Origin of the sequence: Haladaptatus paucihalophilus DX253, assembly GCF_000376445.1 — an archaeon.
Classification (GTDB): domain Archaea; phylum Halobacteriota; class Halobacteria; order Halobacteriales; family Haladaptataceae; genus Haladaptatus; species Haladaptatus paucihalophilus.
The window spans coordinates 1-57,544 of sequence record NZ_AQXI01000005.1; the positions used below are offsets into that span (position 1 = coordinate 1).

General features: G+C 52.4%; 58 protein-coding genes (1 of these 58 cut by a window edge). 39 read left to right on the forward strand and 19 right to left on the reverse strand.

The genetic code is table 11. The features are described from left to right. The coding region (locus tag B208_RS0121920; RefSeq protein ID WP_018129159.1) for a type I restriction-modification system subunit M at nt 1–963 on the reverse strand (963 nt) is incomplete at its 3' end. Between the two features lie 121 nt (nt 964–1,084). Between B208_RS0121920 and B208_RS0121925 the strand changes: the two genes are divergently transcribed. The 5 genes from B208_RS0121925 to B208_RS0121965 all read left to right on the forward strand — a co-directional run bounded on the left by B208_RS0121925 (nt 1,085) and on the right by B208_RS0121965 (nt 8,821). Beyond that, entirely contained in the window at nt 1,085–1,663 is a 579-nt protein-coding gene (locus tag B208_RS0121925; RefSeq protein ID WP_007979262.1) for a hypothetical protein, read from the forward strand. 832 nt (nt 1,664–2,495) lie between these two features. Next, nucleotides 2,496–3,176, forward strand: coding sequence for an IS6 family transposase (locus B208_RS0121930; RefSeq protein WP_007979261.1), 681 nt, complete (start codon nt 2,496–2,498; stop codon nt 3,174–3,176). Between the two features lie 227 nt (nt 3,177–3,403). Continuing rightward, nucleotides 3,404–6,376: an HsdM family class I SAM-dependent methyltransferase gene (locus B208_RS23555; protein ID WP_081460916.1), complete on the forward strand. Its 2,973-nt coding sequence runs from the start codon at nt 3,404–3,406 to the stop codon at nt 6,374–6,376. Further along, entirely contained in the window at nt 6,354–7,007 is a 654-nt protein-coding gene (locus B208_RS0121955; RefSeq protein WP_232423930.1) for an acyl carrier protein, read from the forward strand. Before B208_RS23555 ends, B208_RS0121955 begins: the two co-directional genes overlap by 23 nt. 917 nt (nt 7,008–7,924) lie before the next feature. Next, entirely contained in the window at nt 7,925–8,821 is an 897-nt protein-coding gene (locus B208_RS0121965; protein ID WP_139025497.1) for a hypothetical protein, read from the forward strand. 25 nt (nt 8,822–8,846) lie between these two features. Here B208_RS0121965 and B208_RS0121970 read toward each other — a convergent pair whose 3' ends face one another. Then, nucleotides 8,847–10,193, reverse strand: a complete 1,347-nt coding sequence (locus B208_RS0121970; RefSeq protein WP_232423931.1) for a hypothetical protein — start codon at nt 10,191–10,193, stop codon at nt 8,847–8,849. 337 nt (nt 10,194–10,530) lie between these two features. Between B208_RS0121970 and B208_RS0121975 the strand changes: the two genes are divergently transcribed. The 8 genes from B208_RS0121975 to B208_RS0122010 all read left to right on the forward strand — a co-directional run bounded on the left by B208_RS0121975 (nt 10,531) and on the right by B208_RS0122010 (nt 21,327). Beyond that, nucleotides 10,531–10,950, forward strand: a complete 420-nt coding sequence (locus B208_RS0121975; RefSeq protein WP_007979251.1) for a hypothetical protein — start codon at nt 10,531–10,533, stop codon at nt 10,948–10,950. A 26-nt stretch (nt 10,951–10,976) separates the two neighbouring features. Beyond that, entirely contained in the window at nt 10,977–12,191 is a 1,215-nt protein-coding gene (locus B208_RS0121980; RefSeq protein WP_157471286.1) for a hypothetical protein, read from the forward strand. Nucleotides 12,192–12,628: 437 nt separating this feature from the next. Further along, on the forward strand, nt 12,629–12,970 hold the full coding sequence (locus B208_RS0121985) for a hypothetical protein (protein WP_018129166.1): 342 nt from the start codon (nt 12,629–12,631) through the stop codon (nt 12,968–12,970). A gap of 6 nt (nt 12,971–12,976) precedes the next feature. Beyond that, entirely contained in the window at nt 12,977–14,095 is a 1,119-nt protein-coding gene (locus B208_RS0121990; RefSeq protein ID WP_007979247.1) for a hypothetical protein, read from the forward strand. Nucleotides 14,096–14,293: 198 nt separating this feature from the next. Next, the gene (locus tag B208_RS0121995) at nt 14,294–16,243 is read left to right on the forward strand and encodes a VirB4 family type IV secretion system protein (protein ID WP_232423932.1); all 1,950 of its coding nucleotides are present in this window, start codon (nt 14,294–14,296) and stop codon (nt 16,241–16,243) included. Continuing rightward, nucleotides 16,236–17,387: a hypothetical protein gene (locus B208_RS0122000; protein ID WP_018129167.1), complete on the forward strand. Its 1,152-nt coding sequence runs from the start codon at nt 16,236–16,238 to the stop codon at nt 17,385–17,387. The genes B208_RS0121995 and B208_RS0122000 overlap by 8 nt, the downstream gene beginning before the upstream one ends. Next, nucleotides 17,384–18,484: a hypothetical protein gene (locus B208_RS0122005; protein WP_018129168.1), complete on the forward strand. Its 1,101-nt coding sequence runs from the start codon at nt 17,384–17,386 to the stop codon at nt 18,482–18,484. Before B208_RS0122000 ends, B208_RS0122005 begins: the two co-directional genes overlap by 4 nt. Next, entirely contained in the window at nt 18,484–21,327 is a 2,844-nt protein-coding gene (locus B208_RS0122010) for a type IV secretory system conjugative DNA transfer family protein (protein WP_018129169.1), read from the forward strand. The genes B208_RS0122005 and B208_RS0122010 overlap by 1 nt, the downstream gene beginning before the upstream one ends. A gap of 3 nt (nt 21,328–21,330) precedes the next feature. Here B208_RS0122010 and B208_RS0122015 read toward each other — a convergent pair whose 3' ends face one another. After that, nucleotides 21,331–21,807, reverse strand: a complete 477-nt coding sequence (locus B208_RS0122015; protein ID WP_007979241.1) for a hypothetical protein — start codon at nt 21,805–21,807, stop codon at nt 21,331–21,333. 1,842 nt (nt 21,808–23,649) lie between these two features. Between B208_RS0122015 and B208_RS0122020 the strand changes: the two genes are divergently transcribed. After that, nucleotides 23,650–24,198 (forward strand): thermonuclease family protein, encoded by a 549-nt coding sequence (locus tag B208_RS0122020; protein ID WP_232423933.1) that lies wholly within the window; start codon nt 23,650–23,652, stop codon nt 24,196–24,198. Between the two features lie 529 nt (nt 24,199–24,727). Here B208_RS0122020 and B208_RS0122030 read toward each other — a convergent pair. Next, nucleotides 24,728–25,330: a hypothetical protein gene (locus B208_RS0122030; protein WP_018129171.1), complete on the reverse strand. Its 603-nt coding sequence runs from the start codon at nt 25,328–25,330 to the stop codon at nt 24,728–24,730. A gap of 534 nt (nt 25,331–25,864) precedes the next feature. On the opposite strand from B208_RS0122030, the gene B208_RS23565 reads away from it, so the two are divergent. Genes B208_RS23565 through B208_RS0122040 form a run of 3 tightly spaced genes read left to right on the forward strand, consistent with a single transcriptional unit; the run spans nt 25,865 to nt 27,609 of the window. Next, entirely contained in the window at nt 25,865–26,170 is a 306-nt protein-coding gene (locus B208_RS23565; RefSeq protein WP_455550049.1) for a cytochrome c maturation protein CcmE domain-containing protein, read from the forward strand. A gap of 57 nt (nt 26,171–26,227) precedes the next feature. Next, nucleotides 26,228–26,932, forward strand: coding sequence for an ABC transporter ATP-binding protein (locus B208_RS23570; RefSeq protein WP_007979237.1), 705 nt, complete (start codon nt 26,228–26,230; stop codon nt 26,930–26,932). Between the two features lie 2 nt (nt 26,933–26,934). Next, nucleotides 26,935–27,609, forward strand: a complete 675-nt coding sequence (locus tag B208_RS0122040) for a heme exporter protein CcmB (protein WP_007979236.1) — start codon at nt 26,935–26,937, stop codon at nt 27,607–27,609. Between the two features lie 11 nt (nt 27,610–27,620). On the opposite strand, the gene B208_RS23575 is transcribed toward B208_RS0122040, so the two are convergent. The 3 genes from B208_RS23575 to B208_RS23580 all read right to left on the reverse strand — a co-directional run bounded on the left by B208_RS23575 (nt 27,621) and on the right by B208_RS23580 (nt 31,694). Further along, nucleotides 27,621–28,469, reverse strand: coding sequence for a hypothetical protein (locus B208_RS23575; protein WP_232423934.1), 849 nt, complete (start codon nt 28,467–28,469; stop codon nt 27,621–27,623). 370 nt (nt 28,470–28,839) lie between these two features. Next, nucleotides 28,840–31,227 (reverse strand): cytochrome c biogenesis protein CcsA, encoded by a 2,388-nt coding sequence (gene ccsA, locus B208_RS0122050; protein ID WP_007979232.1) that lies wholly within the window; start codon nt 31,225–31,227, stop codon nt 28,840–28,842. Further along, nucleotides 31,224–31,694, reverse strand: coding sequence for a thioredoxin family protein (locus B208_RS23580; RefSeq protein ID WP_007979231.1), 471 nt, complete (start codon nt 31,692–31,694; stop codon nt 31,224–31,226). The genes ccsA and B208_RS23580 overlap by 4 nt, the downstream gene beginning before the upstream one ends. A 288-nt stretch (nt 31,695–31,982) precedes the next feature. Between B208_RS23580 and B208_RS23585 the strand changes: the two genes are divergently transcribed. From B208_RS23585 to B208_RS0122065, 5 genes are all read left to right on the forward strand, one after another. Beyond that, nucleotides 31,983–33,215: a c-type cytochrome gene (locus B208_RS23585; RefSeq protein WP_073096786.1), complete on the forward strand. Its 1,233-nt coding sequence runs from the start codon at nt 31,983–31,985 to the stop codon at nt 33,213–33,215. A 48-nt stretch (nt 33,216–33,263) separates the two neighbouring features. Then, the gene (locus B208_RS0122055; RefSeq protein WP_026178025.1) at nt 33,264–33,947 is read left to right on the forward strand and encodes a cytochrome c biogenesis CcdA family protein; all 684 of its coding nucleotides are present in this window, start codon (nt 33,264–33,266) and stop codon (nt 33,945–33,947) included. A gap of 116 nt (nt 33,948–34,063) precedes the next feature. Next, nucleotides 34,064–34,735, forward strand: a complete 672-nt coding sequence (locus tag B208_RS0122060; RefSeq protein WP_049805670.1) for a cytochrome c biogenesis protein — start codon at nt 34,064–34,066, stop codon at nt 34,733–34,735. Nucleotides 34,736–34,737: 2 nt separating this feature from the next. After that, complete coding sequence (locus tag B208_RS25115) at nt 34,738–34,854, forward strand: CcmD family protein (RefSeq protein ID WP_073096783.1); 117 nt, start codon at nt 34,738–34,740, stop codon at nt 34,852–34,854. Nucleotides 34,855–35,094: 240 nt separating this feature from the next. Beyond that, nucleotides 35,095–36,192, forward strand: coding sequence for an MBL fold metallo-hydrolase (locus B208_RS0122065; protein ID WP_139025495.1), 1,098 nt, complete (start codon nt 35,095–35,097; stop codon nt 36,190–36,192). A 68-nt stretch (nt 36,193–36,260) separates the two neighbouring features. Here the strand turns inward: B208_RS0122065 and B208_RS23595 are convergent, their stop codons facing one another. The 4 genes from B208_RS23595 to B208_RS23605 form a co-directional block, all read right to left on the reverse strand. Continuing rightward, nucleotides 36,261–37,160: a DsbA family protein gene (locus B208_RS23595; RefSeq protein WP_139025494.1), complete on the reverse strand. Its 900-nt coding sequence runs from the start codon at nt 37,158–37,160 to the stop codon at nt 36,261–36,263. Nucleotides 37,161–37,287: 127 nt separating this feature from the next. Continuing rightward, on the reverse strand, nt 37,288–38,061 hold the full coding sequence (locus tag B208_RS23600) for a DsbA family protein (RefSeq protein ID WP_232423935.1): 774 nt from the start codon (nt 38,059–38,061) through the stop codon (nt 37,288–37,290). Between the two features lie 111 nt (nt 38,062–38,172). Beyond that, nucleotides 38,173–38,709, reverse strand: a complete 537-nt coding sequence (locus tag B208_RS0122075) for a hypothetical protein (protein ID WP_026178027.1) — start codon at nt 38,707–38,709, stop codon at nt 38,173–38,175. Beyond that, nucleotides 38,706–39,551: a DsbA family protein gene (locus tag B208_RS23605; RefSeq protein WP_073096777.1), complete on the reverse strand. Its 846-nt coding sequence runs from the start codon at nt 39,549–39,551 to the stop codon at nt 38,706–38,708. The genes B208_RS0122075 and B208_RS23605 overlap by 4 nt, the downstream gene beginning before the upstream one ends. Nucleotides 39,552–39,657: 106 nt before the next feature. Here B208_RS23605 and B208_RS0122080 point away from each other — a divergent pair, with 106 nt between their 5' ends. From B208_RS0122080 to B208_RS25120, 4 genes are all read left to right on the forward strand, one after another. Next, a complete protein-coding gene (locus B208_RS0122080; protein WP_007979220.1) occupies nt 39,658–40,008 on the forward strand; it encodes an ArsR/SmtB family transcription factor in 351 nt (116 codons plus the stop codon). Nucleotides 40,009–40,043: 35 nt separating this feature from the next. Further along, on the forward strand, nt 40,044–40,271 hold the full coding sequence (locus tag B208_RS25220) for a DUF7521 family protein (protein WP_455550050.1): 228 nt from the start codon (nt 40,044–40,046) through the stop codon (nt 40,269–40,271). A 303-nt stretch (nt 40,272–40,574) separates the two neighbouring features. Then, nucleotides 40,575–41,474, forward strand: a complete 900-nt coding sequence (locus B208_RS23615) for a sulfurtransferase (RefSeq protein WP_007979218.1) — start codon at nt 40,575–40,577, stop codon at nt 41,472–41,474. Between the two features lie 126 nt (nt 41,475–41,600). Continuing rightward, nucleotides 41,601–41,882, forward strand: coding sequence for a 2Fe-2S iron-sulfur cluster-binding protein (locus B208_RS25120; RefSeq protein ID WP_368085857.1), 282 nt, complete (start codon nt 41,601–41,603; stop codon nt 41,880–41,882). Nucleotides 41,883–42,157: 275 nt separating this feature from the next. Here the strand turns inward: B208_RS25120 and cydB are convergent, their stop codons facing one another. Further along, a complete protein-coding gene (gene cydB, locus B208_RS0122090) occupies nt 42,158–43,162 on the reverse strand; it encodes a cytochrome d ubiquinol oxidase subunit II (protein ID WP_007979216.1) in 1,005 nt (334 codons plus the stop codon). Continuing rightward, nucleotides 43,155–44,579 carry a cytochrome ubiquinol oxidase subunit I gene (locus B208_RS0122095; protein WP_026178029.1) on the reverse strand — a complete coding sequence of 475 codons (1,425 nt, stop codon included), beginning with the start codon at nt 44,577–44,579 and terminating at the stop codon, nt 43,155–43,157. The genes cydB and B208_RS0122095 overlap by 8 nt, the downstream gene beginning before the upstream one ends. Nucleotides 44,580–44,863: 284 nt before the next feature. Between B208_RS0122095 and B208_RS0122100 the strand changes: the two genes are divergently transcribed. The 4 genes from B208_RS0122100 (at nt 44,864) to B208_RS0122115 (ending at nt 47,727) form a co-directional block, all read left to right on the forward strand. After that, the gene (locus B208_RS0122100) at nt 44,864–45,829 is read left to right on the forward strand and encodes a transcription initiation factor IIB (RefSeq protein ID WP_026178030.1); all 966 of its coding nucleotides are present in this window, start codon (nt 44,864–44,866) and stop codon (nt 45,827–45,829) included. A 468-nt stretch (nt 45,830–46,297) separates the two neighbouring features. Then, a complete protein-coding gene (locus tag B208_RS0122105; protein ID WP_008387949.1) occupies nt 46,298–46,675 on the forward strand; it encodes a winged helix-turn-helix domain-containing protein in 378 nt (125 codons plus the stop codon). Beyond that, nucleotides 46,672–46,953 carry a DUF7521 family protein gene (locus tag B208_RS0122110; RefSeq protein WP_007979207.1) on the forward strand — a complete coding sequence of 94 codons (282 nt, stop codon included), beginning with the start codon at nt 46,672–46,674 and terminating at the stop codon, nt 46,951–46,953. The genes B208_RS0122105 and B208_RS0122110 overlap by 4 nt, the downstream gene beginning before the upstream one ends. A 72-nt stretch (nt 46,954–47,025) precedes the next feature. Beyond that, nucleotides 47,026–47,727 carry a DUF2270 domain-containing protein gene (locus tag B208_RS0122115; protein ID WP_007979205.1) on the forward strand — a complete coding sequence of 234 codons (702 nt, stop codon included), beginning with the start codon at nt 47,026–47,028 and terminating at the stop codon, nt 47,725–47,727. 94 nt (nt 47,728–47,821) lie between these two features. On the opposite strand, the gene B208_RS0122120 is transcribed toward B208_RS0122115, so the two are convergent. Beyond that, nucleotides 47,822–48,424 (reverse strand): DsrE/DsrF/DrsH-like family protein, encoded by a 603-nt coding sequence (locus B208_RS0122120; protein ID WP_007979203.1) that lies wholly within the window; start codon nt 48,422–48,424, stop codon nt 47,822–47,824. A gap of 3 nt (nt 48,425–48,427) precedes the next feature. Further along, on the reverse strand, nt 48,428–48,670 hold the full coding sequence (locus tag B208_RS0122125) for a sulfurtransferase TusA family protein (RefSeq protein ID WP_007979199.1): 243 nt from the start codon (nt 48,668–48,670) through the stop codon (nt 48,428–48,430). Between the two features lie 205 nt (nt 48,671–48,875). Here B208_RS0122125 and B208_RS0122130 point away from each other — a divergent pair, with 205 nt between their 5' ends. The 7 genes from B208_RS0122130 (at nt 48,876) to B208_RS0122160 (ending at nt 53,431) form a co-directional block, all read left to right on the forward strand. Next, nucleotides 48,876–50,054, forward strand: coding sequence for an MBL fold metallo-hydrolase (locus B208_RS0122130; RefSeq protein WP_026178031.1), 1,179 nt, complete (start codon nt 48,876–48,878; stop codon nt 50,052–50,054). Between the two features lie 2 nt (nt 50,055–50,056). Next, nucleotides 50,057–50,551, forward strand: coding sequence for a YeeE/YedE family protein (locus B208_RS0122135; RefSeq protein WP_026178032.1), 495 nt, complete (start codon nt 50,057–50,059; stop codon nt 50,549–50,551). Beyond that, a complete protein-coding gene (locus B208_RS0122140) occupies nt 50,551–51,021 on the forward strand; it encodes a DUF6691 family protein (protein ID WP_007979192.1) in 471 nt (156 codons plus the stop codon). Before B208_RS0122135 ends, B208_RS0122140 begins: the two co-directional genes overlap by 1 nt. 93 nt (nt 51,022–51,114) lie before the next feature. Continuing rightward, entirely contained in the window at nt 51,115–51,264 is a 150-nt protein-coding gene (locus B208_RS24615) for a DUF7512 family protein (protein WP_018129179.1), read from the forward strand. A gap of 17 nt (nt 51,265–51,281) precedes the next feature. Further along, the gene (locus B208_RS0122150; protein ID WP_026178033.1) at nt 51,282–52,259 is read left to right on the forward strand and encodes a sulfite exporter TauE/SafE family protein; all 978 of its coding nucleotides are present in this window, start codon (nt 51,282–51,284) and stop codon (nt 52,257–52,259) included. A gap of 64 nt (nt 52,260–52,323) precedes the next feature. After that, nucleotides 52,324–52,728, forward strand: coding sequence for a helix-turn-helix domain-containing protein (locus B208_RS0122155; protein WP_007979185.1), 405 nt, complete (start codon nt 52,324–52,326; stop codon nt 52,726–52,728). A 70-nt stretch (nt 52,729–52,798) separates the two neighbouring features. Beyond that, nucleotides 52,799–53,431: a class I SAM-dependent methyltransferase gene (locus B208_RS0122160; RefSeq protein WP_073096812.1), complete on the forward strand. Its 633-nt coding sequence runs from the start codon at nt 52,799–52,801 to the stop codon at nt 53,429–53,431. A 96-nt stretch (nt 53,432–53,527) separates the two neighbouring features. Here B208_RS0122160 and B208_RS0122165 read toward each other — a convergent pair whose 3' ends face one another. The 3 genes from B208_RS0122165 to B208_RS0122175 form a co-directional block, all read right to left on the reverse strand. Then, entirely contained in the window at nt 53,528–54,007 is a 480-nt protein-coding gene (locus tag B208_RS0122165; protein ID WP_007979183.1) for a hypothetical protein, read from the reverse strand. Next, the gene (locus B208_RS0122170) at nt 54,004–54,237 is read right to left on the reverse strand and encodes a YgaP family membrane protein (protein WP_007979182.1); all 234 of its coding nucleotides are present in this window, start codon (nt 54,235–54,237) and stop codon (nt 54,004–54,006) included. Before B208_RS0122170 ends, B208_RS0122165 begins: the two co-directional genes overlap by 4 nt. Before the next feature lie 120 nt (nt 54,238–54,357). After that, complete coding sequence (locus B208_RS0122175; RefSeq protein ID WP_026178034.1) at nt 54,358–54,918, reverse strand: class I SAM-dependent methyltransferase; 561 nt, start codon at nt 54,916–54,918, stop codon at nt 54,358–54,360. A gap of 162 nt (nt 54,919–55,080) precedes the next feature. Here B208_RS0122175 and ctaD point away from each other — a divergent pair, with 162 nt between their 5' ends. Together ctaD and B208_RS25125 are read left to right on the forward strand one after the other, a co-directional pair. Then, nucleotides 55,081–56,832, forward strand: a complete 1,752-nt coding sequence (gene ctaD / locus B208_RS0122180; RefSeq protein WP_007979179.1) for a cytochrome c oxidase subunit I — start codon at nt 55,081–55,083, stop codon at nt 56,830–56,832. 5 nt (nt 56,833–56,837) lie between these two features. Beyond that, nucleotides 56,838–57,068: a DUF6684 family protein gene (locus B208_RS25125; RefSeq protein ID WP_368085856.1), complete on the forward strand. Its 231-nt coding sequence runs from the start codon at nt 56,838–56,840 to the stop codon at nt 57,066–57,068. Between the two features lie 46 nt (nt 57,069–57,114). Here the strand turns inward: B208_RS25125 and B208_RS23190 are convergent, their stop codons facing one another. Next, nucleotides 57,115–57,544, reverse strand: partial view of a hypothetical protein gene (locus tag B208_RS23190; RefSeq protein WP_018129180.1) — the 3' portion only. It continues 164 nt past the right edge of the window; only the last 430 of its 594 coding nucleotides appear in the window; its start codon lies beyond the right edge, outside the window; it ends in the stop codon at nt 57,115–57,117.

Here is a 57,544-nt window from a genome sequence, read left to right on the forward strand (position 1 = left end):
AAAGCCGTACCCGAAGCGGTTGTACGGCTCGTTCTCCTGCACCCATTCCTTGCTCCACTTCTTCTGGTTCCACGGTGGGTTCGCAACGACGCGGTCGAAAACCTCCAGCTCGTCGTGCTCGGTGACGAATTTCGGTTCGGTGATGGTATCGCCCTTCGCAATCTTAGCGTCCTGCAGTTCGTGGAGCAGGACGTTCATCTGGCCGATCGCCCATGTGTTCAGGTTCTTCTCCTGCCCGTAGAGCGAGATGTCATCGCGGTCGCCTCCCTCCTGCTCGACGTGCTGGGCGGAGTAAATGAGCATCCCGCCGGAGCCACACGCTGGGTCATAGACGCGGTCGCCTTCCTCGGGGTCGACACAGTCAACGAGGAGCTGCACGACTTCGCGGGGCGTGTAGAACTCGCCGCCCTTCTTCCCGGCGTCGTCGGCGAACTGGCGAATGAGATACTCGTAGGCACGGCCGAAGATGTCCGGATCTTCGAGATCTTCGTTCCGATAGCGGTGCTTCGTGAAATGCGTGACGAGCTCGTCGAGCGTGGCATCCGAGAGCCGGTCCTTGTCGTTGAAGTCGACGGAGGTGAGCACGCGGTCGGCGATGGCGTCGTTCTCGTCCTCGACGGCTGCAAGGGCTTTGTTCAGCGTCGCACCGATGTCGGTGTCCTGTGCGGCGATGTGGTCCCAGTGCGCGCGTTCGGGCACCCAGAACTCCTCGTGGAGGTCTCGGTCGTGGGCGACGGTATCCTCGTCGATACCGTACTCTTCGGCGATCTCCTCCGTTTCCTCTTCGAAGCGGTCGTTGATGCGTTTCAGAAAGAGCAGTCCGAAGATGTAATTCTTGTAGTCTGCGGCGTCAATGCTTCCGCGCAGAATATCGGCAGCTTCCCAGAGATGTGATTCGAGTGTAGCGAGGTCGAGAGTTTGCTGATTCTCTACCCCAAGAAGTGTTTCCTGATTTGAATCCATATGATTTGCAGGTTACACCGTCGGTGTAAATCCTTTTCCCAGTTCGTTCAGGGCAACTTTTGGTTCATCACTACTGTTTCGATCCCTCCGATTTATCGCCTCGCAATCGCAACGCGACAGTATGAGCGAAATGGGGATGACACAACTGTCGGTCGGGGATCGCGTAATTGACACGGACGACGACAACCCAGACGAAGCAGTTGTCATCGCACGACCGCCAGCGACGACGATTGCAGAGTGGGAGTTTCCAACGGACGAGGGTCCAATGACGACCGCTGACACGAATCCTGAGTACCCAGCCGACGCGCAGTTAGTGCTGGTATCATTTCTCTCGGATCTCAATGGCTACTGGGAAGACTGGAACGACGCTGACCCTGTTGACCTTCGCGATGGTGTTGAAGCCAATCACGTCCATCGCTACGGCTTTCCCGAGCCACGCTTAGCACCCGCTGACCAGAGTGAAACCTCACCCGATGGGGAGACGGAGCCGGCCGATAATGAGGCCGAACCGCCGGAGCAATTCAGGCCAGTTATCGGGCGGCTTGAACAGAATGAGTTCACGGTGAGTTATGGTGCAGACGAGCAAGTAACTCGAGTCGAGAAGTTTGGAGTTGAGCACACTATTGACCAGAAGGGGACGGTTGGCGGTGAGAGTGGCATCAAAAATCGGGTGACATCGATTGTGGATCGCTTCCTCTAAAAAACCTCCCGGCAGACTGGCGCGATTGCGCCTTCGGTTGGTCGTTATTTCGCCACCCGTTACGAAGATGACTACTATGAACTCGGCTTTTCGTTCGAACACGAGAACCCGAGAGAGACAGAAACATGATTCCGATCAAGTCAAATAGAATACCCACAGGGTGTCATAGAACGGTTAGCATGGTTTTCTGCTATCGGGTGAGAGGTCTGCTATTGCCGCTTCTAAATGGCGGCAATATTGACTGATTCTTAGACACCGTTTCTCGGGGTGCTACTGAGGTGTGTGAAGAGTTCTATGACACCCTCTACCCAGTGTAGCAGCCAAGTCGCAATCGTCATGCGTAGTGCCATTTTCGTTTTCAACCGAGAACAAATGTTGTTCAAATGTCAGACAATGTTAGAATAAGGTACTAATACCGTGATAACATAGTGGTCGCTAGCCAGCGGCAAGACCCGACGCAATGTTATAGTTATACACGTATATGGGAAAGGTGTGTCTTTGTACTGAGCACGTAGAAGAGAGATGTATGTCCTATTCGACATGGGTGTCTAACCGTTCTACCTCGTCGCAAATCGCTTCAAACTCGTCTTCCATTAACTTGTTAATGTCTTCGCGGAGCTCAGTAGCTTCGTCGATTAGTTTTGACGAGTTCGGTATCGATATTTAATCTCATTTACTGTTTTTCTATATTTCACACTTGATTGAGAAGGCAAACCACATACGATTTACTGGCGATAGGCGATTATTTATTATATCCTATAAACATGATTCTTTTTGAGGCACTGTCTAGTTAAGCCAGTTTGAGAAGCGAGCAGTTCGTTGATTTAGTGCTTTGCTCAACCAAGAACTGCTCAGCGAGACGTTAGAGACCGCGAATCTTGAATGTTGGGAGCGTGAGCGGACGGCGACGCCTGTTAGGGCGTTCGCCGTCCGTCTCCACGCGACCGGTTGTTCACTCAGAGAAACAAAAGCAATTCTTGCGCTCTTCGGCGTAAAACGGTCGCACCAAGCGATCTTTCAATGGGTTCATCGGATATCTGACAGCGTCTCCGACCCGCCGTCGGCAGCGCCGACGCGGGTCGCAGTGGACGAAACCGCTGTCAAAATCAACGGCGAGTGGTCTTGGGTGTACGATGCAATAGACACCGAAACAAAACTGCTGCTTGATATCGAAGTGTTTGATCGGCATGGCACTGATTCGGCAGCTGCGTTTCTGTCTGGATTGGCCGAGAAACACGATCTCTCGGACGCCGTGTTTCTCGTTGATGGCTATGGATATCGGACTGCCCTCTTTCGAATCGGGTTGAGCGGTCGGCTCGACTACACGGAGCGAAACCTGATCGAAAAGTGGTTTCACACACTCAAACAGCGCATCGACCGCTTCTATACATCGTGGGTGGGCAGTCGGCCCAGCGTCCAGCAGTGGCTTGAACAGTTTGTGCATTACTATAATCATCAGAGACCGCATCAATCGCTCGACAACCGAACACCTGTCGAGGAGGAGCTAAACTAGACAGTGCCCTTTTTGATTTGATGGCACGATTCCGAGGTTGATGTTAGCTCCGAAGAAACGGATCCCTATTTATGAGGTCTATTTTGTGTTTGAGATTGACTGAATTTCGAAGAGTTTTTGCTGGCCGGGTTACTGATATTTAAATAAGAAAATCGGAAACCGACAGTAATTATTTAAGAGGCTAGCTACCAATTCGTACATATATCGAACATAAGAATCAATATCACATGTCATCCTCTGGACCATCAGTCACGCTTCAAGAGTTCTGTACGGGACTTGGGTATAGCGACTCGCCCGGATTTTATATGATCTCAGAACCGGTATCAACCCTCCCTACTTCAGTTGAAAATTCTAAGGAAAAATTAGGTGTTGATGCAGTCTATGGGACTCATCAAGCACATGGTCAACGATTCAAACCAATTGTGTATTTTAAGAAATATTCTGATGAAGATGGTGAGTCTCTGAAGCAGATATACAACAACGTGTGGAATGAGGGACAAGCAACACTCCTAATTGTTGTCTTTCCCGATCGAGCAAAGATCTACAACTGTACTCGAAAGCCAATTGAAGACCGGCAGGAAGATATTGATGAGTACCAAAGACTTCTTGACACGCTCGACCTCTATGAGAAGAGTCTCGAAGAGACTCCTGATGTTGATTCGTATAAACGTCCAAATATTGAGAGTCGCAATTTCTGGCGAGAGCGGCGTGGTGAGTTCGATCAAGCAAACCGGGTTGATCAGCACTTACTGACTAACTTAGAGAATTTAAAGAATAATTTAACTGATGAACTATCGATAGGATACACAAACAATCTAATTATTAGATCGCTCTTCCTTCTTTATCTCCAAGATAGAGATATCATCCAAGACTCATTCTACCAGACGAGATTTAATTGCCGAGGATATAGAGAGGTTCTAGAAAACAAAGAAGATACATACGAACTATTTGACGAAGTTAAAAGTCGTCTTAATGGGGATATCTTTCAGTATGATGAGAACGAATACGGCTCAGTAACTTCAGAACACTTGTTAATAATCAGCCGGTTCCTGAACGGAATCAATCTCAGAACAGGCCAAACCCGATTATTCCCTTATCGTTTTGATCTTATCCCGATTGAACTAATCAGCAGCATCTACGAGCACTTCGTTGGGGAGTCTGACACTGGTGGAACGTACTATACTCGTCCTGAGATGGCCGACTATATGATTGACGAGTTGCTGAGCGAAGACCTTCATGAGCACCAACGAATTGTTGACCCTACGTGCGGTTCCGGTGTATTTCTTGTAAATGCATTTAGTAGGCTCGTAGAGCATGAAAAGCGAAATTCAGACGCAGTTGATCTCGAAACACTTACTGAGTTTCTCACGCACCGTCTACATGGATATGACAATAATCATGAAGCTGTACAAATCACCACGTTTAGTCTCTATCTCAAACTTTTAGAATATGTTGACGACTCTATTATTTGGGATGATGGATTTGAACTTCCATCTCTTATCGGGAACTCGATCCATTGTGATGACTTCTTTGAAGTTTCTGAAAGCGAGAAATTCGACTTAATAATCGGAAATCCTCCTTGGGGCTCGCTTTCTCAGATTCGTTCTTCAGCAAAGGAGTACTTAGACGATTCTGGACATTCTATTGGAAACAATGAGTCTGCACAAGCATTTATGTGGAAGGCTTACGAGAATTTGGATCCTGAAGGGGAAGTTTGCTTTGCTGTCCCCGCTAGAAGTATACTCTTTCATAGACAATCTACAGCCGTTCAATTTAGAGAAAAGTTTTTTGAACAAGCATCTGTCGACACAATAGCGAATCTGGCTCCTCTTCGGAGAACACTATTTGAGAACGCAACGAACCCAGCAGCGATTGTCACGTTCGGAAGAAAGGCGCTCAATGGACGAGATTCGATCCGATATCTTACTCCAAAGACATTTGATGTAGGTATTCTCCGTTCGATTCCCGTTGATGCAGACCACGACGTGAAGTTTCTTTCTTCGCATTACCAGAACTTTGAGTACGTCTGGAAAACTGCGATGTGGGGTGGTAGTGCGGACCTCAATCTTATGATGAAACTAGAATCGTTGCCCTCCATCAATGATCTAGTAGACAGCCGTGAGTGGCTAATCGGAAATGGATTTGAAGCAGGCTCTTCGACATATGAGCAAACCCATTCACCGGAATTAGCTGAGTTGCCTCATCTTCGGACTAGCCAAGTTGAGCCATATTATGTCCCAGAAGACGGCTTAGTAGAATATGGCGCCGAACCATATTTTAAGCATCCACGTGACTTATCACTATACGAACCACCAGTCATAACAGTCCGAGCGACGGCCACACGTCGCAATAGAGAACCGGGTGCATCAAGAGGAATAAAATCAGCATTCCATGAACACTCAGTCTCATACCGGTCAAGGATTGTTGGGATTGTTGGCTTGGAAACGGATCATGATATTCTCCGAATCCTGAATCTAGTTCTTAACTCGTCACTTGCCCAGTACTGGTTATTCCTTTCTACTGTCGGGTGGGGTATTGCTAGACCAACACTCCGGCAGGAAGAAATCCTCTCTGTTCCTCTTCCGCTAGACAATCTAATCGAAAGGAAGGAGGAATTATTATCTATCGACAGTAGAATTAGAGAACTAATCGAAAATAGTGTTCGAGACGAGCGTTACAAGGAGCATATCGAACAATTAGATAACATTCTTTTCGAGTGTTACGACCTTTCAGAGATCGAAAAGAAGCTCATCGAATCGAGAGTAAGCACCTCGATTGATTTCTACCATGAACGAAATGACTCGAAAGCAGTAGAGGCCGCAAATGATGAACTCCTTCGTCAGTACGGAGAAATCATCTGCGATAACGTAAACAAATTCCTTGAGTTTAGCGATGTTTCTTTGCAGCCGATCATCTACTCTTCATCAAACCTCATCAAGCCTCTTAATCTAATTACTTTACAGTTATCCGAAGGGGAGAGTCAGCCAGAGTTAGTCGATCGTAACATTGTCCTTGAAGAAAAACTCCAAGCCCTTGATTCAGCAGAATCAAATAATTCGCTGTATCAACGTCGAATTGTCGAAATATACCAGGAAAACTCTATTCATATAATCAAACCTAATGAAGTGAGATTTTGGAGCGTTGCTGCGGCGATTAATGACGCACCCGAAATTGTAGGTGAGTTGCTTGACCGAGCATAATCTGTCCCTTGCTGCCAAGGTTGAGGAGGGCTTCCGACAAGTTTGTGGCAGTCTTCTCAAACAGGCTTATGATGCGGTTCGTGACGCGAGCGAATATGATGTCTCATGGGACGAAGATGAGTTCACCAGAGAGATTGTATATCATATGGACATGATAAACGAGGCAGATTTCGAATATCCCCTCCGTGTCACTTGGGATGAGAAGGGAAAGACTCGTAGTAACATGGAATCTGACGATCATCCGAATACTGCACAGAGAGTTGACATCACCCTCGATCGAGTGCGGTGTTCTGGGACCACAGAATATTCGATTGAATGCAAGCGTGTTAGTGTGGATGAGTCTGCATTGGTGAGGAAATACTGGAAAAATGGAGTTCGACGGTTCGTTGACGCTGAGTACGCGGACCGGTACTCGTTTGGTGCGATGGCAGCCTATGTCCTTCAAGGAGATTTAGACGCAAATGCCAAAGAACTTCAAAAGAGAAGTGACAACTATGAGAAAAGAATGCATCTTATCCAACAATGGGAATTTCAGTATGAACAAAGCGGTATGAAGGTGTATTTGACTGGACACAGCAGAGATGGAGTAGAAGATATCGAACTTGACCACCATCTTCTCGATTTTACTTAGTGCTTGGTAGCGGTTTGGTCAGGTGCGTCATTTTTCCCGTTCTTTGTCACGATGATGAGCGCTACAAGCGGTTATGATGTGGTTCTGATCGGTATTCAAATCGCTCAAGATCTCTAATGAGATTTTTGCAGACCAGACAGGTTTATTCCCATTGATCTCTGAACGCCGGTCGGAGGTTTCGCCACCTAAAATACATTGAGCCTCCATCGTCAAACTTAACCAAGTAATCAATATTATCGCGCTCATCACCCGTTACCTTCCCAGCATTGTCCTGATGGACCTCAATTATTCGGTCCTCCCGTCCATGATATGATTCGTGACCTGGATCTGTTTCGTCAGGAATATCGATCCGTACACGATCGTTTTTCTCAAATTGATTCATACAATTTCCTCCCAAATTTGTTGTCCATAATCGGCCAACTCATGTAATTTCTCAGGATATTTATCAACGACGGCTTCCACTATTTCTTATTCTCTGAGATCTCTATTCGACATAAGCTTAATGTTATTTGCGTGTTTTCACTACCTAGTGCCTGGTACCTCTCGTTCATGATTCGGGCAATGTCCCATTCTCTTATCCTCCAATCATATGTTTAATGATAAAGTATATCAGAGGGAAAATTAATGGGCAGCTGTGGCACGCACGCCACAGTGTCGGTCCGCACTCACGCTGGTCAGTCTTGCTCATGAGACCACGCATTACTTCCCTGTGGGACTGACCAATGTGAGTGCGCTCCCTCTAACCCATCAGCAAACTTCAACCTACTTTCCCTCGCTCGTACAAGCGGGGGAGAGTAGGTTGCTGTCATCCATCTCTCCAACTCAGTTCGACTCGCGTACTATAATGACGATGTGAAGTGGCAATGCAATTAACTACTTCTAATATGTATATCTACCTAGATTTATGGCTCGAAAATATGCAGAGACGACTCCTCTCTCGTCGACAGGTGCTTGCAACTAGCGGGACGCTTGGCGCAACAGCACTTGCAGGCTGCAACGCGCTCGGTGGGTCTGATCCATCCGCGATCAAAGAGATCACGAAACAAATGGCGACATTGACCGTGACGCTCCGCAGCGGCGATGCAGCCACGGCGGTCAACTTCATCAACCCAGATGGGAAGCCAGTAACCACAAAGCGGATTTCGAACGGTCAGACAACAGTACAGCTACCGCTTGTGCAGCCGGGTGATCTGTTACCGCTTCGTGCTGGCAAGTACAAGGTGGTTGCAGAGAAGGACAATGAGACGGTGGGAGAGCAGCCTGTCAACTTGACACGTTCGTATAAGATGGTTGGAACAAAGGTCGTGAATGAGATATCGGGGACTGATTTTTCGACGACAAAGAAGGTCCAGTATGCAGCGGATATTGCTGTGCAACTCAAAAATACAGGCGATGTGCCGATCAAACTCGACTATCTTGGGGCAACAAAAGGCGTCCCGAGTCCAGTTGCGCCACCCGGAAAGGGTGGCATGGGTGATACAGCCAGTCACGTTCGCATGAACGCCGACCAGATACCCGTTAACGAGCGCGATTATATCGGCGCAGGCCAGCGGGTGCCATTCAAAACCGATGATCAAACGCTCGTCTACTACGATATGAGCATGTCTGAGAAGATCCCATGGAAGAAATTGAAAGCCAAGCATTGCAATGGCGAGAAACGCACCGCAACGCTACTGATCAAAGGCGTTCGCGATAGCTCACCCCAGCGCTATTCAGTGTCGATTCAGTACGGCGGCAAAGCCATTGAACGGGACGCGATACGAACGGACTGGGCCTGCGCGCAGGCGTCTGTGACAAGGTTCTCACGAAAGTAACGAGCAACCAGAGGGAGACGGCAATTCACGCGATAGATCGGCCATTCACACTGATATTCTTGGCGACGTCCGGCCAGCCGCGGAACAATGATGTCTTTGTCCCCTGCCAGCCCTTCGTCTGTACCGCAAATCCGTTGACTGTGCATCGGTTGACTGCATTATCAACGACTAACGCCAATTGGGGTTGCTTGTGAATCTCGACAGAGACATTTTTGAGCGTTGCTTTCTCCATTGCGTGTTGGACGGTCACCGACCACCCTGTCGGGAGCAGCTGTTTGATCTGAGTATTCGATACCGTACACGTCCCGCCGTCGGGCCGGAGTGGCCGCTGTTCAAAGTAGAACTCTTTCTTGTCGAAATTCGAATCCGTCACAACAGTACAGCCCTTGATACGGCAGTCTGTACCCGAAATCCGGATATTCGAGGGGTGGCTATTTGCCGCCACACAGTTGACGATTTCTACCGTTTGCTGTGGCCCACCAGCTAGGTAAAAACCGTTGTCAGGCCAGCCCCCACACAGCGATTGCTGCACCCGGAGATGGCCTTTTGCCTCGGGATGGGTCGTGATCCCGCTCGTTGCCCACGACCGACCCGTCTCTGTGCCACCGCCTGACCGTTCTTTGCGCGTATTAATGGTGAACTGGTAGCTCTTGCCCCCGAAGCGCAGATCAACCCCACGAACAATCGCTTTCGCGTTCGCTCCGTGGGCGTCGATTCGGAAAGGGCCTTGACAACCGAGACTATGAATCCCCTCTTGGCGAATGTTTTCGACCACCGACGTGCCGTCTGTGTGGTGATTGAGGATCTGCATCCCCTCGTTTTTCCCTCGCCAATCGGCGATGAACCCGCCGAACACGAATTTGCCTTTGTGCGGGTTATCAGGCACACCGATTTTGAAGTGTTGTGCCGGGCCATGATACTCACCGTTTGTCACATCGAAGCCATCAATCGCTTTCACGGTCCCGTGGGTGAGAACCGCGTTATTGCCGATAATCCCGAGGTCTTGGAGCCCAACGTGGCGGTGATTCGTATTGAGTTTGTATCGACCGGGCGGGAAATAGATGAGCGTATTGCTGTCGATTACCTGCTCTAGCACATCGTCAATTGCCCTCTTACCCGTCTTATCCGCGCCTTGCTTAACGATATTCACCCGCTTGTCGAAGTGTTTCGCGTACTTCTGTGGGTTGATACCAGTTGGGAGACCAGCGTTTGCGTTCGACTGGTTGCCTGTTTGGGTCGGTGTTTGCGTTTGCTTGTTTGAGTCAGTCTCGTCACCAGCAAAGCACCCAGCAAGTGCAGCACTTGCAGTCGCGGCGCTTGCAGCGAGGAATCGACGTCGTGATCGGTGAGTGTTGTCGTTGGTGGAGGACATCGTAATAGCGGTGTGCGATTTGTTTATTGGTTCGAGTATTATTCGTCTATTCGAGTTTTGAAAGGACTGGTGCCTTCAAGAATTTCTATGTTGATCAGTGGGCTTCTCAGTAGCTCTTCGTGGCTCTCGCTCAGTGGAGTATCGTGTTGTTTTGGGTAATATTTCACACCGCCTACAACGAGATGCGGACCGTCCACGTTTGGTTTCGGCATGTAATCTCCTATATGTATTAGGGGGTTAAACTTAAGTCTAATGGAGTGGTAATAACATTTGCACAGTATTGGTCAATCCTAGATAATTGGCCAAAAATAATCGAAGCCACAAGCTCGACAAAGCAATGACAACAATCACATCGGTCCTCGATACTGTCGAATCACATACGAAGACCCTCGCCCACCACTCAGTGATCACCCTCGTCGCCTTAGCCACCACAACCGGTGTTACCCTCGCTCAACAAGGCGGTGGCAGCGTCGGGAGCGGCCTCTGTGGAACGCCACTCGCAGACACGATCAATCAGGCTGCTCCGCTGGTCATTGGCCTCTTGATGTTCGGCGGCGCGCTGCTCTCGGTCGCACTCCACGCCGCGAGTGGCCTCGTGAAGAATCCCAACAGCAAAAAGGAGATCAAAAGCTGGCGGAACAACGCCGCGTTCACCGCGGTGACTGCCCCGCTGTTTGCGTTCATGCTCCAACTGTTCCTTGGCTTCACGGGTGCGAACCTCGCAAACTGCATCAACCTCGTTCCGTTCTTCAACTAATCCGTCCTTCCCCGCTCACTCCCGTTATGACCCGAAATCGACGGTCGCGCCAAACGCGCGCACTCGTGATCCTTGCAGCAATCGCGCTAGTAAGTTCACTTGTTCTTGCGCCACTGTTCACATCGACAGCTGCCGCACAAGCGACCACAACAACGACGAACACGACGAATTCGACGAATCAATCTGAAAGCAACCACTGGTTCGGCGGTGGCCTTGGGGTCAACCTCAGCGGCATCAGCCTCGGGGTTGGTCTCGGCGGTGGCGGTGGCAAGTACTCGAAGGTATGCGGCGGTGGCATGCAGGGAATGGTCTGTCAGGGCGTGATGACAGCCGTTTCAGAGCTTGTGAGCAGCTTTTTCGATAAGCTGCTGAAGACCCTGCAACAGGGTGCTGAAGAGCTTGTCAAAATGCTCATCAACCGCCCGGTTCCCGAACGCAACGGCAACCCAGCGTTCGCTGGACAGCCGACGAATGAGCCGATGAAAACGGCCTACAACGTCTGGCTCAACACGGGACTTGTCGGCGGCCTGATATTGTGGGCGTTCTTCATGCTGTTGCGCTACTTCAGTATCGGAATGCCCAATGGGGCGGCTGGCACGCGAGCAGGCGCGAAAAAGCAACTCCTCAAGGGCAGCTTTGATGGGTTGAATATCCTCGCGTCATGGATTCTCGCCGCTATCGTGTTGCATCTCTCGGTTGGCTTCGCTCTCTGGGTTGCCCCGGAAGGACCACAGATCATCAAGAGCTTCGACACCCTGATTGATCACGCCTCTGCAGTAGGCGTTTCAGCACTCATCCTCTGGTTTTCGTCCGGGTTCATCTTCGCTATGGCGGTGATTGTCTTCGGGCTGGGAATCGTTGCACCGTTGCTCCTTGCGCCGATGCAACCGATCTTCATCGGCCTCAGTATGACCCCTCGCGTGTGGCTGTTCAAGTACATCGCAGAGTTCGGCGAGCAAGCCCGTGGTTGGTTCGTCCCTGCTGCATTTGCTCCCGTTCCCACGGCTATGATTCTCGGCTTTGGCTATCCCATCCTGAACGCATTTCGTGGGGTGATGTCTGGACCATTCGAGAGCTTCGTTGGCGTGCCAACGTACGTTATCGGATTGGTGATAATGTGGTTTGCAGCGTTGTCTGCTCCACTGGCGCTGTTTGCCAAGAGTCGCCACGTTCGCCCACTTGCCATGGCAGGCATGGCCGCTGCCGGAGCCATGAGCGGCATTCCATGTCGAACCGATTGAGCGGCCTGCGAAACCGCTTCTCCTCGGTCGGTGGGAACACGACGAGCAACGCAGCCAGTTCATCCGCGACCGGGATGGGTACCGCCGCTGGGCGTGTCGATCCGATCAAAGGCAATCCGCTCGCTGGTGAGACAAGTGCCAGTGCAAGCGGGCTTGGCAGCGCGGACAGTGACGCACGGAGTGTCGGCAGTGGTACGTCGAGTGCGCTTGGCGGTGGAGCTGCTCCACCGGCTGCGAGCCAGTCGGCGAGTGGCTCTGAAACCGCAACTCCCGGCGAAGCGTCCGCTATCGGTGCCAGTGAGGCGTCTGGAACGACGACAGCCCGGACATCGAGCAGTACGACCAGTGAGACGAGCGAATCGGCCTACACGCGTGCTGGAAGTTCGGCACGTTCGACAACGACCGGAGCAGCAGGCGGGCCAGAGCGAACAACGAATGTGACCGCTGGGAGCAGCGATGACGAGAAGATCAACGTCGTTGACCGCGGTATCCACGAAGTAACAACTTCCGAAGAACTGCCGACCGGACAGGAGTATGAGGGTGGCTACGAACGCTCGGATGGCCTGTACGAAGACGCGCTGGATGGCACTCATCGGCGAAACTTCCTGCTGCAACGCTATGATTCGTTAGCGATCCACAATTTCGACGGCCCGATGCTCCTCAAAGGCGAGGAGGACGGGCAGTTCTATGACGTGACGACCGCCGTCGAAGAAGGTCGGGTTCCCAACGGGAGCGCCACACACGAAGAAAGTCAGAACGTCGTTCAGAACACCCGCTAAGCAACCATGTCAGATAACACTATCACCGACAATACGGGCCGCAGTCACCAGATTTCGCGTCGTGTCCTCGACGCGGTGGGAGCCGACGACGAAATCATGGGCGTCCAGTTGCACGTCAGCCTTGAAGACCTCAAACTGTTCGTCCCTGTCGGCTTCATCGCCGTTCTCACGTTCCTGATTATCTCGTCGCTCACCACTGATCTCGGTCAGTACGCAATCATCGGTCCGATCATCGGCGGGATCATCGCTGTTGTGCTGCTGCTCGTCACAGCGGCGATCATCTACATCGCCCCACGAAACCTCCAAGCCCCGCACAAATGGCTTGTCAGCATTGCGCAGTACTATCGCGCCCCCGAAACCATGACCGTCTTTAGCAACGACCCGCACCAAAACAGCGCATCGCTTACGAACGTCGGCAAGATCCGTGCCGAGAGCGCCGCTATTCAGCGCGCTGACGACCGTTCGCTCGTGGCTGGCGTGAGTGTCACGCCAGCAAATATGGCACTCGCTACGGATAGTGAGTGGAACTCGATGGCGAACAACTTCCGCGATACTCTCGATGCCATCGAGTTCCCCCTGCAAATCCATTCATCGAGTCGCGCTATCGACCCTGACCGCATTGCCGGGGTGTACACTGACCGTCTCAACGACCCGGACGTGCAAGCAATCCCTGCGTTGCAAGAGATGGTCGAAACCTACCGTGACGAACTTCCGCGAGAGTTCGAGCAGCGCGGCACGAGCATTCGCCAGTATCAGATTCTGGTTGAGGTGAGTGAGTTGGACGTTCAGATAGACAGCCACGGCCGCCTCTCCAAGCTCGCCGACCTTCCCGGTATCGGGATATTCCTTTCGGAGATTCTCGGCGTGACCAGTGGCATGTCGGCGGCCGATATTGAACGTGAGCAGGTACAGGAGTTGCGCGAGCGACTGTTGACCGTTCGCCGTGCAATCAACAGTCTCGATGGCTGCTCAGCGTCGATCTTGACCGCCGACGAACTCGCCGACCTTGTCGAAGAACACTGGTCAGGAGAACGCACGCACTACGCGGACACGGATGCAACGACCGACCGTCGATTTAACGAATTCCCGGTTGTGACGGTCGGCAGCGCCGAGCAGCGACCCTAACAATCAACCCCCATCAATCCATCAGTCAGAACAATGAATCTAAACCTCCCATTCACCGACGACAGCGACGACAACGAATCGGACGACGAACCGGACGGCACCGACGAACCAGCGGTCGAACCAGACGCCGATAGCCCGGCAACCGACGCTAAAGCGGTGGCGGCCGCTGGCCTTCAGATTGAGCCCAACGCTGTGCAGATGACCGCCAGCGGCCGTTGGGCGGTTCCCCTCGTGATCACGAACTGGCCGCAGTTCGCATATCCCGGCATGCTCGAACAGTTGACGACCCACCCCAGTACGGATGTGGACTTGTCGATCCACGCCGACCCCTCCGGCACCGACAAGGCGAGACGACGGTTCGACAGTGCGATTCGGGATCTACAGGCGCTCATCCAGTCGAAAAAAGAGAATGGTGACCCCAGTATCGATCAGACCCAACGCCGCATGAACGAGCATCGAGAAGTGCTCTCAGCACTCTCGCGTGGCGAAACCTCAGCCTTCGACGTGACGGTCGTAATTACGGTGCGGGCGGACTCACACGACGCGGTACTAAGCGAGGCATCGACCGTGCGCTCTGAGCTACAAAAACAACAGATCACCGCGGAGTTCGCTACCCACAACCTGTTGACCGACGGCCTGCTCGCCGGAAGTCCACTCGTGGACGACGCGATTGACGCACCCACAACCATGCTGTCGGGCGCGGTCGGATGCCTGATGCCGTGGAGCGCCGGGACCATCTTCGAGGAACGCGGCATTCTCACGGGCTATCATGCGACGACTGACGAACCGCTCGTTGTGAATCGCTGGAACCGCTCGAACGGGTACAACATCTTCACCGCTGGACGAATTGGCGCGGGCAAGTCGTTCGGGACGAAACTGTTGAACCTCCGCGAAGTCGCCAAGGACCCGGACACGCTCTTGGTGATGATTGACCCGCTGTCAGGGTTCAGTTCGTTGGCTGATTCGCTCAAGGCCGAGAACGTCGTCGTCGGTGGGTCAAAAGGTATTAACCCGTTGGAAATTCGCCGGACACCCCAGCATGTCCTAGATAACAACCCGCAACTCAATCCGTTCGGTGAGCGCTTCTCCAGCGTGATGGGTTTCTTCGAATCGTTCTTCGTCCACGTCGATAGTGGCGATAACGGACTCAACAAAGGCGAACGTGCGGTCCTGGATTTGGCGCTCGGTGAAGCGTATGCGCGCCATGGCATTACGACCGACCCGGAGACACACAGTAATCCCAGTCCGACAATCGCCGGAGAGGACGGCATTGATCAGATCCTCGGTGAGATTGCGGACGACGGGGGTGCGTTCATCCAGCGAATTCGGGAGAACGAGGGTGTCAACAGCACCGTGACTGACCTTGAGGGCGGCAAGATCGAAGAACATGCCGCCGACCTCCGGAATGCGATGATGAGCTTTATCGGCGGCGAGTTCAGCAATCTCTCGGGAGAGAGCGACATCGACATTCGAGGGAAAGATGCGGTGTATCTTGACCTCCAACAGGGCGAGGGCAGTTCGGGCATCGGACTGATGGTGCAACTCCTGTTTGACTCGGTGTATGAGCGAGCGAAAGAGACAGATAAGAACGTGATTATGGCGATTGACGAAGCGCACTATCTGATGCAAAACCAGCAACTCGATTGGCTAGAGCTGGCCGTGCGTCACAGTCGCCATCACGACCTCTCGCTGCATTTCATCACACAGGAAGCCAAGGACTTCTTCGTCCACGAGAAAGCCGAGACGATTGCGAACAACTGTGCAATTCGGTTCCTTCATCGCCTGCCCGACCTCTCAGAGGAGAACCGCAAGAAACTGGATCTCACCGAACGCGAAGGCGAGTTCGTTCGTAACGCCCTGCCCGGCACGCGGTCGCGGGGGTTCTCGCATGCGCTCATGGTTGTAGACGACGAGACGGAGGTGGCGAAATATCCCACGAAGGTCTCAGCGCTAGAGAAAGAGGCCGAAATCATCGAGGACCACGAAGAGCGCGAGGAACGGTTTAAGCGGGCGAAAGCGCTTGACACGACGGGTGGCGATGACATCAACACGGCAGCGGATGCCGCCGAATCGAGCAACACGATGGTCGATGTAGAACGCTCTAATCGGATGGCTGCGGCGACGGACGGAGGAACGATCCATGACTAACGCCGACAACGACGGAAAGAAACACTGGAAGCGGTCCTCCGAACACCTCGGTCATCCACCGCCGGATTTGAACCCGCGCGAACTCGATGAGGCACTCTTAGCTCGTGAGAGTACGTACTGTGAACTCTGTAACAGCCGTGTCACCCCGAAAACCCTCGATTGGATGCGGATTCAGATTGACCCAATAGACTACTCAGTAGACAATCACGCAGTCGTCTGCCGGGACTGTGTGACTGATCGAGAGATCGATCACGTTAAGCGGGCCCGCGAGCTTCGCGCACAGAACCGCCGCCCCGATTTCCCCGACACAATCCGTGGACGCATTCACGAAGGCGTGCATCGACTCGAACGCTGGTTGACCGAGCAGGCCGCGCCCCTGTTTTGGCGGCGGCTCCTCACTGTTGTCGGCGCTGCTGTTGTTGCGGTCGTGGCGCTCATCATCGCGGCAGGGTTGTTCGGCACAATTTTCGTCGATCCACAGACCGGCGCGGACTGGGTCGTCGGGATCGTTACGGGAACCAGTGATGTCCTCCATGGGGCGATCAAACCAAGCCGTCTCTGGTTACTGAGTATTGTTCTCGCACTCGGCTATACTGCCCACTGCGTCGAGCGCGAGCGAAACGACCAGACCGGGACGCGGACACAGTGGGAACCGATGTGGTTCGTGGTCGGTCTCAGCGGCGTTGTCGGCGCCGTCGCTGCCATCTTTGTTGGCCTCGGACGCGCTGGATTACCGATCTTAATCGAACCGCTCGCAGCTGCCGTCTACCTGTTGGCCGGAGCGGTCAGCGCATATGCCATCGAACGCGCTCGAAAATGCGATGACGCATACTTTATCTGGCATCAATCGCGGTACCACTGGACGCTCCCTATCCGGCTCGGCGCGTTACTCGGCGCTACGATCATTCTCGCCCCACCAGCTACAGTCCTCCCAATATGGTCGCCCGCACTCACGATGTCACTGCTCGCACTTGGTCCGGTTGTCGCTGTTGCCTATGCCGTCGGGCGGACGTATGCAGCAGACCGTGTTGGTCAGACTGCTCGCGATGCGCTCGATCAGGTGTGGTCTTTTGCCCGGAAATTTCCAGTAACGCGCTCCCAAACCATACCCAATCCAACGACCAAGAACGGTGAAAACCAATGAGCCTCTTCAGTCGTCTCAACCCCCTTTCGAACAACAGTTTCGCCCACAAAATCACGGATCGCTACCAGCAGGCTGTTGGGATCCCCAACCTGCCTGTCTTGCACATTCGACCCTTCCGTGATACACCCGGCATCGACGCCGGAACCACCCTTTTTCGGGATCTCTACCGGGACCCGAAGCACGGAACACCGCCGACCTACAGCTTTAGTCTGCTCTACGAGGAGCGTTCGGTGCGGGTGCTGATGAGTTCGCCCGAACCCGAACGCATTCGCGGTCACGTTTCTGGTACCTATCCGAATTCGACCGTGAACGACGTCGATCCAGCCGACGCCTTCCCGACGATGCATGACGGTGAGTACGTTGCTGGAATTCGGTTCGACTTAGAGGAAGACTGTTGTTTCCCGCTCCGCCATCAAGGGTCGAAGGTCGATCCTCTCTCTGGCGATCCCTATACGTCGCTCTTACCGAAAGTCGCCGCAACCGATGGTGAGCGTGTGATCGTACAACTGACGTTCGAGCCGGTCGGAGACAGTTGGTTCCGACGCGGGAAAGTCGGCAGTACGAGCGATGAAGTGGCCGATGCAATGCAAGATGGCCGTCTTGTCGGCGAGATCAATCCGCATGTCGTAGAGTCAAAGCGCGACCGCCACATTGCGACCGATATTCAGAATCAGCGCGGCCGACCTGCATTCCACGCGAGTCTTCGCGTGCTTGCGGTTGGCCCAACCGCCGAGGCTGCCGAAACACGTGCCCAGTCTATCGGCGAGTTCTTCACAACGACGTTCAGCCATCCCGGCGGCCAGTCACTCGTTCCAACACCCCTCACGTCGAGTGAGGCGATACAGAATGCTATCGAGGCGATCTCAACTCGTGATCTTTGGTTACACGGCCAGCAGCCGGGCCGTGCGCGGAGTTGGTTGACCGGCACCCAGAGTGTCCTAACAGACCAAGAGTTGGCTGTACTCGTGCACATTCCCACCCAGAACGATGTTCATGCCCCGGATTTGGACTGGAACCGAATGCAGTCGGGACCGGGTGCACCCGCCGATTCAACCCAGCATGCAACCGAGACAGAAGAACAGGACGGTGCGTGGTGATGTTCGACACAATTCGCAACGTCCTCTCGGGTGACAGCCAGCACCCCGAGACTGACGACGAAAGCGAAGATGATGACGACGAATGGCAATATGAGTACCAGCAGGATGACGTGGAGTTAGTCGAGGGCCAACCGATGATCGCTCGCGATACCGAGCAAGACGAACTGTTCGCGGGCCCGCTCTCACGAAGCATGATGGAAGGGCCACGGACGAATCCGGAGCAGCCATTGTTCGTTGGGGTTGGCACCCGTCGCGGGCGACATGCAGGCATCGAGCAGGAGGACCTGCTCAAGCACACGGTGTTGCTGGGACCGACCGGCTACGGGAAGTCCACCCTGATGGACAATATGATTCGAGCGCAATCTGAGGCAAATTTCCCGGTCGTCTTTATTGAGCCAAAGGGTGACGATAGCCCCAAGCTCATCGACATTCTGCCTCAGCATCGTATCGACAATGGCGATTTGGTGTGGCTCGAACCGGGCGGAAATCGGACGGCCACTGTCGGGCTGAATATTCTCGATCCGGGGGTTGAGTCTGACGACCCGATGTTTGATACGGCGGTTGAAAATCTGGTCGAAGACCTCACGAAGATGATCGGGATCGACGAATATTGGGGACCGCGTATGGACGGCATCACGAAGACGATGGTTCGGGCGACCGCCCGCCTCGACTACGAGTTCACCCTGCTCGACCTCTATTACATCCTCGCTGAGGAAGAAAACGCCCGCGAGTTCGCCAACCTCGTTGATCAGAGTGGCCTTGAGTGGCTAAATTATACGGAGAAAATCGCGGAGATGGACGACGACAACCTCGATCCGATTCGCCGTCGTCTCAAAGATTGGGTTGAAGATCCTATCGCCCGGCGTGTGATCGCGTTTCGTGATTCGACCGTCAATCTCGCCGATATCATCGAAGAGCGCAAAATCCTCGTCGTGCGAATGGGACCGGAACGCGACGAACTCAAACAAATGGTGAGTACGGCGATTATCCGAAGACTGTGGTCGCACGTTCGGGCGCGGTCTGAAATGCGGGAGAAAGACCGCATCCCCTGCAATCTCTTCATTGACGAATTCGACTATGTCGCCCATCAAGACAGTGCGTTACCGACCATGCTTTCGAAAGCCCGGTCGCTTGGGCTTGGCATTTTCATGGCGATGCAGTACCCCTCGCAGGTGCCCAGTGACGTGCAAGAGGCGATGTTTGCGAACAGCAACACCGTTCTTTCGTTCAAAGCAGGCCATCCGAATCACGCCCGTCAGATTGCGGATGTGCTCGATATCGACTCGTCAATCCTTACGTCCGAAGCCCCCCACCACGTGTGGATGCAGATGACGGTCGAGCGCAATGGGCGGAAAGAGACTGCTCCCAGCTTCCGGACGTACTGCCATCCACCGTATCCACCGCTGCGGAGCGAAGCCGAGCGCTGGCACATCATCGAGGATTCAGCCCGCACCTATGGCCGGACACCACGCTCGTCCGAAGAATTGCGTGAGGAACTGCTGATTGACGAAGGGAACGGCCCGAACGACGACACGGACGATCCACTCGCCCAACCCACCCAACAGGCGGAAGCCGACGCAGCGAGTGCGTGTGAAGCGGTCTACAAGACGGTCTGGGACGAGAGTATCCAACAAGGCGATCCCGGTGGGTGGGTCGATCTGACCGACACGCGCGTGGTCGAACGACTGGCCGACTATACGCCCGGTGTTGAGTCATTTGTCGATCACAACGACGCATGGCGGCGCGTCGTCCAGCAGGTGCCCAAAAACGATCCGTATCTCGAAGAGGACACCAGCGGCAGTGGCCATCTCTTGCAGGTTGATCCCGCGCCGGTCTACGCGGTCGGCACAAAACAAAACGACGGCGGCCCCGACCATATCGCACCGCTGCAAGACGCCTACGTTGCCTTGACGCAGCTAGGGTTTATCGTAGAGATTCCCGAGCAGACGGGTGACGCGATGCCGGACGGCCTCGTTCGCCTTGACGATATGCTGGACGTTGATCGAGACGATGACCCTGAGGCGATTGCAGATGCAATGGTTGAATTCCGTGATAACCATCCGCTCGTACATCGATTAGCAGGCACACGAGACGCCTATATTGAAACCGAGCACACAACGGGGAGTTCGCAGCCGTCGCAGACGGTGGAGAATCTGGCACAGGCGGCGAATGCAGGCCACCGGTGCCTCTTCCTTTCGCGGGAGGAGACGGCAGAACACGTCTATCGAACGCTTGGTGAGGGACCATTTGGCTGTTGGAGCAATCACAGTGTGGACGGTGAACGACGGTTCTACACGGGCACACAAGCACTCAGAATTGACGGTGACGTTATCACCCGACCGGGAGCCAGCGATAACGTCTGGGTGCACGACGAGGCGACCGACGAGTACATTCTACGCGACACAGACGGGACGGTTCACGCCCGCTTTGACTCACCAGCCCGGATTTTCGAGGACAGAGATGCGTATCCTGCAGGCGGCGAACGCAACGTGAAGCCACCAATCATCCCTGAGTATGAGATTGACGGCGACCTCGACGCAGTGGAGTGGGACGTAATGATCGTGCCAGAGCCCGAAATCAATGAAGATGGCACCAAGCAGCGGCTGACGCCAATGGACCTACGCGTGATCGAGGACGGCCAGCAAATCTCTGTGCCGCATTTGCTACGTGACGATCCACCGACGCACTACGACACAGAAGACAAGGGCAGAGAGGGTGATACAAACGGTGGAAGTGGCGCGGCTACCGAGGAAGAGGCAACGCAAGAGAAGAGTGAGGAGCCATCGAGCAGCGGAGAGGGAGAGGAGTATCTGGCCGACGATCTCTCAAATATCTTTAACTGATTGCTAGTCGCTGAGCCATTCCTGTGCGGTCTCTTCTTTCACCCCGCCAGCCTTCACGGCGATCTGCACCATCGCCTCTTTCATCGTCTCAACATCGTCTCGAAGATCCGAAACGTCGGCGCGAAGCGCCTCGAAATCCTCAGGTTCAACAAGTGGATTCTCGGGGAGTTCTAACCCATCATCACAGAACGATTCACCACGGTCTGTAAGCCGCCAGACGATCGCGTGTGAACCACGACCCGCATACTCGCGGTCCACTTCCTCGACTAGCTCCCAGCGCTGGAGCTTGGTCATGTGGTGGTTCATACTCCCACTGGGGACGCCTGCCTGCTGGCGGAGGTCCGATGTGTTGGCCGAATAATTGTCAGTTGCGTAGAGGACAGTAAGGAGGTTGCGGCGGGCCTCTCCAAGATGGGTACGCATCTCATCGAACGACGGGGGAAACTCATCAGAGGTTTCAGTTTGGTTAGCATCGTTCATGAGGCCATATTAAGGTTTGAAGGCCTTAATACTTATCCACTATAAAGCCTTACTAAGCGAAACGACTCACTAGTCATGGGACCAAAAAATGGGCGCGACTACAGGAATGGGAGACAGGAACAAGAATTATCAGAAAACAGATGAAGCGAAGAGTGGAAATTGAAGATGGTAACGAGAAGGCTGGCACCCTGCCAGTGCACCGCAGTGGGCGCCCGGGAAATATAACGAGAAAGATAGGATACTGAGGGTGCGCAAAAGTGGGCACCCCACCGAGTGCGAGCAGAGTCATGGGCGAGATTAGCACCCGCGACGAGAAGGGACAACAGAGTAGAGTGGGGACAGTCCACCCAGCGCGAGCACCCAGAATGATCACCAGAGATGAGACAGTGGGACAGTCAGGCTAGCGCCGAGAACAGCGACAGAAAATGAGAGCACTAGCGCGAAGAAAACACGACCGACAAGCACGGGAAAAGATAGTCAGAAATCAGAGAAAAGAGAGGAGTGCGCGAGTGGGGCAGGTGGGGCAACGCGATCAACGACGGGAGACATCCAGCAGGAATTAGGGTCAACAACACTCACGACCACTAGTAATCTGTCAGATTTCGGGAACATATGGGACACAGGCGAAGAAGCACCGATGGCCCACGACATCGAGGGGGACAGTCAGCGAGAGCGCTGGCGTCCAGGACAGCACGAAGACCGTGGCGATCACGGCAGGCGAGGAGGAGGGAATCACAACCTGAGAAACACGGGCAACATCAGCAGAGCCGACAATGGGAGTGGAACCACACTGGAATTCTTGCAAAACATCGCGAACAGCAGCACCCCAGAGACAGAGTGATGACCACGAGAAAGAACGTAGCACGAGCATGCAGGACAGTCACTGGGCGTGACAAAGCCGGACAGTCCACTTCTGGCCGGACAGGTCCGACAGAACGCTGTGCGTCTAGTTTGGGGGTGCCACCTCTGCACCCGAACAGAGGGGGTACCGACGAGCGACACATCTCTACTCACAGCCTGAGCAATGGCCGGGTGCCACCACCACCACGCTTCATCTGGGTTCCGATGTGACGACCTGATCTGGGTGCCGACCCGAGCGCACCAGTGGGGTGCCAACGTGGGCGACACACCACAGTTTCAGTGAGCGCACCACGCGAGGAGAGGCGACAACAGCGGACAGCACCGCCAGCACGAGGGACTGTCCACCAGCGACAGACTGCGGTGTCCGCCGGCCACCGACAAAGGGGACTGTCAAATCAGGCGACCAGTACGCCGAGCCTCTAGCTAGTTGCGGCGTCGACGGCGCATTGCACCGAGTATGAACCATCACGCACAGCAGGGCCGACTGTCCACCGGGCGAGACATTGAACTCACTGAGCTCGAGCAGCACTAGACTGTCAGCCCAGCACGACCCAAAGGGGACTGTCACCCAGAGCGAAGCAAGATGGACCGGAGAGGGACGAGGACTGCTGAAGACGGCCAAATTACTCCGGAAATGTGGTGTCCTCTCTCCGAGAAAACGGACTGTCCACCGGCTAGGACAATCTGACTGTCCCACCCGCGTTAGCAGTGGCGGTCTGGTCGGTCGAGGCGATCTGCTGCCGTGCGTTCGGTTCGGCACATTCATTCGCTTGCCATCGCGCATCATTCGCCACCCCCAACGTTGAACTAAACACAGAGATGACCACCAGTATGCATCGCTCCCTCCCTATGCTCGGACTTGTCCTACTCGTTGTCCTCGCAGGCTGTCTCGGCAGTCTTGGACTCGGCGGTAGTAGCGACGATCCCACAACCACACCGAGCAGCACAGAGCCGACGCAGACGGCAACCAACACGCCGTCAATGACGACAACCGAGGCAACAGTCACAACCACTTCACCGACCACAACAGCCACGCAGACAGCCAGCACAACCACAGCAGCAACAACGTCACCGAACAGCACGGCAACCCAAGCAACGACAGTACCGACACAGACCACCGCACGAATCGACGCACCGAGCGGCAGCCAGCGCTTCGAAGCACGGGTGACGAAAATCGTCGATCCGACAACCATCAAAATTGAACGCAACGGCAAGACCCAGACGATTGATCTGATCGGTGTACGCGTCCCGAAGAGTGGTCTGTACCACAAACGAGCGCTCCAGACTACCAAAGCACAGCTTGAGTACAGCACCGTCACACTCGTCACAGACCCACAAGTGGGAAGCAGCAGTGACGGCCATCCACAAATGTACGTCTATACGGGGGAGTGGCTGTACAATACGCAGTTGCTCCGATCAGGCTATGCACGAGTGGCAGACGGGGAGTTCAGTAAACGGGCGGAGTTTGAGCGAAAGCAGCAAGAGGCCAAGCACGGCGGCTATGGCCTGTGGAAGAACACGAGCGCGTGAGCCAGGGAATAACAGCATAGAAATGTTTATTTTATAAGATTTATATTGTTGGATTGTGTATTTACGTTATCGCTTTTTGGTCGGGATTTATTTGATTTGGATCATAGCAGGAATATTGCTTATCTGTGCCAAAATAGGGCTCATACCTCTCTATGAGATCGTCGAACAAACCGTCATCGTTGGTGCGATAATTTTGATGGCTATTGGAACAATACAGATCCTCGTCCGTGGTGTCACCCGACTTCGAACACTTATCGAGAATCATCAGTAGCATCGGTTTCATTGTTGATGGAAACGCTATACGGGTGATCTGCGGGATTCTCGTAGCTCTCGTTGGAGACATCGATAACTCCGGACCCACTGCCTCATGTTGCACTAAGCAGAACTAGGAGAGTCTGGCAAGCGTGTCGAATTGTATAATATTTGTAGTTTCAACCAGTGCGTTCCCCGTTCTTCCGAGTGGAATCTGTCAATAACATTAAATTGGCCGTTGTCGTGAGTTTGACGAGCGTTTATTGTGAAAGGCGACTCAAAACAAATTCCACAACCGAAATCCAGGGTTAAGGACGAGATAGATAATTCCGAGCATAATTAATGCTTCGAATATACCTGCCACTAGAATTTTCTTTTCAATTGACTTGAGAAGCGTTAAATCAGGATTCGGTGCTTTCCCCTCAAAATATACGGTCAAGTGCATTCGGTTAGAGACAAACAGACCGAATAACCACAATATCCAACCGAGAACAAACACACGTAGCATCCAGGGGCTATCGGCATGTAATAGACCGAACTGGTCTGCAAGAAGGCTTCCAGAAAGTACAGTCATAAAGCTCACTGCAAGCATGAAGAGGACTATTTTGGGAATCGTTTTCCGAATAAATTGATTTACAGTAGTGGGATCTATAAAGCCAAGATAAAGGATTAGAACCGCTGGAACGATAATTGCCATTCCAAACCAGATTATGCCACTCAAAATATGAATATACAACAGAGTACTGGGGTTCTTATTGAGAGATACTAGTCCTAGGAAAAATATCGGCACTAAGATGACACTTCCAAGAAATGAGATCGAGGGTTCTTTACCGACTTCCACCATCTGATTGGCGAATTTTGGAATAGTAGAATTGTTCATGGATTTTATACGTGAATAATTGAGTAATGTCCATAGAGTACTTAACAGTATCGACTCAGTTTAGCAACTGAAAAAGTTTCATTCTCTGTAGTCAATTGATAACGATACATACTGATTAATTCGAAATACTTCATAACTCCATTCTACCTCTTATTTTCACAGCTTATGAGTTGAATCTGTATTTATCACTAGTCTTTATAGACGACCACATGGATGAAAATGCATTATAATGTTGGAATTCAAAGAATTAGTGTGTCTCTCAATATTGGGAATAATTCCCAAAAGCATAAAGGCCGTGAGTACGCAGTATCGTATCAAAGATGATGGCATCTGAGTATTAGATTGATACAAAACCATCACAAGAATTAAAAATAAAAGGCTGAAACAGAACATACACAACTACAATCGATATACTGATTAGGATTGGACGTAACATGATCGAAATACACTTTCCATAGAATGAAACAAAGAAACAAACTGCTATTCGGGGGTATTGGGATTTTACTTCTCTTTCTCGTTCTTGCAGCAACGACAATGAACGCAACAACAACATTCGTATCACCTACGAGTATCCAAGACGGGAACTACGAAGGAGAATGGGTCAACTTAGAAGGTCGCGTTACTAATCTACACCAGTCAAACGGGCAAGTTGCTTTCGATGTGGTTGACAATAACACATCGGTGAGTGTTTCATATGAAAAGACAATGCCAGAAACAATGCAGAACGGGCGTGTGGTCGTAGCGAAGGGTGTTCTCCAGGATGGCCATCTTGATGCTCGCAAACTTTCAGTCCGCGCTCACGAGGGAAGCAAGCGACCCAATAAATCGATGCAATCGTAGTCGTTCTAAGAGAGATGTATATTGCTCGCAGAAAGACGCCATTGGAAGATAGCAAAAATGACACTGATAGAAGTCGATAATTTGACGAAGCGTTTCGGTCGTCTTACAGCAATTCATGATGTGAGCTTTCAGGTTGGGGACGGGGAACGTATTGGGTTGTTTGGACCAAATGGTGCGGGAAAGACAACTGTTCTCCGCATCCTTGCAACACTTTCTACCCCAACAAGTGGACGGGTTTTCATTGACGGGCGAGAACTTACTAGAGATAGAGCAGCCGTTCGACAACAAATTGGGGTTCTCTCTCACGAGACAATGCTTTATGATGGGCTGACAGCACGTGAGAATCTTCAATTACATGCCCGTATCCACCATATTGATATAGATCGCTGTGACCGTGTATTAGAATTAGTGGGGCTTAGATCAGATGGTGAACGTGACCCGAGCACCTTCTCTCATGGGATGCGAAAACGTCTTTCACTCGCTCGAGCCTTGTTGCACGAGCCAGCCGTGTTACTACTTGATGAACCATATTCCGGCCTTGACCGGCGTTCCATGGTTGATTTCGACCAAATCCTGGACGCAGTTGGTGTAGGAACGGTCATAATGGTGACTCACGATTTCAAACGAGGGTTTGATTTCTGTGACCGTGCACTAATTCTCGATGCAGGTACTGTCTCCCGTGATGTTTCACTACGAAGCCTTACCTCACCGTCAGCGTTCATAAACCAATATCAGACTGCTATCGGACTAGAGGACAACTGACGATGGGTATATATCTACGGGTTGCCATAGAAATATTTCGGAAAGATTTGCAAATAGAAGCCCGTTCGAAGCGTATCTTCAACACAGCCGCTATTTTCTCTTTACTCGTTATTGTCGTCTTTGCGTTCAGCTTCGCCCAAACGTTCGTTGATCTTACCGTTATTGGAAGCGGTGCACTTTGGGTCTCATTCGTCTTTGCCGGCACATTCAGCGTTATCCAAGGTGCCGCCAGTGAAGAGCAGGACGCTGCACTCGACGGACTGTTGCTCGCACCTGTTGATCGATCGGCTATATATGCTGGGAAAGTCGCGAGTTCGACAGTATTTATTGCAACCGTCGAACTTCTCACGTTAGGGTTCGTCGTAGTGTTTCTTGATTACGCCCCTCCCGTTGCGATGTTTCCTGCGTTCGTCGGGGTCATCATCGCTGCGTCCTTCGGTTTCTCCGCCGTTGGTGTCTCACTATCGTTGTTAACCGTGAAATCACAACTTCGGGAGCTACTACTTCCGATGCTATTGATTCCACTCGTTATCCCAGTGCTTCTGGCCGGAATCTCGCTCACACGAAGTCTTACGACCGGCAGCAGCTCCCACTCGTGGATAATTCTGTTGCTCGCGTATGATGGAATCTTGTTTCTCTCCGGCTTTATGACATTCGAATATATCGTTGAGGGCTAGGCAAATGGTAATTAAAGCACCCGATACAGTAGTATCCCACCGATTACGATACTCAAGAAAGAGAGACCTAAGATGGTAACTGGAAAGTCAGAGCCATTACTGCCGCCGTCATCATCAACTGACTGGTTGTTTGCCATCTGACGTGCGTTCTTCGGGACGTTGATATGTATTTCGTTCCCGCTCTGGATCGGGGCTTGATTCGTTAACATAGAAATCGGGGCCGATCCAGGTCGAAGATTTGAAGAGTGTGATATCTGTGAAAGATTATAGCCCTGTAAAACGGCTGCGACGCGATCGGTGTCGTGACTGAGCGACTTTCGAATTTCTCGGCCCTTGAGATTGTAAGCGACGCCGATCTGAGCTGTATCGTTTGCCGCAATAGTCGCATTGACATCAATACCATTATCATGACGTGTGAATGTCGTTTGACGATTGCGGAACATTGCGCCTGTCGGCGTCGCATTTTCCGGAAGCGCGATGTGAACCGGTCCGACGAAAGGTTGGTTACCGGTATTGTTGATCGAAAGCGTCTCGACAACGCTCAGCCCAGACCCGTTTTGTCGTGGTGATACCTGTATTACGTGACTGGCTGGATCTCCCCCGGAAACGGTCAAGTTGGTTTCCTTGCCTGTCGGTTCTCGTTTCACAAAGTGAACGTTTGTCGCATTCGCACCGGTCGTGATCGTCTTTTTGTACGGAACACCTGCAATTCGCATCCAGAGCGTGTAGGTTGTGTTTGATTCTACTGGTCCAAATTCAAACGTGCCGTTTTTAGATGCATTCACCTGCCCGACGGGCGGTCCGGTCGGACTTGCGACGAGCAATTGTGCGTTCGGAACAGCTGATTCGTTCTCAGTCACGACGCGTCCCGAAATGGTTGGTCCCAAGTCAAACGAAAGGCCGTCAGTGTTCTGCGTTAATACATAGTGGGCGAGGTCACCGTGGGAAAGTCGAACGTAGTACAGTGGAGCTTTCGTAACGTTGTCTGCGTTGAACGACCCGTCAGAGACTGTCGTATTTACCGAGTCACCTACGCGTCGGTAATTCTCATCTAACGGTGTTACCGTTATCGTGTCGCCATTCGCGGTTCCATTTGTGACTGTTACGTTTCCTGAGACCGATACTGTCGTGTTGTCCGCTCCGTTCGCAAGCGGTATGGTCGAGACGCAAGCGAGTAGGATGACGAGCAAAACTACTAATCTATTCATGGGTATTGTAATTGAATTATTGTCAATCGGACGTCGTTGGTTCGTTTTTCGATACGGTGGTACGTGATCGATGTGATTCTGCGGTGAGTCCGTGGATCGGATCAAAGAGGAGAACGAGAATCATTCCCACAAGTAAGAACAGAACGCCGATTCGAATTGGTGTCATCAGCGGGATGCGCTTGATTGTGAGCGATGCTGTCCCGTCATTGAGTGCGGCGATAACGTAGGTATCCTGGGTGAGTCCGCGGTTAATGAGCACGTCGCGTACCTGCATCCCACCTTGTTTGATATACCGGCTCTGTCCAACGTTTCCAGCCGCAATTTGGTTGCCATCCCGATAGATTCGGAGGTCCATTGATTGTTTTTCAACGCGAGTCAGGTTGATCGCTGGCGGTGGGTTCGATACTGGACCAACATTCCGTGCATCGGTGACCACGACGGCATCGGCTTGTGGAACGTAATTCCACATCACTGCTCCTCTCGCAACAATTTCACGACCACGTGAAAGGCTAGTTGATGACTGGTTTTCCCCGGTCAATCCAATCCAGACGCCCGAGTTGTCAAGTTGTGCGACAGTCGCTCGTGGCCCACGCTTGATTGCTGTGATGGTCCCATGAACGGCTTTGATTGTGCCGTTTAGCGAACTTCCTTTCGAGAGTACTTGCTGGCTCGATAGGGCAATTCGACGAGGGTCTGGGTTTCTTGGTTTCGTCGTCTCGGAGTAGTTAGCAGCTTGGACAGAGTATGACGATTCAGGTACGTGGTGAATAGCCTCATCATTACGTGCGTCTTGGATAATGACGGACGACTGGGCGGTGAAGAGGTAGGTGAACGCCAATGAAACGACAAGTATCGCAACACCGAGATGGATGAGTGTGATACCAAACTCTTTGAGTTGTCCTCGGCGAGAAATATTGGGAATTCGTTCGAATGCTCGCTTGATGATGGCGATACAGACGTATGTGGCAGGGGGAACGACGGAGAGTACACTTGCATTCCCAACGATGCGATAAAAAGCAGTGTCAGTACTGGATACTGAAGCCAATTGCCATGCTGATGATGGCTTGATGAACGCTGCCCCTATTGTGAGGGCAGTGAAGATCCCAAGTGCGATACGGCTTCGTTCGTGCCCTTCAACGTCGAAATCCATGTAGAATCCAAGCAATAATAGAATGAGGAGTACGATCGGGTAGCTCCACAAATTATAGTATTTAGCGTTGACTTCTACTTCGATACCAGTTGTCAAGTCGCGCAAAAGTGGGAACGTGAGTCCCCAAATGGAAATAAACGCAAGCGTTCCAAGTCCAAGGACAGCGAGGTGAAGTAGGTTTGATCGTGTGATCCACTTACTGTCTTGTGTAACACCTTCTCCATCTTGTCCAAACCAGTAGATGAGTGGAAGGAGTACACCAAGAAATGCTGTAATCGCCATCAAGATGAGCAACGATAGTCCGATTCCCTCGTTTGCAAATGAATGGACACTACGAAAAACGCCGCTTCGAACGATCGACGTAGTGTAAATCGCAAGGGCAAATACCGTTGAAGTCATCGCAGGTGCAAGTACTGTATAGTTGCGTCCGGGACGATAGTTTGTAACTGCGTGTAACGTCGCCGTCAAAAATAGCCACGGGATGAAAATCGCTGTTTCGACGGGGTCCCAGGCCCAAATCCCACCCCATCCTAACACGGTATACGACCAGAGCGCGCCAAGAGCGACTGCAGCAGTTAGAAACAACCACGAGATTCGAAGCCAGCGGAGCACGCTGCCGTACCACTTCTTGAAGAGTCCCTGTTGCCCACGGTGTAGCGAGATGAAATGGGCCGAGCCAATGGCGAATGGGACCGTTAACAGTGCATACGAAACGAACATGACTGGAGGATGAATCGCCATATACGGGTCTACGAGCAGTGGGTTGAGACCACGACCGGTGGCTGGGACAAATCCAGGTACAGCTTGTGGAAATTCTTGAGTGATAGTGTTGAAAGGACTTTGGATGACCAGCATCACACTGAAGAATGACACGATACCCATTGTGATCCCCTGCACAAGCTTTCGGTTTTGGCCACTGACGCCCCGCATACGCGCTGCCCAGAAAGCGACAATCGAGGCGAGCGTAGCCCATAATAACACGGATCCTTCGTTACCTGCATACACACCCGTTATTCGGTACAGTAGGGGGAGATAGTCTGTTGTGTTGTTCCAGACGTAAGCATTCGAATAATCCGTCGTGACGAACTGATACGTGAGATAAATCAGGGCAGTCGTCAAAAGCCCCGCTGTCAACCCAACCAGTGTAGGGATGTACTTTGAGTATTTCTCTGCATCCTTAACATAATCTCGTCCCAGTAAGATTATAGTAGCCAAACTCACACTCAATGCAAGGTAGAGGAGAATATGACCCGGAGTCACTGGTTAGCCCTCCGTTGTGCTCGTTCGAGATAGTCAATGAACGCTTTTTTCTTCGCGTAACCATTTATTTTCGCGAGCTGCTGTCCCTGTTGTGTGATTGCGACGTGCTGTGGAGGATATGTAGCTCCGTACTGTTGCTTCAATCTTGACGCTTCGGGACTATTATTGTCGAGATTCACTGCAACAAGGACGAAATCATCAAGGTGAGCTCGTACTGCTGGATCTGAATAGACGTTTTGATTATAATCTTCACAGTATGTACACCATGTCGTCCAAAAGTAGACTAGTATCGGTTTGTCTTGATTTACTGCAACAGCACGTGCGCTAGAGAAGTTTGTATGCCACTTCGTTTCCCCATGATATGAATACGACTGATCACTCAGAACGGGGGCTGCATTCATTGATTGATAGCCGATGCCTAAGAGAGCGGCTAAAAATACTATTGTGAGTATTTTCCGTGGGGACATTCAGCTACTCATTGTTAGGAGTGATCCCGGTTAAATATTGTGTGTTCTTGTAGATACCATCCTCAATCTCATGTGGTGGACCATAGTCAGTTTCTCTAATGAGCCATGTCTTATTGGATTCTATTTTGCGATCTCCTTGTGCAAATCCCATTGTATTTATTCACCATTACAAACGTTTAATACCCCGGGAGAGATACATGGAGAACACAATACTACAGTTATGGATGCAACGAACATGACGGGGGGACGATTCCCCCTACAAACAACAATCTGCTGGAAGAGGTGCTTATGAATCGCCGGATCGCAACAGCAACGGTTGCGTTCACGCTTATTTTGGCAGGTTGTACTGCCCCGATGTTGTTCCGAGAAGACACTAGCCAAAAAGGTGAGCTCAAACTACCCGGTCAATGGAGTGGTTTCGACTGGATGGAAAAAGATCTACGAGAGGGACAAGCTGGTGACCATATGCGGTATCGGAATGAGACCGCCGGAAAAAATGTTGCATTTGTTCCAAAAAAGATGAATAATTCAACATTACCCGAAAATGAACACCGCCGTGAACTTGTCAAATATGGACGGCAACTGTTTGCCAATACATCTGGTATGATTCCGAATAAGACGGGATCAAGTCGGATGTCGTGTGCCAACTGTCACGGTGGCGGATCACTTCCCAGCGCAAATGGTATGGTCGGCCAGGAAATCACTATGATTCCACTTGTTGGAACAGCCGCTGGATATCCGGAATGGACAGGACGGACAAGCAGAATGCGGGACATGCGTCAGCGTATTCAGGGATGTTTCCTCCGAAGCATGAACACGGATCCGAAGAACATCCCTGCGTATGATAGCCGTGAAATACAGGCGATGGAGTCATATCTTGTCTGGTTGGCAAAGGGTACACCAGTTCAAAAAGTTCCATACTGGCGGCACATTCGCAAACCAGAAGGTAGTGAAGAGATACCTGTTCCGAATATCAACCCTGTGCGTGGCGCAAAATTGTATCTTGAAAACTGTGCTTCGTGTCATGGGAAAGATGGGCAAGGTTCAAAAGGACAATACCCACCGCTCTGGGGTCCAGATTCGTATAACGACGGTGCCGGTATGGGTCGAGTCTACACTGCGGCCGGTTTCATTCGTGAAGCGATGCCGTACGGTTCACCCCACCAAGTAAGCGACTGGCGCGATGTCCAGGATATTGCTGGATTCGTCAACGGGCATGATCGGCCGCATCTTGACCGACAGAACAAAGACTGGTCGGCAGATGGACCACCGGACGAAGCGGTCTATTATAAGCGTGTCCAAGACCGGTTCGGTTATAATATGAATCCAATGCGCAAGAAGCTCCTCATGGCAGGAATTCCTGTCGGCACAGAGCCGCTTAACAAAGGCGATATCCCAGACAACGTTAGACGATATCGAAACCCACTGAATGAAACGTCAATAAATGGCACCGCGAATACGAGTAGTCGTGTCGCGATCGGTGCCACATTTAGTGGTTCAAATCAACGACGAGCATCCTAACGCAAACATATCTCAATACAGACTCTATTGAGAATTTGAGGGGAAGAGATGGTTGAAGCACCAAGTACAGTTGCGGTCTTTGTAGCTGGAGTACTCACTATCCTAACACCATGTTGTCTCCCAATGTTGCCACCAATGGTTGCTGGAAGTGTTGGTCACCGATTCCGTCCTCTGGCAATAGTGGTAGGTAGCATAGGTTCGTTTACAGCTCTTGGTGTTGCAACTGGAATTGTCGGTCAGATCTCACCGGATTCCCTTCGAGCGCCTCTGATGATTATTATGATTGCGTTCGGCGCTACTATGGCTGATGACGAGATCCACGAGTTATATTCGAAGTATACCTCGAAAATCGCTGGTCGCGCAACCGAGACAACGACAATCATTGATGAAGAGTCCCATCCTATTGCTAGTGCTCTTGTGCTTGGTCTTCTCCTAGGAGTTGTATGGCTTCCATGCGTCGGCCCAATTCTTGGTGGTGTCTTGGCATATGTCGGGACGACGGGCGATGTCACTCGAAGCAGTTCGCTCTTATTTGTGTATGGTCTCGGCTTTTCTCTCCCCCTGCTCGCAGTTTCTTATGGGGGTAAGCAAGGCGGACGTGCCCTAGTCAATATACTGTTGCAGGGACAACGACCAGAAAATCTTCGTAAAGCGTCGGGATATGTTCTCATCATAACTGGGATCGCGATGTTATTTGATATTGATAAGCTCATAATGTCGTTGATCATATGACTCTCATTTAGGGAACGAAATTGATTAGTTAACGGAGGAGAAAATGGGTATAGAATAGGGATATGCGTGCAATATCATCTGGGTTAAGTCGCTTAGTCCGGCTTCTTGACCGGGTCATGTGGAGCGGAGTTGTAAGATGGGGAACGCTCCTCACTGGGATGGTCTCAATTATTCTCGTTTTTGGGCATGCCTCAAGTACAATGTATGGTATCGACCATGGTGCAAATCTAATTGCATATTGGCACATTGCACTAGCGTGGACTAGTTCTCTTGCACTTGCTACGACGTTTCTTGGGAGTCTTCTTTATCTGCGGTACAATGGGCGTTTTTGGAATCGTCTGGCACACAGTGCAGGAGAAATCGGATTTCTATTTGCAACATTAACACTGATTACGGGTAGCATCTGGGGGAAAGTTGTTTGGAACTCTTGGTGGGAGTGGAGCGATGTCCGACTCGTCACGTTTCTCATTGTCTGGCTCGTTTATGCTGGGTACCTCGTTGTTTACTCCTCCACCGAGAATAGTGATGACGAGAAGTATGCATCCGTTTATGGGGTCATCGGGTTTGTAACCGTCCCCATTTCCTATACCGCAACGCGCCTTTGGACGCCGACGTTTCACGAGGCAACCCTTGGAAACGAAAACGTCAGTGCAAATATTGATCCTCTCACGCTTGTCGTGTCGATCATCGCTGTCACATTTTTGTATGCATACTTGATGGGGGTTCGAATCAAACTGCACGAACTAGAAGACAAGGTTCTTTGGGAAACAATACAAAACCAGAGATAATCATGGAGCCACTACTCATCGCCGGTTACAGTGCCATATTCCTTACAATATTTGGATACGTGTTTCGACTCCAGCGTCGGCTTCTCTCGCTCGAAAGTCAACTTACTGATCAACACTAAGCTATATACAGCAAAAATCATTTTCCAATTTTCGCATATGATTAGATGTGTTAGATAACAGGCTGCATTTTATGCAGTTTAGTGTGCTTGGCAAGATACTAATAAGTGACATCTCTACTCGTCTATCTTTTCGTTCAACCCCATCTAGCTGTGATTTACACTTAAATGCACTGCAGTGTTTGCTGCGTTTGAAACTGATTGCAAGGCTCATCTCATAACGGGATCAACCCATTCAACGCAATGAGTCTAGAGACGATCACTCGTATCGGAACTGAACGAAGAACATTTCTTAAAACCGCAGGAGCTGCAGGACTAACTGCCGCCGGTTTCAGCAGTACTGGAAGCGCAGATCAACCCGATGACTCTTGTTTTGAGACACCCAAACAAGACGCGGATATGTACGTAACAGTTCTTGGATCCGGTGCATCGGCACTGAAGAATGGACGTTCATCGGTCGGCTATATCGTACACATTGATGGCGAGCCGAGACTATTGGTAGATGCTGGCGGTGGTACCGCATCAGCTATTAGTGAAACAAATATTGATATCACAAAATTAGACCTCACACTGTTCACACACCTTCACGTCGATCACTCAGTTGCGTTCCCTGCGATTCTCAAAGCATCCTATCAGCAAGGACGAGATAGTCGGCCATGGGAGATCTATGGCCCATCTGGTAAAGGTATCCGTCCTGGGACAAAGGAATGGATCTCCAAAATGTTTGATGGAAATGATGGTGCTTATAGCTATCTTCAGGAATTCGTGGGACAGTACCTTGGAACGGATGTACGTCTCGAGGCACACGACATCAACGCACCAACTGACAACTCTGGTAAGATTCAGAAGGTGTACTCGAAAGACGGTCTGACCGTTGATGCGGCTCCGACGAAGCATGGTGCAATGCCATCACTTGCATACCGTGTCTCATACCAGGGTACCTCGTTTACCTTCACGGGAGATTACAGTTCCAAGCTTGGAAATGTCCCGAAACTGGCGAAGGGAACTGAAGTGATGATTCAGAATCGGTTACTCAAACCTGAATCGAAAATGGATGGTAGTGAACCAAAACGCGTGCTTCACTCAACATCAAGCGAAATTGGGATGAATGCACAAAAAGCAGGGGCAGGCATACTTGTTCTCTCACATATTAGTCGGGATACAGTCACCGATCTGAGTGAAGAACTAAGCATCATCACCGACAAATATGATGGTCCAATTGCTATTGCGAACGATCTCGTCGATGTATATCCTGACGGGCGTATTCTTAAAACGAAGATGAATGATGAAAGTGGAACTTCTGGGGCTAGCGGTGATGGTCTCATGTTTATTCCACAGTAAAGCAAGTCAAGCAGGGACAACCATATAGAATGGAGAGAAAAAGCTACTCCTCATAGTCTTCACCGTATCTATTTTTTGTCAGCAATCGCTTGTTTGAGTTGATTCTCTGTATCGCCAGCATCGACAGTCGGCGCTGTTTTGCTCTTCCCAACCACAACTCTCGGAACGGCTCCGAGTTCTAGCTCATGAACTTTTTGCATCGTTGCCTTGATTTCTTGCTGGTAAGTTCGATTCTTGATATCCTGACGAATTTTGCTACTATTCGAAACACCAGCTGCTTTGGCGATTTGAATTAGCCGATCAGTTGTTGCCCATGATTCAGTTGTGCTTTGTTGGTTAGCGAACATAAGGGCGAAAAATGACCAGTATACTCCTGGTGAATGGTTCCAGACGGACAGTCCGGCATGAGCAGCAGTGAGTTCATCAGGTCCATGGAATGGTTCACCCTCATCATATGCGACTTCTCGGAAGGCAAGGCGAACATCTCCGGGACGGACGAATTTTTCAATTATCGTTTGAAGATACTCTTCTACGAATTCCTGCGTATACGGGCACTTCCAACTTCCATAAACAGTTGCTGTTACTGGTGCATCGTTTGACCCCATCTGCGCATACGTGTATTGCGCAGGTTGATTTGGAGTCGAGACTTGGTTGACAATACCAGCTGGTCTCTGAACTTCTTGTTTTTCTCTTGTTGTTGTAGTGTCTGATATCTCTAAATCGGGTGTTTGTTGTGTTTCCGTTGATTGTTCATTGGTTGTCGTGGATGTCGTAGTTGTCGTGTTACTTTGTCCGAAGAGACTTGTGCATCCACTTGATGATGCGACCGCGGTCGACCCTATTACTTGGAAGAATTTGCGCCGTGATTTGTTCATGGTTGGAATATTACTTCGACCATTTGTCGGTGTGGAATGTCCTGTATTTAACTCTTGACAGCAATCTAAATAAATCCGGATGAGTAGTTGCACAGCGAGAAATTAGTCGAGGTTTTTTAAAGAGAAAGCTGCAACTCTAACACCACTGTTTTACCATCATAGATATAGAAAGAACTTCTCTAGAACTATCTCAGCCGCCCAGTATTAATGGTGGTCGATATTATGCGTTATCGACCTTTTTAAAAGCCTTTTTAAACAATGAGTATGGCTGTGCGCCAACGAGTTTACCTGCCTTCGTTGACTTGCGATCAACGATAATGAACGCGGGCGTTCCCCGAATCCCATTGGTTTCAGATGCCTTTATATCGTCATCAATACTTGCTCGCACAGCATCTTTATTCCTTTTCATACAAGATGCAACCGCAGTAGCATCAACACCTTGAACGGTATCGGTTATCTCTAATAGGTTCGACCGCTGGGCCCACCTCGAGTTTTCTTTTCCCTGTTTATCAAACATAGTCGAATGCCATCGCTTGAATGCATCCGGATTCTCATTGCGTACTGTTCGCCACACACATTTTGCCATCTGAGCTGCTGTTTCTGATGCTTGACCTATGTAGGGTTTCTCAAGGACTACGATTCTGACGTCGCTTGACTTCACATAGTTATTAAGTATTTTATCGAAAGTGTTTTGCTCGAATTTTTGGCAAAAGGGGCACTGATAGTCACTCCAATAGTACAAATCGAGCGGTGCATCTGCTGCCCCGATAACTGGATTGCCTTGTAAATCGATACCGAATTTTGTTGTCTTCTCTGTCGCATACAGCAGGGAAGTTGAGTTACGATTTGAACTGTGGTTACTGGTGGTACCCCCAGTATCTGAATCATTGCTAGACGACGGCAGGATGCTCGTACAGCCAGCTATCGCAGATAGGGACCCAGCCACGGTTCCAAGAAATAGACGTCGGGACTTTAATCCATTGACATCACGCATTGTGATCCTTCTCTGCGCGTCCTGTTTCGCAGTGCCGTTCGCTTGTTTTCTGGATCAGACGCCAATTTCTATGAGTTCGTCTGTGTGTAGAGCAGTGCATGCTGAATTCGTTCATATATTAAGTCGGCATTCACGCGGGTCGCCTGCACGGGCAAGGAATGTTAGGAGGAGAATGATCCCACCAACCCGGAGCAAATCACCATGAAATGGCATTGCGGCCATGGCACCAGCAAATCCAAGGAATCCAAGCAATCCAGCACCGCAACTGGCGCACCCTGATGCAACGAGCCCCGGCAGTACTCCTATCAGATCAGACAGGCTGGATATACCAGTCACACTTATTTGCGCTACAACATTGACGATGGCAACACCAGTTAGCACTGCGTACGAGATAATAAGGGCGAGACCGAACCATCCATTGGTCGCCAACACGTTTTCAGTCAGTAGAATCATCGTGTCATCGAACCATTGCAGCCCTGCACCCAGCATTTGTATCGACATTTCCGGAAAGGTTGAGAGTATCAGCAATACATACGTCACAATCGCAATAAGGATGGCACTGATGACTCGCGAAATCGAGGTTATTGGGTATGCAAGTGCGCTTTGTAGATCTGCACCCCATCGGTGAACTCGGGTTTGTTCGCTCATTTCATTACCTCTTTAATTGTTGCTTCAAAACGAGGATATGGTTGTGCACCTTGAATGGACGAGGGCATCCCGTTCGACGTAGAATTGTCAAAAATAAACGTCGGAGTTACATTGACACCCTTATCCTTCCCAGCTTGTTTGTCGGCAGCAACGCTTGCTGATAAAGACTGTTTATTTTTTGGTAAGCATGACTCGACTGCGTTAGCATCAACGCCTTTCACCCCTTCTGTAATCTTAAGCAGATTTTGCTTTATTGCCCAACCTGAGTTTGGTTTCTTCTGCGCGTCGAATATTGAAGCATGCCAGCGTTTGAATGCATCCGGATTCTCTTCCTGTACCTGTCGCCAGACACATTTCGCCATACGAGCTGCTGTCTTTGAGGCGTCTCCAATGGTTACATATTCGAGAATGACGAGACGCACCTTCCCTGGTTTAATATACTCTTCAAGGAGTTTTGGGAAGGTATCTTGTTCGAATCGATTGCAAAATGGGCATTGATAGTCACTCCAGTAATAGAGATCGACGGGCGCATTAGGTGATCCCATTAGAGGGTTATCCTTCAGGTTGATCCCGAAATCGGTTGTTTCTGTGCTCGCATACACCAACGATTGCGGTTTAGAGGCGGTAGTGCTAGTTGTATCCTCTTGTGTACTGGTTTCGGTTGTCGTTTCAGAGTACGTATTGGATGTAGCCCTCGTACTATCCGTGGTAGTGTTCTGCTTTGTTGTAGTTTTATTGTCAGTTTCGGTATTGGTACTCGTACAGCCTGCTAGTCCTGTGATCAATATCCCAGCAGTTCCAAGGAATGCTCTGCGGCTATTTTTATCGATACTGTCGGACATGATCGTTATCTCAAGCAAGACTCGGAGAGGTCATAACCTCCCTGCTCGTTTTCTGGGTTGGAAACCACTGGACATCCTTTAAATAACGCCCATCCCTAATCCGTGTGTGAGTGAGGATCTGGATCCAGCCGAGTTGTTCAGCTTGCTGGATGATGATTACGCCCGTTCGATTCTCACTAAAACAAGCAAACAACCGATGTCAGCCCAGACCCTTAGTACTGAATGTGATGCGTCGCTTCCGACCATCTACCGCCGGCTAAACAATCTCGAAGACGCGGAGTTGGTCGAAAAACGAACTCAGTTGGAGGCAGACGGTAATCATCGGGCAGTTTACAAGGCGAACGTCGAACACGTTGAAATCAGTATTGCCGACGGTGACCTTTCCATACGCATTACCGAGCAGGATACTGCTGACCGATTTACGCAGGTATGGGGAGACATGAGGGGGGATCGATAATGCGTATTGAACTGTTCGTGGGGAAATTGCTTGTAATGGCACTTGGACTTCTCATTGCATATCAGGGATTTCGTGGCTACCGTCGTAACCAGAGTGAGCCAATGCTATTCGTTGCAATCGGTTTTATTTTCCTTACTATTGGTGGAACGATGGGATGCTCGCTCATCCAATCACTAAATATCTCACCTGCGATCTTTGGAGCTGCTCAAACCGTGCTAGTTGCTGTAGGAATGGGGTGTGTCCTATACTCGTTGTATGGATGATGTTTGGTAGACACTGTTTAGATACTCTCCTAAGCTATCGTTTGTCCGTCGAGCAACTGATGCGCTATCAATCGATTGTGGTAATGAGTTGATAGCGCAAGACACCCATTCGGCTTTCTCTCTGACCTTGGCCAGAATAAGGGCTCGATTGGTTATCTCTTAAGTATTGACATAGTATCCTGCGGAGGGTTTCGTAGTTCGATATATATTGAACCGAGTATTGTCCATCTGTATTTAAATGTTGTCGCCTTTGGCGCTGGCCAAATGAATTCCTAACTATGTCTATTGAGATAAATAACGTGTATGAGCGAAAACACCAGTGACTACGCGAATGACGCTCTTGTCACAGCAGAATGGTTAGATGACAACCTTGCCAAGTTCAGTCGTGAGGATCCTGAATATCGTCTGATTGAAGCAGATATTGACTATGATGAGTCATATGGCAATGAACACATTCCAAACGCAATTGGCTTTCGCTGGGGAACCCATCTTCAGGATTCAACTCAGCGTGATATTCTCAAACAAGATCAGTTTGCTGAGATCATGGGAAATGCGGGAATTACAGAAGACTCGACAGTCGTGTTATACGGCGATGAGTCGAACCAGTGGGCTGCGTACACTTATTGGCAATTCAAATATTATGGACACAGTGAAGTCTATCTGCTCGACGGCGGTCGAGCTTTCTGGGAAGCCAATGATTACCCACTGACGACCGAAGAACCAGAACTTCAAGCACGGGACTACACTGCCAGTGGGCCATTCGATAATATTCGCATTTACCGTGAGGGTGTTGATGATGCGCTTGAAATCGGGGTTCCTCTTGTCGATGTGCGTAGTGCTGAGGAATATCGCGGTGAAAAAATTGCTCCAGAAGGAAGTCCTGAGACGGCACAACGTGCTGGGCATATCCCTGGTGCAAACAACATCAATTGGAGTGAAAATCTTCGAGATGACGGACGGTTCAAAAGTAAAGAGGAGTTAGAAAAGATGTACGAGGACTACAACATTACCGGAGATAGCGGTATTATCACCTATTGTCGTATCGGTGAACGCTCGTCGATCACTTGGTTCTCGCTTCACGAACTACTAGGGTATGAGGATGTCCGAAACTACGATGGGTCATGGACCGAGTGGGGTAACCTCATTCGTTCGCCTGTTGAAGTTGAAACCGACAATTCTGCGACCCGAGCGAATGAAGGATAGATCTACTCTATTGGACTACACAAGTCGGTTTCGAGCAGCATTAAGCTCTTGACAGTTACGATACCCAAGGACGTCAGCCGCGACGACGCAGGGCGGACATTCGAGATCGAGGTGTCCACGGATGAGATGATCCTCGCGGCCGCGCGCTGCGAGGGTGTCTGGCTACCGGCCGACTGTCAGCAGGGGTGGTGTACGACCTGCGCAGGTCGTGTCGTCGACGGGGAAGTCGCCCATCCACACGCCGCCGCTACCACGACGAAGACCGTGAGGCTGGCTTCGCACTACTCTGCACGGCGAGACCCCGGTCGGACGTCACCGTCTCGTTCGATGGCTGATCGAATGATAGACATTACAGATCGTCACGACGTGTCCTGTCCGTCTGAACTACTCAATGCTATCCACTGTTGAATGAGCTGATTCACGTTATAGAAGACGATACCGACTGACGCGAGCGTTGTGATGAAGTAGACGATGAGACCTGGTGGTCCTCCGATTGACGTCCCTATGATGCCTCCAACGAGTCCGACAAGTGTGAGTTCGACCCACGTTACGACAATCCGTGATGCAAGCTGTGGTTTCGTTTTGGAGTGAGATTGGGAATTCATTCGTGGTTCATCAAGTTCGACGGTTTTGCTGGTGAGCCCCAAGGATGATTTGACTTGCCTGTGGGGTTCTTCTGTAGATCATCTGTACGTTTCCTCGCTTTCGATTGGACCGCTGAACGCGGAATAGAGCACGACAAAATACCCGAATACTAGGGGGAGTAGCACACTCGCCATGATCGTCATGAGGTTGAGCGGCAGCGTCGAGATGATGGCGTCGCGAATCGTTAGCTCAGCCGCTCGATCGACGACCGGGAACATGAGTCCTGCAAGCAGTGTGACGAGTGCAAAGACGAGCCCGGCCGCGATTACGAAGGTCAGATGATATCGCTGCGTACGGAACGCGAGGATGTACCCCGCGACGAGACCTCCGGTCAGGAGGACGAGACCGACGATGGCAGGTGATTGGAACGAGGGGCGTAGGCTTGGGGTAGTACTATACACGAGTCCTAGCGTGAGGCCAGTTAGTACGAGATAGCCAATGGCTGCCCGTACGCCATACGTTCGTGCGTCATCTCGGAGCGCCCCCCGCGTTTTCAATCCGAGGAACGCCGCGCCATCGACGACGGTTAGTGCTACAACTGCAAGGCCAGCGAGCACGCCCTGTAGACTGATGAGTGCGGATGCACCAAGGAGCCAGTTCATCACGAACATTCCGAGCAGGAACGGCGTCGTCGTACTGCCGATGATGAACGCGTATCCCCAAAACCGTCGCCACTGGGTGTCTTCACGTTCTTCGTACATCTCCGGTGCAAGCCCCCGAAATCCGAGTGCGGCGAGGATCGCGAACATCAGCAGATAGTACCGGCTAAAGAGGTTTGCATATACTGCGGGGAAGGCGGCGAACAGGGTCCCCCCAAAGACGACGAGCCAGACCTCATTACCGTCCCAGAAGGGACCGACAGCTGCGAGTAGTTGCTCTTGTTCGTGCTCGTCGTCACGGGTAGCGAAGAGAATGCCGACACCGAAGTCGAAGCCATCGAGAAAGAGGAACATCGCGAAAATGAAAAACAAGAGCGCGAACCAGAGTTCTGGGAGTGGAAGTCCAAACAGCGGCTCGCTTGCGAGCGATCCAATCTCAGTCACTCGTGGTCACCTCTGATTCCGTCGCTGTCGAATCCGCGCTGCTCTGCAGGTCCTCATCTGCTGGTGGCCCTGCCCGAATGAGGCGACTGACGACGTAGGTGTACAGCCCCAGTAGCAGTGCGTAGCCGGTGACGAATCCGAGCAGTGTGAACGTTGCTTCTGCACCCGTTAATCCAGGTGAGACGCCGGCTTCGGTCTTCATAACGCCCTGAATGACCCATGGTTGGCGGCCGACTTCGGTGACAATCCAGCCGACCTCGACGGCGACGAAGCCAAGCAGTGACGACCCCATCAACGCCTTATGGAGGAGGTCGTCCTCGAAGAGTTCCCCGCGCCACCAGCGATACGCACCCCAGAATGCTAACAAGATGAACCAGAAGCCGAGCGCGACCATAATGCGGAACGCCCAGAAGACGATTGCGACTGGTGGTGCCTGTGTGTCGAAGGACTCGAGCCCGCGTATCGTTGCCTGTGGATCACCACCGCTTGCAAGCCACGATGCGCCACCTGGTATCCCGATGCCGAAGAGGTCCTTGGTCCGGGGATCCAATAGGTCGTTGACGTCTGTCGGGAACGCAACGATGTACTCTGGGACATACGATTCAGTCTCCCAGACTGCCTCCATCGCGGCGAACTTCTGTGGCTGGGTTTCGTAGACGTGACGGGCGTATGCGTCACCGTGGAGTACCTGGAGTGGGGCTGTGATGAGTAACGCGACGAGCGCAATCTTGAGCGTTTTTTCCCAGAACCCGATGTGTTCGATCGGATAGCCCCAGACGTGGTGGCGGAACACGTAGTAGGCGGCGACGCCAGCCATGAAGAGCGCGACTGACTCGACGGCTGAATTCTGCATGTGGACGAACATATACGGGAATCGTGGGTTGAGATACGCTGCTAATGGATCGGTGAGTTTCACGACACGGTGGCCGTTCTCGACGACGACCTCGAATCCACGGGGTGTTTGCATCCAAGAGTTCGCGATGAGGATCCAGACAGCCGACAGCCACGTCCCAAGGCCGACAGCGATACTCGAGAGGAAGTAGAGTCGGTCGGACACTCGTTCGCGGCCAAAGACGAAGATGCCGAGGAATGTCGCCTCGAGCATGAATGCCATCATCCCTTCAAGAGCGAGTGGGCCGCCGAATAGTTCGCCAGCGGTCGTTGAGAAGGCGGCAAAGTTCGTCCCGAACTCGAACTCCAAGACGAGACCGGTGACGGTTCCGACGACGAAACTCACTGCGAAGATACGGGTCCAGAACCGACGAAGTTGCTCGTAGATTGGTTGTTCTGATCGAACTTCTTTCCACGTGAAGTAGATGAGGAAGGGTGCAAGTCCCATGCTCATCACGGGGAAGATGATGTGGACGATAGTGGTAATCGCAAACTGGAGTCGACTTGCGATGACGGGATCAACCACTAAAATCACCACCTCGTGTATCCCGCTGGAGACGGCATATTGCGTATCTGAGAGACGTATCTACCTTGGATCGACGGCTCAACCCTGTTCGTTGATTGTTCTTCGGAGAGAGGATGAAGGGGAACGCGTTGGGTTGGCATCAATAGTATTTCGCGATGGACGCAAATCAACGGGCGTCGGATTCCCATCGAATGGGAATCCGCCATCTATTCATCCCTGATCACTTCGATAGCTTTGCTAGAGAGACTCAGTCGACGGCCAAGATCAGCATCTCACAGACCCACATGACGAACACAGTACTCAACACCGAAATCGATCGCAGTAGTACCGGTGAGCAGACTGCCGAATCGCAGTCGCTTACTACCTGTCCGGAATGTCAGGGACGAATCGTTCGCGATGACGAGCACGGTGAGACACGCTGCGAAGACTGTGGGCTGATTTGCGAAGACAGGGCACTCGATCACGGTCCCGAGTGGCGTTCTTTCGATACTGAGGAGCAGGACGAAAAGAGTCGCGTCGGCGCTCCAACGACGCAGTTGATGCATGATAAGGGTCTCAGCACGACGATCGGCTGGCAGAATACCGATGCCTCTGGACGGGCCGTTCCAACGGAGAAACGTGCTCGCTTAGAGCGGCTCAGAACATGGGACGAACGGTTCCGGACGAAAGATGCCCAGGAGCGAAACCTCAAGCAAGCACTTGGTGAGATCCAGCGGATGGGTTCCGCGCTGGGGCTCCCCGAGCCGGTTCGCGAAACGGCCGGAGTCCTGTACCGCCGCGCCGTCGAATCGGATTTACTCCCCGGTCGGTCTATCGAAGGGATGGCGACCGCCTCACTGTATGCCGCTGCACGGCAACAGCATTTCCCACGGCCGCTGACCACGTTTGCAGACGTCAGTCGCGTCGAGAAAATCCGCATCCAACGAGCGTACCGTTATCTCTCTCGCGAGCTTGGCCTACAAATTGAGCCCGAGGATCCGTCGACGTACATTCCCCAATTCGCGTCAACCCTAGAAATCAGTGATGAAGCTGAACGAACGGCACGAGAGCTACTTGACGTAGCAAAGAATACCGGCACTCACAGCGGAAAGAGCCCTGCGGGATTAGCCGCAGCCGCCCTCTATGCAGCGACTCACTTGACTAACGAACAGCTCACCCAGGCAACAGTGAGTAACGCCGCGGATGTGAGTATGGTCACGATTCGGAATCGCTACCAAGAACTCCTCGAAGTCTACGCGGAGCAACTGTAAGTCTGGACGGGGCCTGAAGCAACCAACTCATGATACAGCGTACTATCTACCGATGTACGAACCGAACCGAGATATGAGTACGTTCGAGCACAAGACGGATGCAGAAATTCTAGAGACACTCCTTGAGCACGCTCCAGTCCACGTCACGGATCTCGCTATGGCAACAGACACGCATGCGATAACAGTCGATCAAACTTGTTCGCGGCTATACCAGCAAGGATTAATCTATCCTCTCGGTCGAGGGTGCTACAAAGTGACAGACGCCGGAAGACGGCTGGTGGAGACTGAATGCGATTTGTGAGTATAAGGATGTCCATCTCTCATGTCGATTCCTATACCTAGTAGCGTCTCCTTGAAACATGTCTCAGACGGTTTCGTTACCTGTGTGGCCACTTCGACCGTCTTTCGTGAGAGTTCACCTGCACACCAATCGAATGTCATATTCCGGAGCATCTCTTAACTCAGATAATGGTGCGCGATTCAGCGTCGTCCGAGGACTCCCCATCCTTGCAGAACGTCCTGGACGCGCTGGACGACCCCGACTGCCGAGCCATTCTCAGAGTTACAACTGAACCCATGACCGCAAACGAACTTACGGACACCTGTGACATCCCCACATCGACGTTGTACCGGAAACTGGAGCTTCTCAGTAACGCCTCGCTCGTTCGCGAGCAAGACACGATCAATCCCGGAGGTGGCCGCACGACTCGATATAAGCGAGATTTCGACGACGTAACGATCTCGATGACTGAGGAAGACGATTTTTCGGTGACGGTCGAACGACCGCCCCGGAAGGCCGACGAACGGCTCGCTGATATCTGGTCGACAATGGGTGACGAACTATGACTTGGATGGGGACGGCGATCGTCGTCGTAAAGACGGTGATTCTGCTCTTGGGGAGTGGAATCACCTACATTGCATTCAAAGCGTATCGTCGGACTGGAGCCCCATCGATGCGGGCTCTTGGCATCGGGTTTGGGACTATCACCCTCGGAGCACTTCTCGCTGGAATTGCTAATCAACTGCTCTCTGTTTCGCTTGAAGCCGGCGTTTTGATCAACAGCGTCCTCGTTGCAATCGGGTTTGCGATAATCATGTATTCACTCTATCTCGAACGTGGGTGATCTCTGCGTTCGCCTCCGAAGGTTCGAAGTCGAAGTCGGTTTGTATAGCAATCCCAATACTCCCACGTATTGATGACCGACAGCTCAGACAATGCTGACGAAGAGGCTCGCTCCTTCCGAGAGATTGGTAAAGGACTGTTAGACGAAGAGATGGGGCCGAGTTCTTCGATGGCACACCTGTATCGGGGGGAAATTCATCGGATGAAATTCTGGCGTGAACGCCTCGACCGAACGACGAACTGGGCCGTCATCATGATGGCGGCGATCCTCACGTGGGCCTTTTCGAGCCGAACGAATCCCCATTACGTGATTCTCGTCGGCTGGGCTGCACTGACGGTCTTTCTCGTCGTCGAAGCGCGCCGTTATCGGGGGTACGACATCTGGCGCTCCCGCGTCCGAACGCTCCAGCGAAACGTGTTTGCACTGGGACTAGATCCGTCTCGCGAACTTGCTGACCCTGATTGGCGGTACAAGTTGGCCGACGACTACGACCAGCCGACACTCAAAATCACGATGGAGGAAGCGATTACACACCGGCTGCGGCGGATCTATCTCCCGCTGTTCGCAGTCCTACTTGCTGCGTGGGTCATTCGTGTCACAGCGTTCGTCGAGCAACCGTGGCCATCGAGTGCTGCAATCGGTCAGATTCCTGGCGAATTCGTGACGGTCATCGTCTCTCTGTATGCACTCATACTCGGAGTTATTGCCTGTCGCCCCCGAACATGGTACGCGGAAGAAGAACTGCGGACGAGTGATTTTCGAAGGGATCAGTGAACTACTAAATTGAGTTGCCCCACTGGATCGGTATTGATTCGAAATCAGCCGCAATAGTGACCTACTCGATCAGGACCAATAGGTCCGTTGTAGCTTAGATGAGGAGTTGAATGTCCGATTCCGCCATGTCCTGGATTGCGGTCGCAGCGCCGACACCGGTCGTCACGCCGTCGTAAAAGTCGGCCTCGTCATAGTCCATCAGGTCAATGGTCATCTGACACGCTTGGAACTCGACGCCCATCTCCAGTGATGTCTCGATGAGTTCCTCGATGGTCGCGGTATCGTTGTCCTTAATTTGCTTTTCCATCATCTTTGTCGTCACGCGGTCCATACCGGGGAGTGCACCAACGACGTTCGGAACGGGCATGTTGGGGTTGCCCACCGAACTGAGCTTGAGCTTTTTCGACCGCTCCTCGTGGAGAATATCCAGACCCCAGAACGTGTGGAATACAGTTACTTCGTAGCCGAAGGCAGCCGCCGTGCTCGCGAGGATGAGCGGCGGGTACGCCATGTCGAGCGTCCCTTTCGTCGCGATGATCGACATTTTCTGTTGGTCATCACCCGTCGTATTCTCGACAGTAGCGAGTCGAGTTTCGAGCTGTTCGATGCGTGCTTGGAGCTCCTCTCGACTGAGTGTGTCTGTCGTCTCTCCCGTTTCAGTCGACGTCTGGGTTCCGTCGTTTGTTTCGGTGCTCATTCGTTACTCGGTCTTGCGAACGTAGTGTTTGTACACGTCATCGCCTTCTTCTTGGTCGAGGAGCTCGACCCCATCGGTCGTCTCGGCCCATCCAGCGAGGTCGCTCATACTCCCCGGGTCGGTTGCGAGGACTTCGAGAACGTCATCGGTAGCGAGCTGGTCGACAGCCTGTTTGGTCTTGACGACGGGCATGGGGCAATTCTGTCCTTTGACATCGAGGCTCTCTGCGATTTCGTCTTCCATCATAGTATTGACTTCGACACCCAATACTGGACACGGCAGTAAAAGTGTATCGATGGCAATTCCAATACCTCACATTACCATAGGGGTTATTATGTAGAAAAGCGGCGTGGTATAGCTATGAGCGTAAAAATTGGGGCTATAGTATTGTTCGATATTTGGTTTTCTATGCGAATCTTTATTGGCGTGTGGCTGGTAGCAGTGGGTGACGATGACCGAAGCGACTCCAGAGACTGATGGAGCGGTCGAATCGATTACGCCCACAGAATTGAAAGCACGAATCGACGACGGTGAAGACGTGTTCCTCCTCGACGCCCGCTCGGAAGGAGACTATGCGGAGTGGCATATCGATGGGGAGACCGTCGACATCGTGAACTATCCGTATTTCCAGCTCCTCGACGGGATCCCGGAGGACTTGCTCGCCGATCTCCCAAGGGATCAGACGGTTACCGTCCTCTGTGCGAAAGGCGGGTCAAGCGAGATGATCGCCGAGTCGCTCGAAGCCGAGGGCTACGACGTCAACCATCTCGAACACGGTATGAAGGGCTGGGCGCGCATCTACGAATACACGGAACTCGACGTTGATATCGACGCCACAGTCGCCCAGTACCAGCGTCCATCCAGTGGGTGCCTCGCGTATCTCGTTGCTTCGGACGGTGAAGCGGCTCTTATCGATCCACTTCGCGCGTTCACTGACCAGTATCTTCAGGACCTCCGACTGTTCGGGGCTGACCTCAAATACGCTCTAGATACGCACATCCACGCGGATCACATCTCTGGGATTCGCGAACTCGCTACGGAGACCGGGGCGTCCGCGGTTCTCCCCACGCCCGCAGCTGACCGCGGTGTCGGCTACGACCTCGAGTACGAAACTATCGGTGACGGCCAGAGACTCACCGTTGGAAATGTCGAACTCGAAGCGATCCACACGCCCGGGCACACGACCGGCATGACTGCCTACCGGGTCGGAGACGTGCTGTTCACCGGCGATGGCCTCTTCACCGAAAGTGTTGCCCGTCCGGACCTGGAGGACCCGGAGGCTGCGAGGAACGCCGCTCGGACGCTGTACGAAAGTCTCCACGAGAAGGTCCTCCCCCTCCCTGACGAGACGGTCATCGCACCTGCACACTTCAGCGATGCAGCGACACCGACCGACGATGGTACCTACACAGCTACACTCGGCGACCTCCGCGAACGCATGGACGCTCTTTCGATGAGCGAAGAAGCGTTCGTCGAGTTCATCGTCGCCGACATGCCACCCCGGCCGGCCAACTACGAGGAGATCATTGCGACGAACCTCGGTCAGGCGGCACCGGACGACGATCGAGCGTTCGAACTCGAGCTCGGTCCGAACAACTGTGCGGCCAGCGACGAGGCGCTCACCAACTGATGATGGAGTCAATCATACCACTGCTCGCGGTCGGTGAACTCTTCCCCCGAGGAATCACGCCGTATCTCCTCGGTGGACTGCTCGTTGGACTCGGAGCCGCGATCATCTACCTTGCCACGGGCATCATCGCGGGTGCGAGTACGTTTCTCGAGTCGACGCTATCGTACGTCTCGGACGTGCCGCGGTTCAATCGCTTCAAATACGTCCAGTCGCGCGGGTGGCGGCTGGTATTCACCGCCGGTATCATCAGCGGTGCGGCGATCTGGGGGCTCGTGTTGCACCCCGGTATCTGGACGACCGATGTCCAGTGGTGGCGACTGCTCGGCGGGGGTTTCCTCGTCGGCGTCGGCACCCGCCTCGGAAAGGGGTGTACCTCCGGGCACGGTGTTTGCGGCGTCGGATCGCTATCTAATACGTCACTCGTGAACGTCGCCACCTTCCTTGTCGTCGCCATCGGGACGGCACAGCTAGTCCAAGCCCTGGGGGTGTCGCCGTAATGGCTGAGACCGTGCGCAGTCCGTGGTTTCTCCCCGTCATCTACGTCGGTGGGCTCGTCTTCGGGCTCGGGTTGGCAATCAGCGGGATGGCCCGCCCCGAAGTCGTGCTCGATTTCCTCCAGTTCGAGGATTTCGGTCTACTCTTCGTGATGGGCGGAGCCGCAGTCGTGACCGGGATTACGTTCGCAATTGCGACACGCTCGCTCAACCGCGCGCCGCTGACCGGAAGCGAGTACACGCGCCGTCTCAAGGACTTCGATCGCAACGTCCTCGTCGGTGGTGGTATCTTCGGCGTTGGCTGGGGCCTCTCCGGCATCTGTCCTGGGGCCGCATACGCAAGTATCGGTATCGGGAACTACCCCATCCTCTGGTCCATCGTCGGCATGTTCCTCGGTGCGTACGCACAGGGCTACTGGCGGACGCTCCGTGCCGGAGATGCCGCTGACGGGGTTGAATCGACGGCTGATTGAATATCATGTTCAAACTGAATCACCCATCACACCTACAGCAATGGTATAGCGTCAAAATGACTCGATCACACAAAACTCTAGGTGGCAAGTGAAATGTTCGGTATCGAAACGCTGAGCAGTACCTCACAGGCAGCGGCACAAATCGGTCTCGTCCTCGCCGAGTCGATTGTGCTGTACGTGGGCTACGGCGCGCTCACGCAAGCGGTCGGTCCGACGGTACTCGATACACTCGGTGGTGAGTAATAATGGACGTGTTCGGAATGAGCCTCCTGTTGATTCTCGCGTTCGTCGGCTTCGGCCTGATGATCGGGACGCTCTTCGGCTTCTTCGGTATGGGTGGATCGTTCCTTGTTACGCCGGCGCTGTTGGTCATTGGCTACCCGGCCGAGGTCGCCGTCGGAAGCGGCCTTGCGTTCGTCTTCGGGACGAGCGTCATCGGTGCGATCAAACATCGCGACCACGGGCACGTTGATTACAAACTCGCGGCCATCATGACTGTCGCCATGACGATCGGCATCGAGGCTGGGAAGTACGTGGTTCTCTTCCTCAAAGCGACGGGCCAGGCGGATCTGATCATCAGTATCGCGTACGTCGGTCTACTGGCCATCGTCGGTCTGTTCACCCTCCGGGACGCTCGTTCGACGGATGACGAATCCAGCGTCGATCTGTCCGAAACGGTACAGGGAATCGAGCTTCCACCGATAGTCACCTTACGCGGTGACATCCAGGTGTCAGGTGTCATCATCTTCGCCGTAGGGCTGGCTGTCGGTGTCCTCTCCGGATTCCTCGGTGTCGGAGGCGGCTTCTTGTTGATGCCCGCCATGATGTATGGCCTCGGTGTTCCAGCTGCAGTCGCCGTCGGAACGGATATCCTACAGATCACCATCTCAGGAGCGTACGGTGCGTTCTCGTATGCACAGGCCGACGCCGTCGCACTTCCCGTCGTCGGTGCGATGCTGATCGGGAGCGCCCTCGGTGCTCGCATCGGTGCCGGCGCGACGGATCTCGTCGACGAAGATGACATCAAGGGCTACTTCGCCGCGATGTTGCTCGCGGGGAGCCTCGCTGTCAGTGCGAAGCAACTCGGCACCGCGTACGGAATTGAGGCGCTGAACACCGTGAGTATCGTGCTCATCTTCGGTGCAGCGCTACTCGTGAGCAGTGCTGTCGTCCTCGCCGCGATCTGTCGGCTCCGAGGGGATGCTACCGGAACGTGGTGCCGGCTGACCACATCGTAGCGTACAGTCTTGTACCGACTATACAAACGTTTTTACGAACTAGGGACGTACACTCGAGTATCGTATGACCGATTCGATGAGTGAAATGCTCCGCCAGGACATGACCTGTGAGGGCCTGCTGGAGTGTTTCCACGGGACGAAGGAACTCGACAAGGACGTGTTCGGATTGCTTGTAGAGAGTTCTGAGCCCCTCACTGTCGACGAAATCGCCGAGCGTATCGACCGTGAGCGGTCGACGGCGTATCGGGCCGTCCAACGACTTATGCAGGCCGGGTTCGTCCAGAAAGAACAGATCAACTACGATCAGGGCGGCTACTATCACGTCTACCGACCGACTGACCCCGACAAAATCGCTGACGACATGCAGCGGATGCTCAACGACTGGTACGCGAAAATGGGGCAACTAATCGGCGAGTTCCGCGAGAAGTACGACCAGCAGATGGCCGATCCGGTCGCGGCCGAACAGTGACGCTACACGAAGTCTTGCTGACGTTCCGTATTCCCCTCTTGAGACGGATCGACCACCCAGTATAGCAGGTATGGCCGAAGATTCTCCCACCCACCCCCTTTTCGCAGCTCTCTACGATCCGGTAACGGCAGTCGCCGAACGAACGGTTCTCCGTCCCCATCGAGAGTATCTTGTTCGTAACCTTACGGGGCGTGTACTTGACCTGGGTGCTGGGACCGGTGCGATGTTCCCGTACTTTTCAAACTCCGAGGCTGCCTCCTTGCACGCGATCGAACCTGACCCCCATATGCGAAAACAGGCCGAATCGAAGGCGAGCGAGCTTGACTTAGAGATCGATATCGGCGACGCGAGTGCCGAGTCGTTACCGTACGGAGACGACCAGTTCGACACCGTGGTCGCCTCGATGGTGTTCTGTACGATCACCGACGTGGAAGCGGCTCTCGCGGAAGTTCATCGGGTCCTGAAGCCGGGCGGTGAGTTCCGGTTTCTCGAACACGTCCACGCTGACGGATGGCGAGCTACTGTCCAGAACGTACTGGCACCGCTGTGGCGGCGAATCGCGGGGGGGTGCCATCTGAACCGACAGACGATCTCTCAGTTCACGGCCACCCCAGAATTCGATACTCTCGAGATCGAACGCCTCGATGTCGGGATGACGCCGGTCTGGCCGTTCGTCCGCGGTCGCCTCCGAAAACGCGAGTGATTGAAGTTCAACTAGGTTATAGTACCGCTCTCGGGTCGATAGCTGTATCCAGCTGTGCTTTTTGCCCAACTCTGAGAACGGACGTCGTCTCTTGAACTAATCCGTTTCAGTCGTCGTCGAAGATGTCGACGCCGCTGGCATCATTCCTCGGCGGACAGTCATGATGACGCCGCTAGCGAGCATCAGGACGGCGATAGCGACCATCCCGCCGTCGACGGTCGCCACTCCGGACGCCATACCGCCGTTCATTCCCGATCCCATCCCGGAATCCATCCCACTTCCCATGGGATCCCGCGTCAGCATGAGTCCCTGATTCAACAGCATTAGCACCGCGTACCCGATCATAAGTGGTCCGCTCGCCGTGCCGAGCCGAGTGGCTACCGGAGTGAGGAGGACGACACCGTGGATCACGACGACGACACCGAGTGCCAGCATGAACCAGGCACTGCCCGACATTCCACTCCCGGCCGTCGACAGGTACACCGAATAACTCCCCGATATAAAAGCGATGAGACTCCCGTAGAGCCGCATCGTCGATATCGGTGATGTGGGCTCTCCCATGTCCGCCACTATCATTTGTCGTACGTGTTTATCCCGGCCACTTGGTTTGCGGGGCACTTCTGCGTCGTTCCAGTAATAACGAAGATCGCGCCAGCGACGAGGATGAGTGCTGTCACGGCCAGTCCGACAGTCCCCGCAAGTCCGATATCGAGATAGCCAGCGAGGAGTGCGACACCGATCGCGACGAGGATAGGTCCGCCAATGAGTCGTGCTGTCCGGTCGAGGCCGCCGACATTCTTTTCCATACTGATTTCAGTTAGGCAGGTGGTCTATTAACAGTTTGGCAATAGTGTACAATACCCGCCCGGCAGAACCGAGTCTCTAACTGAAATTGATATTTGAACTCATCTGAATATTCGAGAGTACTACGTTCGAATACCGACGATGACGAACGTCTCTGGGCGAGTTGATTCGGACTGAATATCGAACCCGCCCTCACGAAGCGCTGTTGCCGCTTCTTCTACGGTAAATCGCTCCTCGAGAGGTGGACCGCTCTCTCCTCCCCCATGGGCAGACCAGTCGGCGATGACAATGCGACTGCCCGATGCGAGCACCCGTTTCAGTTCCTGTATCGCGTCACCGCTCGTGAATTCGTGGTACGTCATCGTCGAGAACGCCGCATCGAGCTGTCCATCCTCGAACGGGAGGTCTTCGACACCGCTCGTGATGAGTTCGACGTTGTCCGGAACGCCCTTCTCATGATAGTAGTCGTGCATGGCATCCTGTACGTCGACACCGTAGAGATGATCGACGTGAGGAGCGACGTCGTCGGTGTAGAATCCCGTTCCACTTCCGAGATCGGCAATAACGTCACCACCGGTCGTGGAGAGTGCAGCGACCAACTCTTCCGCTGAGAGGTATCGGTACCGCTGACTGGCATCTTCTAGCTTATCAGCTCGGTCAGGGTCGAAAGTATGATGGCCCATCTATGCGAATAGTTGTGCACACTCTGTGAAATATTCTCTGTTTGAGTTTCCTCCCTTCTAACCGTCTAGCCCCGTTCGTCTAATACGGCTTATCTATCCGAATTTTGGCGTTGTCGTAGGCCAACCTCATTTTCACTGTCTTACAGCGCGAGTACTATTCACATGGCCATCTCAGCCCAGATTACGCTTACAGTCCTGATGGGGGTGTTTCTCCTCATTGTCGTTGCGTGGCTTGCTCGCGTCGAGGATTGGCGTACCTATACTCCGCTCACAAGTGGTGGAAGTCCTGGACACGAACGGGAACAGGTTACCGCGGAGAAGCCGAGTGGACTCATTCGATGGCTGACGACAGTTGATCACAAGGATATCGGCATTCTTTATGGTTTGTTCAGTCTCGTCGTCCTGTTTTGGGCTGGCACAGCGGCGCTGTTGATGCGAGCGGAACTGACAACACCAGAAACGACGCTGATAGGGGCAGACCTCTACAACGGGTTAATGACGACCCACGGAACGACGATGCTTCTCGTCTTTGGCACGCCAGTTCTCGCTGCGTTCGCGAACTACCTCATCCCGCTGTTGATCGACGCGGACGACATGGCATTCCCTCGCGTCAATGCGATCGCATTCTGGCTATTACCTCCTGCGACCCTGCTCGTTTGGGCAGGATTCTTTCTTGCTCCCCTCGGCATTGGAGTCGAGCCATCAACGACGAGCTGGACGATGTACACGCCATTATCGGCGCAGTTACCGAATCCGGGCGTGGATCTATTTCTTCTCGGGCTTCACCTTATCGGGCTCAGCGGGACGATGGGGGCGATCAATTTTATCGCGACAATCTTTACCGAGCGAGGCGAAAACGTCGGCTGGGCCGAGCTCGATATCTTTTCGTGGACCGTTCTTGTACAATCCGGGTTGATCCTGTTCTCCTTCCCCGTGCTTGGATCTGCGATCGTTATGCTGTTACTCGATCGTAACTTCGGAACAGTATTTTTCGCTGTTGAAGGTGGAAGTCCGATTCTCTATCAGCACTTATTCTGGTTCTTCGGACATCCTGAAGTATACATTCTCATTCTCCCCCCGATGGGGATGCTCAGTTTAATCATTCCCCGTTTCTCTGGGAGGAAATTATTCGGGTTCAAATTTGTCGTTTACTCGACGTTGGCAATTGGTGTCCTCTCATTTGGAGTGTGGGCCCACCATATGTTCGCGACCGGTATAGATCCGCGAATACGCGGAAGCTTCATGGCCGTCTCGCTGGCGATTGCTGTCCCCAGTGCAGTGAAAACCTTCAATTGGATCACCACGATGTGGAACGGACGAATTCGGCTCACTGCTCCGATGTTGTTCTGTATCGGGTTCATCTCGAACTTCATCATCGGTGGTGTCACAGGAGTTTTCCTCGCATCGATTCCGGTTGATTTGATTGTCCATGATACGTATTACGTGGTGGGACACTTCCACTACCTCTTCGCCGGAGGACTGCTCTTTGCTGTGTTCGCAGGCATTTATTATTGGTTCCCAGTGTTCACAGGGAAAATGTATCAGCGACAGCTGGCAAAGTGGCACTTCTGGTTGATGATGATCGGCGTCAACGTGACGTTCTTTGCGATGCTCCTACTGGGATATGACGGGATGCCTCGTCGATACGCCACGTATCTCCCCCGATTTGTTACTTTGCATCAGATCACTTCGGTGGGGGCCTTCATACTCGGTGTAGGGATGATTATCTTCCTTTGGAACGTGGTCCAGTCAGCGATCGAAGGGCCGGACGTGAACGACGCAGACCCGTGGGATTTGGAAGAAGAAGGACTGCTCACGCACGAGTGGGAGTGGTTCAGGCGCAAGCGAGAAGCGGTCCTCGCAGACGGAGGAGACGACACATCTGCCGACGCAAAAACAGACACGGACGAGTGATTATTATGTGCGCCTGGCAGCTCAACCGCGAAACAGTTCTCGACCTCTCTGTGAATATTATCCCGTTAGGGATTCTTCTCTTCTTTAGCATCCTATTTATGATCGTGAATCCATGGGGGTGGGATCCATTTCCCATCGTTCTCACTCACTTCCTGACCCTCTTCCCGTTCGTCCTCCTCGCTATCCTCAGTTATATCGCTGGTCTGAAAATCCAATCAGAGGAGCAAGGAGAGTAAATTACGGACCGCAGAAATCACGCGTAGATAATGCAGATCAGTACCGTCACGAATCAAGGCCTGAGTCTCGAAACTCATCGTTTCGGTCGCGAAGAACGACACCAGCGTTAGGATGCTGGTCGGCGTCTTCGGCTATTTCCCCTTGTTCACGGAGCTCTTGAAGCTGAGCTTTCACGTCATCGCGGTCGACATGCCCCACAACAGCGACGACATCAAGGAGCGGTTGTTCGGGGATTCCAGGGCCAGCCCCGCCGCGACCGAGATCGTCTTTGAACTCCGGGGCTTCATCTTGTAGAAACGCGATGTACTCGCGGATGTCAGCCGTCTCACCGAGACGATCGTGCCATGCTTCCGGATAGCGACTGATTCGTCCCGAAGCCAGCTCATAGATGGCTTCCTTCCCAGCCCATGTATGTGAGTCTGTAAGCTGTGTGTTCAGTTTTTCATGGAAGGTTTCGATATTGAATTGATCGTCA

What these genes read in the sequence shown, in the direction of transcription:
- B208_RS0121925 (WP_007979262.1), top strand. Translation starts at nt 1,085, where the DNA reads ATGAGCGAAATGGGGATGACACAACTGTCGGTCGGGGATCGCGTAATT.
- B208_RS23555 (WP_081460916.1), top strand. Translation starts at nt 3,404, where the DNA reads ATGTCATCCTCTGGACCATCAGTCACGCTTCAAGAGTTCTGTACGGGA.
- B208_RS0121965 (WP_139025497.1), top strand. Translation starts at nt 7,925, where the DNA reads ATGCAGAGACGACTCCTCTCTCGTCGACAGGTGCTTGCAACTAGCGGG.
- B208_RS0121970 (WP_232423931.1), bottom strand. Translation starts at nt 10,193, where the DNA reads ATGTCCTCCACCAACGACAACACTCACCGATCACGACGTCGATTCCTC.
- B208_RS0121975 (WP_007979251.1), top strand. Translation starts at nt 10,531, where the DNA reads ATGACAACAATCACATCGGTCCTCGATACTGTCGAATCACATACGAAG.
- B208_RS0121980 (WP_157471286.1), top strand. Translation starts at nt 10,977, where the DNA reads ATGACCCGAAATCGACGGTCGCGCCAAACGCGCGCACTCGTGATCCTT.
- B208_RS0121990 (WP_007979247.1), top strand. Translation starts at nt 12,977, where the DNA reads ATGTCAGATAACACTATCACCGACAATACGGGCCGCAGTCACCAGATT.
- B208_RS0121995 (WP_232423932.1), top strand. Translation starts at nt 14,294, where the DNA reads ATGACCGCCAGCGGCCGTTGGGCGGTTCCCCTCGTGATCACGAACTGG.
- B208_RS0122000 (WP_018129167.1), top strand. Translation starts at nt 16,236, where the DNA reads ATGACTAACGCCGACAACGACGGAAAGAAACACTGGAAGCGGTCCTCC.
- B208_RS0122005 (WP_018129168.1), top strand. Translation starts at nt 17,384, where the DNA reads ATGAGCCTCTTCAGTCGTCTCAACCCCCTTTCGAACAACAGTTTCGCC.
- B208_RS0122010 (WP_018129169.1), top strand. Translation starts at nt 18,484, where the DNA reads ATGTTCGACACAATTCGCAACGTCCTCTCGGGTGACAGCCAGCACCCC.
- B208_RS0122015 (WP_007979241.1), bottom strand. Translation starts at nt 21,807, where the DNA reads ATGAACGATGCTAACCAAACTGAAACCTCTGATGAGTTTCCCCCGTCG.
- B208_RS0122020 (WP_232423933.1), top strand. Translation starts at nt 23,650, where the DNA reads ATGACGACAACCGAGGCAACAGTCACAACCACTTCACCGACCACAACA.
- B208_RS0122030 (WP_018129171.1), bottom strand. Translation starts at nt 25,330, where the DNA reads ATGAACAATTCTACTATTCCAAAATTCGCCAATCAGATGGTGGAAGTC.
- B208_RS23565 (WP_455550049.1), top strand. Translation starts at nt 25,865, where the DNA reads ATGAACGCAACAACAACATTCGTATCACCTACGAGTATCCAAGACGGG.
- B208_RS23570 (WP_007979237.1), top strand. Translation starts at nt 26,228, where the DNA reads ATGACACTGATAGAAGTCGATAATTTGACGAAGCGTTTCGGTCGTCTT.
- B208_RS0122040 (WP_007979236.1), top strand. Translation starts at nt 26,935, where the DNA reads ATGGGTATATATCTACGGGTTGCCATAGAAATATTTCGGAAAGATTTG.
- B208_RS23580 (WP_007979231.1), bottom strand. Translation starts at nt 31,694, where the DNA reads ATGTCCCCACGGAAAATACTCACAATAGTATTTTTAGCCGCTCTCTTA.
- B208_RS23585 (WP_073096786.1), top strand. Translation starts at nt 31,983, where the DNA reads ATGAATCGCCGGATCGCAACAGCAACGGTTGCGTTCACGCTTATTTTG.
- B208_RS0122055 (WP_026178025.1), top strand. Translation starts at nt 33,264, where the DNA reads ATGGTTGAAGCACCAAGTACAGTTGCGGTCTTTGTAGCTGGAGTACTC.
- B208_RS0122060 (WP_049805670.1), top strand. Translation starts at nt 34,064, where the DNA reads ATGTGGAGCGGAGTTGTAAGATGGGGAACGCTCCTCACTGGGATGGTC.
- B208_RS25115 (WP_073096783.1), top strand. Translation starts at nt 34,738, where the DNA reads ATGGAGCCACTACTCATCGCCGGTTACAGTGCCATATTCCTTACAATA.
- B208_RS0122065 (WP_139025495.1), top strand. Translation starts at nt 35,095, where the DNA reads ATGAGTCTAGAGACGATCACTCGTATCGGAACTGAACGAAGAACATTT.
- B208_RS23600 (WP_232423935.1), bottom strand. Translation starts at nt 38,061, where the DNA reads ATGCGTGATGTCAATGGATTAAAGTCCCGACGTCTATTTCTTGGAACC.
- B208_RS0122075 (WP_026178027.1), bottom strand. Translation starts at nt 38,709, where the DNA reads ATGAGCGAACAAACCCGAGTTCACCGATGGGGTGCAGATCTACAAAGC.
- B208_RS23605 (WP_073096777.1), bottom strand. Translation starts at nt 39,551, where the DNA reads ATGTCCGACAGTATCGATAAAAATAGCCGCAGAGCATTCCTTGGAACT.
- B208_RS25220 (WP_455550050.1), top strand. Translation starts at nt 40,044, where the DNA reads ATGGCACTTGGACTTCTCATTGCATATCAGGGATTTCGTGGCTACCGT.
- B208_RS23615 (WP_007979218.1), top strand. Translation starts at nt 40,575, where the DNA reads ATGAGCGAAAACACCAGTGACTACGCGAATGACGCTCTTGTCACAGCA.
- B208_RS25120 (WP_368085857.1), top strand. Translation starts at nt 41,601, where the DNA reads ATGATCCTCGCGGCCGCGCGCTGCGAGGGTGTCTGGCTACCGGCCGAC.
- B208_RS0122100 (WP_026178030.1), top strand. Translation starts at nt 44,864, where the DNA reads ATGACGAACACAGTACTCAACACCGAAATCGATCGCAGTAGTACCGGT.
- B208_RS0122105 (WP_008387949.1), top strand. Translation starts at nt 46,298, where the DNA reads ATGGTGCGCGATTCAGCGTCGTCCGAGGACTCCCCATCCTTGCAGAAC.
- B208_RS0122110 (WP_007979207.1), top strand. Translation starts at nt 46,672, where the DNA reads ATGACTTGGATGGGGACGGCGATCGTCGTCGTAAAGACGGTGATTCTG.
- B208_RS0122115 (WP_007979205.1), top strand. Translation starts at nt 47,026, where the DNA reads ATGACCGACAGCTCAGACAATGCTGACGAAGAGGCTCGCTCCTTCCGA.
- B208_RS0122120 (WP_007979203.1), bottom strand. Translation starts at nt 48,424, where the DNA reads ATGAGCACCGAAACAAACGACGGAACCCAGACGTCGACTGAAACGGGA.
- B208_RS0122125 (WP_007979199.1), bottom strand. Translation starts at nt 48,670, where the DNA reads ATGATGGAAGACGAAATCGCAGAGAGCCTCGATGTCAAAGGACAGAAT.
- B208_RS0122130 (WP_026178031.1), top strand. Translation starts at nt 48,876, where the DNA reads ATGACCGAAGCGACTCCAGAGACTGATGGAGCGGTCGAATCGATTACG.
- B208_RS0122135 (WP_026178032.1), top strand. Translation starts at nt 50,057, where the DNA reads ATGGAGTCAATCATACCACTGCTCGCGGTCGGTGAACTCTTCCCCCGA.
- B208_RS0122140 (WP_007979192.1), top strand. Translation starts at nt 50,551, where the DNA reads ATGGCTGAGACCGTGCGCAGTCCGTGGTTTCTCCCCGTCATCTACGTC.
- B208_RS24615 (WP_018129179.1), top strand. Translation starts at nt 51,115, where the DNA reads ATGTTCGGTATCGAAACGCTGAGCAGTACCTCACAGGCAGCGGCACAA.
- B208_RS0122150 (WP_026178033.1), top strand. Translation starts at nt 51,282, where the DNA reads ATGAGCCTCCTGTTGATTCTCGCGTTCGTCGGCTTCGGCCTGATGATC.
- B208_RS0122155 (WP_007979185.1), top strand. Translation starts at nt 52,324, where the DNA reads ATGACCGATTCGATGAGTGAAATGCTCCGCCAGGACATGACCTGTGAG.
- B208_RS0122160 (WP_073096812.1), top strand. Translation starts at nt 52,799, where the DNA reads ATGGCCGAAGATTCTCCCACCCACCCCCTTTTCGCAGCTCTCTACGAT.
- B208_RS0122165 (WP_007979183.1), bottom strand. Translation starts at nt 54,007, where the DNA reads ATGATAGTGGCGGACATGGGAGAGCCCACATCACCGATATCGACGATG.
- B208_RS0122170 (WP_007979182.1), bottom strand. Translation starts at nt 54,237, where the DNA reads ATGGAAAAGAATGTCGGCGGCCTCGACCGGACAGCACGACTCATTGGC.
- B208_RS0122175 (WP_026178034.1), bottom strand. Translation starts at nt 54,918, where the DNA reads ATGGGCCATCATACTTTCGACCCTGACCGAGCTGATAAGCTAGAAGAT.
- ctaD (WP_007979179.1), top strand. Translation starts at nt 55,081, where the DNA reads ATGGCCATCTCAGCCCAGATTACGCTTACAGTCCTGATGGGGGTGTTT.
- B208_RS25125 (WP_368085856.1), top strand. Translation starts at nt 56,838, where the DNA reads ATGTGCGCCTGGCAGCTCAACCGCGAAACAGTTCTCGACCTCTCTGTG.